General features: G+C 70.8%; 50 protein-coding genes (2 of these 50 cut by a window edge). 17 read left to right on the top strand and 33 right to left on the bottom strand.

What is annotated here, in order from left to right; all coding sequences use genetic code 11:
* Positions 1-753 carry the 5' portion of a mannose-6-phosphate isomerase, class I gene (gene manA / locus ACFFGH_RS29865; RefSeq protein WP_386675728.1) on the bottom strand. The gene continues 369 nt to the left of window position 1, outside the view, so the window shows 753 of its 1,122 coding nt (coding positions 1-753); it begins with the start codon at positions 751-753; its stop codon lies beyond the left edge, outside the window.
* 156 nt (positions 754-909) lie between these two features.
* On the opposite strand from manA, the gene ACFFGH_RS29860 reads away from it, so the two are divergent.
* The 3 genes from ACFFGH_RS29860 (at position 910) to ACFFGH_RS29850 (ending at position 4,779) form a co-directional block, all read left to right on the top strand.
* Positions 910-2,088, top strand: coding sequence for an acyl-CoA dehydrogenase family protein (locus tag ACFFGH_RS29860; protein WP_386675727.1), 1,179 nt, complete (start codon positions 910-912; stop codon positions 2,086-2,088).
* Between the two features lie 67 nt (positions 2,089-2,155).
* Complete coding sequence (locus ACFFGH_RS29855) at positions 2,156-3,481, top strand: O-antigen ligase family protein (protein WP_386675725.1); 1,326 nt, start codon at positions 2,156-2,158, stop codon at positions 3,479-3,481.
* Positions 3,478-4,779 (top strand): hypothetical protein, encoded by a 1,302-nt coding sequence (locus ACFFGH_RS29850; protein WP_386675723.1) that lies wholly within the window; start codon positions 3,478-3,480, stop codon positions 4,777-4,779. The genes ACFFGH_RS29855 and ACFFGH_RS29850 overlap by 4 nt, the downstream gene beginning before the upstream one ends.
* 30 nt (positions 4,780-4,809) lie before the next feature.
* Here ACFFGH_RS29850 and ACFFGH_RS29845 read toward each other — a convergent pair whose 3' ends face one another.
* Positions 4,810-7,191 (bottom strand): LasA N-terminal domain-containing protein, encoded by a 2,382-nt coding sequence (locus tag ACFFGH_RS29845; RefSeq protein ID WP_386675721.1) that lies wholly within the window; start codon positions 7,189-7,191, stop codon positions 4,810-4,812.
* Positions 7,192-7,339: 148 nt separating this feature from the next.
* Here ACFFGH_RS29845 and ACFFGH_RS29840 point away from each other — a divergent pair, with 148 nt between their 5' ends.
* Positions 7,340-9,661 (top strand): glycosyltransferase family 4 protein, encoded by a 2,322-nt coding sequence (locus tag ACFFGH_RS29840; RefSeq protein ID WP_386675719.1) that lies wholly within the window; start codon positions 7,340-7,342, stop codon positions 9,659-9,661.
* A gap of 17 nt (positions 9,662-9,678) precedes the next feature.
* Positions 9,679-10,839, top strand: a complete 1,161-nt coding sequence (locus ACFFGH_RS29835) for a hypothetical protein (protein ID WP_386675717.1) — start codon at positions 9,679-9,681, stop codon at positions 10,837-10,839.
* Here the strand turns inward: ACFFGH_RS29835 and ACFFGH_RS29830 are convergent.
* The 5 genes from ACFFGH_RS29830 to ACFFGH_RS29810 form a co-directional block, all read right to left on the bottom strand.
* Positions 10,818-13,547 (bottom strand): glycosyltransferase, encoded by a 2,730-nt coding sequence (locus tag ACFFGH_RS29830; protein WP_386675715.1) that lies wholly within the window; start codon positions 13,545-13,547, stop codon positions 10,818-10,820. The two genes, ACFFGH_RS29835 and ACFFGH_RS29830, sit on opposite strands and share 22 nt — an antisense overlap.
* A 147-nt stretch (positions 13,548-13,694) precedes the next feature.
* Positions 13,695-14,570: an N-acetylneuraminate synthase family protein gene (locus ACFFGH_RS29825; RefSeq protein ID WP_386675713.1), complete on the bottom strand. Its 876-nt coding sequence runs from the start codon at positions 14,568-14,570 to the stop codon at positions 13,695-13,697.
* Entirely contained in the window at positions 14,567-15,772 is a 1,206-nt protein-coding gene (locus ACFFGH_RS29820) for a cytidylyltransferase domain-containing protein (RefSeq protein WP_386675711.1), read from the bottom strand. The genes ACFFGH_RS29825 and ACFFGH_RS29820 overlap by 4 nt, the downstream gene beginning before the upstream one ends.
* A complete protein-coding gene (locus ACFFGH_RS29815; RefSeq protein ID WP_386675709.1) occupies positions 15,744-16,514 on the bottom strand; it encodes an ABC transporter ATP-binding protein in 771 nt (256 codons plus the stop codon). The genes ACFFGH_RS29820 and ACFFGH_RS29815 overlap by 29 nt, the downstream gene beginning before the upstream one ends.
* Positions 16,507-17,364, bottom strand: a complete 858-nt coding sequence (locus ACFFGH_RS29810; protein ID WP_386675707.1) for an ABC transporter permease — start codon at positions 17,362-17,364, stop codon at positions 16,507-16,509. Before ACFFGH_RS29810 ends, ACFFGH_RS29815 begins: the two co-directional genes overlap by 8 nt.
* A gap of 191 nt (positions 17,365-17,555) precedes the next feature.
* On the opposite strand from ACFFGH_RS29810, the gene ACFFGH_RS29805 reads away from it, so the two are divergent.
* Positions 17,556-19,472, top strand: coding sequence for a glycosyltransferase (locus ACFFGH_RS29805; RefSeq protein WP_386675705.1), 1,917 nt, complete (start codon positions 17,556-17,558; stop codon positions 19,470-19,472).
* Here the strand turns inward: ACFFGH_RS29805 and ACFFGH_RS29800 are convergent.
* Together ACFFGH_RS29800 and ACFFGH_RS29795 are read right to left on the bottom strand one after the other, a co-directional pair.
* Entirely contained in the window at positions 19,391-19,774 is a 384-nt protein-coding gene (locus ACFFGH_RS29800; RefSeq protein ID WP_386675703.1) for a hypothetical protein, read from the bottom strand. The two genes, ACFFGH_RS29805 and ACFFGH_RS29800, sit on opposite strands and share 82 nt — an antisense overlap.
* Before the next feature lie 22 nt (positions 19,775-19,796).
* Positions 19,797-20,468, bottom strand: coding sequence for a glycosyltransferase family 29 protein (locus ACFFGH_RS29795; RefSeq protein ID WP_386675701.1), 672 nt, complete (start codon positions 20,466-20,468; stop codon positions 19,797-19,799).
* A gap of 115 nt (positions 20,469-20,583) precedes the next feature.
* On the opposite strand from ACFFGH_RS29795, the gene ACFFGH_RS29790 reads away from it, so the two are divergent.
* Positions 20,584-21,810 carry a DUF6716 putative glycosyltransferase gene (locus ACFFGH_RS29790; protein WP_386675699.1) on the top strand — a complete coding sequence of 409 codons (1,227 nt, stop codon included), beginning with the start codon at positions 20,584-20,586 and terminating at the stop codon, positions 21,808-21,810.
* Positions 21,811-21,836: 26 nt separating this feature from the next.
* On the opposite strand, the gene glf is transcribed toward ACFFGH_RS29790, so the two are convergent.
* Genes glf through ACFFGH_RS29775 form a run of 3 tightly spaced genes read right to left on the bottom strand, consistent with a single transcriptional unit; the run spans position 21,837 to position 24,883 of the window.
* Positions 21,837-23,009, bottom strand: a complete 1,173-nt coding sequence (glf, locus tag ACFFGH_RS29785; RefSeq protein ID WP_386675697.1) for a UDP-galactopyranose mutase — start codon at positions 23,007-23,009, stop codon at positions 21,837-21,839.
* A 42-nt stretch (positions 23,010-23,051) separates the two neighbouring features.
* The gene (locus ACFFGH_RS29780) at positions 23,052-23,906 is read right to left on the bottom strand and encodes a glycosyltransferase (protein ID WP_386675695.1); all 855 of its coding nucleotides are present in this window, start codon (positions 23,904-23,906) and stop codon (positions 23,052-23,054) included.
* Complete coding sequence (locus tag ACFFGH_RS29775; protein WP_386675693.1) at positions 23,903-24,883, bottom strand: glycosyltransferase; 981 nt, start codon at positions 24,881-24,883, stop codon at positions 23,903-23,905. The genes ACFFGH_RS29780 and ACFFGH_RS29775 overlap by 4 nt, the downstream gene beginning before the upstream one ends.
* Before the next feature lie 166 nt (positions 24,884-25,049).
* Between ACFFGH_RS29775 and ACFFGH_RS29770 the strand changes: the two genes are divergently transcribed.
* Positions 25,050-27,086: a DUF6541 family protein gene (locus tag ACFFGH_RS29770; RefSeq protein WP_386675691.1), complete on the top strand. Its 2,037-nt coding sequence runs from the start codon at positions 25,050-25,052 to the stop codon at positions 27,084-27,086.
* A gap of 40 nt (positions 27,087-27,126) precedes the next feature.
* Here the strand turns inward: ACFFGH_RS29770 and ACFFGH_RS29765 are convergent, their stop codons facing one another.
* The 3 genes from ACFFGH_RS29765 to ACFFGH_RS29755 are packed head-to-tail and all read right to left on the bottom strand — an operon-like array spanning position 27,127 to position 30,150.
* Positions 27,127-28,473 (bottom strand): LCP family protein, encoded by a 1,347-nt coding sequence (locus ACFFGH_RS29765; RefSeq protein ID WP_386675689.1) that lies wholly within the window; start codon positions 28,471-28,473, stop codon positions 27,127-27,129.
* Positions 28,470-28,973, bottom strand: a complete 504-nt coding sequence (gene purE / locus ACFFGH_RS29760; protein WP_386675687.1) for a 5-(carboxyamino)imidazole ribonucleotide mutase — start codon at positions 28,971-28,973, stop codon at positions 28,470-28,472. The genes ACFFGH_RS29765 and purE overlap by 4 nt, the downstream gene beginning before the upstream one ends.
* 49 nt (positions 28,974-29,022) lie before the next feature.
* The gene (locus ACFFGH_RS29755; protein ID WP_386675685.1) at positions 29,023-30,150 is read right to left on the bottom strand and encodes a 5-(carboxyamino)imidazole ribonucleotide synthase; all 1,128 of its coding nucleotides are present in this window, start codon (positions 30,148-30,150) and stop codon (positions 29,023-29,025) included.
* A gap of 112 nt (positions 30,151-30,262) precedes the next feature.
* Between ACFFGH_RS29755 and ACFFGH_RS29750 the strand changes: the two genes are divergently transcribed.
* On the top strand, positions 30,263-30,745 hold the full coding sequence (locus tag ACFFGH_RS29750) for a GtrA family protein (RefSeq protein ID WP_386675683.1): 483 nt from the start codon (positions 30,263-30,265) through the stop codon (positions 30,743-30,745).
* Here ACFFGH_RS29750 and ACFFGH_RS29745 read toward each other — a convergent pair.
* Positions 30,704-31,240 (bottom strand): PH domain-containing protein, encoded by a 537-nt coding sequence (locus tag ACFFGH_RS29745; protein ID WP_386675681.1) that lies wholly within the window; start codon positions 31,238-31,240, stop codon positions 30,704-30,706. The genes ACFFGH_RS29750 and ACFFGH_RS29745 overlap by 42 nt on opposite strands.
* A 41-nt stretch (positions 31,241-31,281) precedes the next feature.
* A complete protein-coding gene (locus ACFFGH_RS29740; RefSeq protein WP_386675679.1) occupies positions 31,282-32,088 on the bottom strand; it encodes a biotin--[acetyl-CoA-carboxylase] ligase in 807 nt (268 codons plus the stop codon).
* Between the two features lie 17 nt (positions 32,089-32,105).
* Here ACFFGH_RS29740 and ACFFGH_RS29735 point away from each other — a divergent pair, with 17 nt between their 5' ends.
* The 3 genes from ACFFGH_RS29735 to ACFFGH_RS29725 all read left to right on the top strand — a co-directional run bounded on the left by ACFFGH_RS29735 (position 32,106) and on the right by ACFFGH_RS29725 (position 34,501).
* Positions 32,106-32,555 carry a hypothetical protein gene (locus tag ACFFGH_RS29735; protein WP_386675677.1) on the top strand — a complete coding sequence of 150 codons (450 nt, stop codon included), beginning with the start codon at positions 32,106-32,108 and terminating at the stop codon, positions 32,553-32,555.
* A gap of 111 nt (positions 32,556-32,666) precedes the next feature.
* Entirely contained in the window at positions 32,667-34,256 is a 1,590-nt protein-coding gene (locus ACFFGH_RS29730; RefSeq protein WP_386675675.1) for an acyl-CoA carboxylase subunit beta, read from the top strand.
* Between the two features lie 20 nt (positions 34,257-34,276).
* Positions 34,277-34,501 carry an acyl-CoA carboxylase subunit epsilon gene (locus ACFFGH_RS29725; RefSeq protein WP_386675673.1) on the top strand — a complete coding sequence of 75 codons (225 nt, stop codon included), beginning with the start codon at positions 34,277-34,279 and terminating at the stop codon, positions 34,499-34,501.
* A gap of 282 nt (positions 34,502-34,783) precedes the next feature.
* On the opposite strand, the gene ACFFGH_RS29720 is transcribed toward ACFFGH_RS29725, so the two are convergent.
* The 4 genes from ACFFGH_RS29720 to ACFFGH_RS29705 form a co-directional block, all read right to left on the bottom strand.
* Positions 34,784-35,818 carry a DUF8320 family protein gene (locus ACFFGH_RS29720; protein WP_386675671.1) on the bottom strand — a complete coding sequence of 345 codons (1,035 nt, stop codon included), beginning with the start codon at positions 35,816-35,818 and terminating at the stop codon, positions 34,784-34,786.
* Positions 35,815-37,098 (bottom strand): sensor histidine kinase, encoded by a 1,284-nt coding sequence (locus ACFFGH_RS29715; protein ID WP_386675668.1) that lies wholly within the window; start codon positions 37,096-37,098, stop codon positions 35,815-35,817. Before ACFFGH_RS29715 ends, ACFFGH_RS29720 begins: the two co-directional genes overlap by 4 nt.
* Positions 37,088-37,792: a response regulator transcription factor gene (locus tag ACFFGH_RS29710; protein ID WP_386675666.1), complete on the bottom strand. Its 705-nt coding sequence runs from the start codon at positions 37,790-37,792 to the stop codon at positions 37,088-37,090. The genes ACFFGH_RS29715 and ACFFGH_RS29710 overlap by 11 nt, the downstream gene beginning before the upstream one ends.
* An 82-nt stretch (positions 37,793-37,874) precedes the next feature.
* Complete coding sequence (locus ACFFGH_RS29705) at positions 37,875-39,152, bottom strand: class I SAM-dependent RNA methyltransferase (RefSeq protein WP_386675665.1); 1,278 nt, start codon at positions 39,150-39,152, stop codon at positions 37,875-37,877.
* Between the two features lie 22 nt (positions 39,153-39,174).
* Here ACFFGH_RS29705 and ACFFGH_RS29700 point away from each other — a divergent pair, with 22 nt between their 5' ends.
* Positions 39,175-39,819 carry a Maf family protein gene (locus tag ACFFGH_RS29700; protein WP_386675663.1) on the top strand — a complete coding sequence of 215 codons (645 nt, stop codon included), beginning with the start codon at positions 39,175-39,177 and terminating at the stop codon, positions 39,817-39,819.
* A 113-nt stretch (positions 39,820-39,932) separates the two neighbouring features.
* A complete protein-coding gene (locus tag ACFFGH_RS29695) occupies positions 39,933-41,684 on the top strand; it encodes an acetyl/propionyl/methylcrotonyl-CoA carboxylase subunit alpha (RefSeq protein WP_386675661.1) in 1,752 nt (583 codons plus the stop codon).
* Positions 41,685-42,003: 319 nt separating this feature from the next.
* Here the strand turns inward: ACFFGH_RS29695 and ACFFGH_RS29690 are convergent, their stop codons facing one another.
* Positions 42,004-43,440 carry an NAD(P)H-quinone dehydrogenase gene (locus tag ACFFGH_RS29690; protein WP_386675660.1) on the bottom strand — a complete coding sequence of 479 codons (1,437 nt, stop codon included), beginning with the start codon at positions 43,438-43,440 and terminating at the stop codon, positions 42,004-42,006.
* A 62-nt stretch (positions 43,441-43,502) separates the two neighbouring features.
* On the opposite strand from ACFFGH_RS29690, the gene ACFFGH_RS29685 reads away from it, so the two are divergent.
* Positions 43,503-44,327, top strand: a complete 825-nt coding sequence (locus ACFFGH_RS29685) for a purine-nucleoside phosphorylase (protein ID WP_386675658.1) — start codon at positions 43,503-43,505, stop codon at positions 44,325-44,327.
* The gene (locus ACFFGH_RS29680) at positions 44,324-46,093 is read left to right on the top strand and encodes a phospho-sugar mutase (protein WP_386675656.1); all 1,770 of its coding nucleotides are present in this window, start codon (positions 44,324-44,326) and stop codon (positions 46,091-46,093) included. Before ACFFGH_RS29685 ends, ACFFGH_RS29680 begins: the two co-directional genes overlap by 4 nt.
* Positions 46,094-46,108: 15 nt before the next feature.
* Here ACFFGH_RS29680 and ACFFGH_RS29675 read toward each other — a convergent pair whose 3' ends face one another.
* The 5 genes from ACFFGH_RS29675 to ACFFGH_RS29655 form a co-directional block, all read right to left on the bottom strand.
* On the bottom strand, positions 46,109-46,381 hold the full coding sequence (locus tag ACFFGH_RS29675; RefSeq protein ID WP_386675654.1) for a PTS sugar transporter subunit IIB: 273 nt from the start codon (positions 46,379-46,381) through the stop codon (positions 46,109-46,111).
* Positions 46,378-46,824, bottom strand: a complete 447-nt coding sequence (locus ACFFGH_RS29670) for a PTS sugar transporter subunit IIA (protein WP_386675653.1) — start codon at positions 46,822-46,824, stop codon at positions 46,378-46,380. Before ACFFGH_RS29670 ends, ACFFGH_RS29675 begins: the two co-directional genes overlap by 4 nt.
* Entirely contained in the window at positions 46,824-47,945 is a 1,122-nt protein-coding gene (locus ACFFGH_RS29665) for an adenosine deaminase (protein ID WP_386675651.1), read from the bottom strand. The genes ACFFGH_RS29670 and ACFFGH_RS29665 overlap by 1 nt, the downstream gene beginning before the upstream one ends.
* A 71-nt stretch (positions 47,946-48,016) precedes the next feature.
* On the bottom strand, positions 48,017-48,763 hold the full coding sequence (locus ACFFGH_RS29660) for an IclR family transcriptional regulator (protein ID WP_386675649.1): 747 nt from the start codon (positions 48,761-48,763) through the stop codon (positions 48,017-48,019).
* Between the two features lie 7 nt (positions 48,764-48,770).
* Complete coding sequence (locus ACFFGH_RS29655) at positions 48,771-49,955, bottom strand: adenosylhomocysteinase (RefSeq protein ID WP_386675647.1); 1,185 nt, start codon at positions 49,953-49,955, stop codon at positions 48,771-48,773.
* 47 nt (positions 49,956-50,002) lie between these two features.
* On the opposite strand from ACFFGH_RS29655, the gene uriH reads away from it, so the two are divergent.
* The gene (uriH, locus tag ACFFGH_RS29650) at positions 50,003-50,947 is read left to right on the top strand and encodes a uridine-preferring nucleoside hydrolase UriH (protein ID WP_386675645.1); all 945 of its coding nucleotides are present in this window, start codon (positions 50,003-50,005) and stop codon (positions 50,945-50,947) included.
* A gap of 76 nt (positions 50,948-51,023) precedes the next feature.
* Here uriH and ACFFGH_RS29645 read toward each other — a convergent pair whose 3' ends face one another.
* From ACFFGH_RS29645 to ACFFGH_RS29620, 6 genes are all read right to left on the bottom strand, one after another.
* On the bottom strand, positions 51,024-52,322 hold the full coding sequence (locus ACFFGH_RS29645) for a thymidine phosphorylase (RefSeq protein WP_386675643.1): 1,299 nt from the start codon (positions 52,320-52,322) through the stop codon (positions 51,024-51,026).
* Positions 52,323-52,428: 106 nt separating this feature from the next.
* Positions 52,429-52,863 (bottom strand): cytidine deaminase, encoded by a 435-nt coding sequence (locus tag ACFFGH_RS29640; protein ID WP_386675641.1) that lies wholly within the window; start codon positions 52,861-52,863, stop codon positions 52,429-52,431.
* On the bottom strand, positions 52,860-54,134 hold the full coding sequence (locus tag ACFFGH_RS29635) for an ABC transporter permease (RefSeq protein ID WP_386675639.1): 1,275 nt from the start codon (positions 54,132-54,134) through the stop codon (positions 52,860-52,862). The genes ACFFGH_RS29640 and ACFFGH_RS29635 overlap by 4 nt, the downstream gene beginning before the upstream one ends.
* Complete coding sequence (locus ACFFGH_RS29630; RefSeq protein WP_386675638.1) at positions 54,131-55,477, bottom strand: ABC transporter permease; 1,347 nt, start codon at positions 55,475-55,477, stop codon at positions 54,131-54,133. The genes ACFFGH_RS29635 and ACFFGH_RS29630 overlap by 4 nt, the downstream gene beginning before the upstream one ends.
* Positions 55,474-56,997, bottom strand: a complete 1,524-nt coding sequence (locus tag ACFFGH_RS29625) for an ABC transporter ATP-binding protein (RefSeq protein WP_386675636.1) — start codon at positions 56,995-56,997, stop codon at positions 55,474-55,476. Before ACFFGH_RS29625 ends, ACFFGH_RS29630 begins: the two co-directional genes overlap by 4 nt.
* A gap of 156 nt (positions 56,998-57,153) precedes the next feature.
* On the bottom strand, positions 57,154-57,480 hold the final stretch of the coding sequence (locus tag ACFFGH_RS29620; RefSeq protein ID WP_386675634.1) for a BMP family lipoprotein. 795 nt of this gene lie beyond the right edge of the window; only the last 327 of its 1,122 coding nucleotides appear in the window; its start codon lies off the right edge, out of view; the stop codon is at positions 57,154-57,156.

The raw sequence follows: 57,480 nt of genomic DNA, 5'->3' as shown, positions 1-57,480 counted from the left end.
GGAGGCGGCCATCAGCTCGATCCCGAGGCCCTCGAGGTAGGCGTGGATGTTGCCGGCGGGGAGGTACAGCGCCTCTCCCCGGGAGAGCCGCACCGTGTTGAGCAGCAGCGAGATCACGATCCCCGGGTCACCGGGAAACCCCGCGGCCAGGCGCCGGACCGTCTCGAACTCCAGACCCTCGACCCCCGCCGCGCGGCGCGGCAGCTCGGCGACCAGCTCCTCGACACCCTCACCGCGTGTGATCAGCCACTTGAACACCGCCGGAAGCGAGCCGTCGCCGGTGAGCCGGCCGCGGAGATCCTCGAGTCCGGCGGACGCGGGCAGCCGGGCCAGCGACGCGAGGATCTCCGCAACCGGCCGGAAGCCGCACAGCGCGTCGAACGTATCGCTCACCGCGACAAGAAGCTCCGGCTTGTGGAACGGGTCCTTGTAGCTGCGGTTCGGCGCGTCGATCGGCACACCCGACGCCTCCTCCCGGGCGAAGCCCTCTTCAGCCTGCGCGGGAGTCGGATGCGCCTGCAGCGACAGCGGCGATGCGGCCGCGAGCACCTTGAGCAGGAACGGCAGCCGGTCGTCGAGCACAGTGCGAAGGTCGCCCGATCCGTCGGCAAGCCGGGCCGGGGAACCCGGGTGCGCTCCGAGCCAGAGCTCAGCCTCCGGCCCCCCCGACGGCGGTGTGCCGAGGAACTCGGGAATCGCTGTGCGAGATCCCCAGGCGTAGTCCCGCGGGGCATTGGTGATGCCTACAAACATGGGTCGTCGTTCCTCCCGGCCGGTTGGACCAAAGTACCAACCGGCTAGGAGACGGCCCGGGACGGATCGTACGCTCTTGGAGGTTTCGATACCCAGACGGTCCGTCGGACCGCCATCTCCCACAAGCACCGGTCCGACGAGGCAATGGAGCATCACGTGTCCTTCTCCCCCATCCCCAGCGACTTCTACGGGTTCGAGAACCTGCTCTCGGAGCGGGAGAAGAGCGTGCTGACCGAGCTGCGCGCCTACCTCGAGGCGGAGGTTCGGCCGATTGTGAACGAGCACTGGCTGAACGCCGAGTTCCCACGCCAGATCATCCAGCCGCTCGCCGACCTGAAGCTGTTCGGGATGCCGTGGGAGGAGACCCGCCCGTTCGAGAACTCCGCCGTCTTCCGCGGCTGGGTCGCGCTCGAGCTCGCCCGCATCGACGCCAGCGTGGCGACGTTCGTCGGTGTGCAGAACGGGCTCGCGATGGGGGCGATCGGCGTGGGCGGGGACGCGGCGCAGCGCGCCGAGTGGCTGCCGCGCATGGCGAGCGGCGAGGTGATCGGCGCCTTCGGCCTGACGGAACCGCTGAGCGGCTCGGACTCGGCGCAGGGGCTGCGCACGGTCGCGACCCGCGACGGTGACGGGTGGGTGCTGAACGGCGAGAAGCGGTGGATCGGGAACGCCACCTTCAGCGACATCACGGTCATCTGGGCGAAGAGCGCCGAGGACGGCCAGGTCAAAGGCTTTCTCGTGCCCACCGACACGCCCGGCTACCGGGCCGCGAAGATCGAGAACAAGCAGAGTCTCCGGATCGTGCAGAACGCCGACATCACGCTCGACAACGTCGTGGTGCCGGAATCGCTGCGGCTGCAGAACGTCAACTCCTTCCGCGAGACCGCTGCGGTGCTGCGCCTCACCCGCGCGGAGGTGGCGTGGGCGTCCGTCGGCAACTCCATCGGCGCGTATGAGGCCGCACTGAAGTACGCCGGCGACCGCATCCAGTTCGGCAAGCCGATCGCGTCCCACCAGCTCGTGCAGGACCTGCTGGTGAAGTGCATCGGCAACATCACGGCGTCCATCGGCATGGTGGTGCGGGTGAGCCAGATGCTCGACGAGGGGATCCAGCGCGACGAGCACGCGTCGCTCGCGAAGGCGTTCACGACGAGCCGGATGCGCGAGACCGTCGCGTGGGCCCGCGAGGTGTTCGGCGGCAACGGCATCGTGCTCGACCACGACGTGGCCCGATTCTTCGCCGATGCCGAGGCGATGTACTCCTACGAGGGCACACGTGAGATGAACACGCTGATCGTCGGCCGGGCGATCACCGGCAAGGCGGCGTTCGTCTGACCGGCGCGCCGCGGCGTCCGCGGCGGCGGACCCGGCCTGCCACCGGCGCACCGGTAGCCTTGTCGGCATGACCAGGGGCCGCGGTTACCGCACGGGCCTCGCCGCTCTGGTGCTCTTCACCGTCGCCGCGGGCGACTTCTGGCGGAACCTGCTCAGCTGGTACGGCTGGGCAGGGGTCACCGCGCTGCTCCTGACTGCGGTGCTCGTGGAGCTCGCGCGTGAGCGGCCGTCGCTGCGCCGGCTGCCTGCGCCGCTGCTGATCTTCTTGGGGCTTGCGACCATCTCCGTGGCATGGTCGGCCTACCCGGGGGCGACCCTCGCCGGCCTCGCGGCGACCTGGTTCACCGCAGCCGGCGGGGTGTTCCTCGCCCTCTGCCTCGCGGGCGACGAGCTCATCGGCGCCCTCAGCACGGCGCTGCGCTGGGTGCTCGGTCTCTCGCTCGTGTTCGAGGCGATCGTGGGCGTTTTCGTGCGCCGCCCGGTGCTGCCGGTGTTCCCGCCGTTCGACCCTGACGCCGGCGACATCCCCGACGCGTTCGCCTGGTCGCGCGCCGAGATGTTCACCGGCGGGGCCATCCAGGGCATCGTCGGCAACGCCAACCTGCTCGCCATGGTCGCCCTTGTGGCGCTGATCACGGTGGGGGTCCAGACTGCCGACGGCACGATCCGCCGGTCCCGCGGGTGGCTCTGGATGGCCATCGCCGTGCTCACCCTCGCGCTCACCCGGTCGGCTGCGGTGTTCGCGGCGGCCGCCGTGGTCGTCGGCGTGCTGGGACTCGCCGTGCTGGCGAGACGCCTTCCGCCCGCCGGCAGGTCCGCGGTCTTCTGGAGCGCCGCCGGCGCCCTCGCGGTCGTCGTGACCGCCGGGTTCGTCTTCGCCGAGCAGCTGCTCGACTTCCTCCGGCGGAACATCGACCTGACGCATCGCCTGGACATCTGGGCGACCGTGGCCGCCCTCGGCGCTGAGCGTCCGATCGCGGGCTGGGGGTGGGTGAGCCACTGGGCGCCGTGGGTGGAGCCCTTCGATGATCTGGTCGTCATCTCCGGCGTCACATATCTGCAGGCGCACAACGCGTGGGTGGACGTGGCCTTCCAGCTCGGCTGGATCGGGCTCCTCGTGTTCGGCGCGCTGCTCGCGACCGTGCTGGTGCGGTCCTGGTGGCTCGCCACCGACCCGCCGCAGATCACGGCGACCCGCACGGGACCGTACTCCGCGACGACGCTGCTGCCGCTGCTCGTCATCACGGCCCTGCTGGTGCAGAGCCTCGCGGAGAGCCGCATCCTCGTCGAGTTCGGCTGGACGCTGCTCGTGGTGCTCGCCATCCGCACGAAACGGGAGCAGCTTCCCGTCGCCCGTCCCCTTCCCGGGCAGTCGGCCGAGGTGGGCAGGTGACGCCCAGACGGTCGGCGGGGGAACGACTGGAGCTCTTCGCCGAGTTCGTGGCGACGCCGAGGTTCAACCGGGCGCTCACCGTCACGATCCTGACCTTCGCGTTCGCTGCCCACGCCGTGCGGGCACTCGTCGGATGGCCGGGTGCCATCGCCATCCTGGTGGCGCTCGACGTGCTCGCCGCGGTCTCCCTGTACGGACAGCGGGCGCGGATCGAGTGGCGGGGGCTGCTGCCGATCTCGCTGCTCGCGTTCTTCACCTGGATCGGGCTCAGCGTGCTGTGGAGCGAGTACACGTGGAGCACGATCGGCGGCGTCGCCTACGCCGCCGCCTTCGGGCTGCTCGGGATCTACCTGGCGCTCGGCCGTGATCTGATCCAGGTGGTCCGCGGCACCGGTGATGCGCTGCGCGCGCTGCTGCTCGTGTCGCTCGCTCTGGAGGTCGTCAGCGGGCTGCTGCTCGACACCCGCATCCCGTTCCTCGGCATCGCCGGCAACCTCGCGGCCGGCGGTCCCATCCAGGGCGTCGCCGGCACCCGCAACTACCTCGGGTTCCTCGCACTGCTCGCAGCTGTCACCTTCTTCGTCGAGTACCTGACCCGCTCCGTGTCGCGGAACCTCGCGGTGCTGTCGCTCACCGCGGCGCTGACCACGATCGCGCTGACCCGGTCGCCGGTCACCATCGCGTCGGCGGTCGTGCTGGCGCTCGCGATCCTCGCCCTCGCCGCGCTGCGGCGGTCACGCGGCGAGGTGCGCCGCTGGACGCAGGTCGGGCTCGGTGCCGCGGTGCTGCTGCTGGCCGGGATCGCCTGGGCGTCCCGGCGGCCGCTCGCCCAGATGCTGAACGCGGCGTCGGAGATCGAGTACCGGGTGGACCTCTGGTCGCGGATGAACGAGCGGCTGGGCGAGAACGCGATCCAGGGACTCGGCTGGGTCGGTCCCTGGCCCGTGCTGGTGGAGCCGTTCCGCACGCTCGGGCTGGAGGTGGGCCGGGTGCAGGCCACCGGGCTGTCCGCGATCTCCGACACGGTGCTGCAGGTCGGCGTGTTCGGCCTGCTGATCCTGGTGACCGCCGGCGGGCTGGCATTCTGGCGATCATGGGTCCTGGCATCCACGCAGCGGACGAAGGCGTACATCTGGCCGGCGCTGGTGCTGCTGCTGCTCGGCTCGACCAGCTTCGTCGAGAGCTACCTGCTTGCGGAGGGCGGCCTGCTCCTGCTCGTCACGATCGCCACGTCGGCGGCGCACCGGCTCTCCTGGCGGCACCGGCTGCCGCCGGCCGACGGGCCGGCCGGCGGCTGAGGCGCACCGGCCGGCCGCCGGCGCGGCGGCTCACTTGATCGGCGACCCGGTGCGGAAGTGCGACAGGAAGCTCGGGCCCACCACGATGTAGTTCGGCGGGGTGCCCGCCCGCAGCCGCCAATAGGCCGCCGGGGTGATCGGCTTCTTCGTGCCTCCCCATACGTAGTAGAGCTGCTTGGTCGAACCGTCGCGCAGGAACCGGCCCGCCGTGTCCTTGTTGGTGCTGAGCGCCTTGCAGGTCTCCGGCGCGAGCGCCGGGAAGCCGAACGGGTAGGCCGCAGCCACCTTCGGGTCGACCCGGTGGAAGCGCCCGTCGTTGCCGACCCACGGCACGCCGACGCAGGTGACGCCGATGGCGAGATTCTCCGTGGAGAGCGTGTACTGCGCGAACGTCGCCGCGTTCAGCTTCAGCGGGGATCGCACGGCCAGCTCATCGGCCGCCTTCGCGGTGATCGGCCGCAGCGTCCAGTTCCCGTCGACCAGCCAGATCCTGCCGTCAGCACTCCGCGCCGTGGTGCCCGGCGCCAGCGTGTAGGTGCCGTGCGGGACGGCAAGGATCGCCGCGATGGGGAACTCCACCGGTGCCGCGAGCCCGTAGGCGCGCGTCAGCATGGCGACGTCGGCCTCGTCCCAGATCCGGTATGCGGTGCCGGCGTCGACCAGGTACCAGCGGCCGTTCGGCAGGTGCGTGATGTACTTCCCGGTCCAGTCGCCGGCTGCGACGGGGATGTGCTGGATCAGTGCGTCGGGGACCACGGCCGCCCGCGCCGGATCCGCGAGGGGGAACGGCACCCGGCCATCCGGGGTCAGCACGAACAGCTCCCCGGTCGTGTCGCTCCGCACGAAATCGGTGAGCACGCCGCCCACCGGCACGGCGTCGACCGCCTTCGCCTCCATGACCTTCGGCGCCGCGAAGGAGTTCTCGAGCCGCAGCGAGGCGTACAGCGACGCCGGGATCGTCCAGCCCTTGCCGCCCGCGAGAACGGTGATCTCCGTGCCGGTGGCGTCGGTGACCGACTTCAACTCCGGGATGAACGGGGCTGCGAACGGGAGGTGGGCGATCGTCCGGTTGGAGAGGTAGAGCAGCTTCTCGATCGGGACTCCGGCCGCCACGTACGCGGAGGTGTCGTAGTACTCGTGACGGTGCCCGTCCGCGATGTAGTAGTTGTGCCCGAGGGTGTCCTTCACCCGTCGGGTCAACGCGGTCGCGGTGACCATCCGGTCGAGCTGGGCCGTCGTCAGCTTGGACGCGCCGCCACAGGTGAAGGCGTACGCGTGGGCCGTCGCGCAGCTGGAGACCGGGTACTTCTTGCCCTGATCGAGCAGGTAGTAGGTGCCCTCGGCGACGTCGGTGACCATCGGTCTCAGGGTTCCAGCCCCGCGGAACCTGTCCAGGTACGCCTGCGACACCGTCGTCACCTTGCCGAGCGCCGTCAGATCGTCGAGCCGGGGGGCATCCCCGACCCGGTACTTCAATTCACCCGCCACGAGGTAGACCGTGTCGGCAGCGGCCGTCTTGAAGAGGCTGTCTCCGCCGATCGGGGATCCGAACCAGTCCGAGTACATCCGCCAGAAGTTGCGATTGCCGTACGCGGAGCAGCTGTCGCCCACCCCGTAGAGGTTCCCCATCGCGGCGGCGTTCGGCTGGTACGGCGTGTAGTAGTAGAGCGCCGCGGTGGCGCGGTTCTTGATGACGACGTTCGTCCCGCCGCACGCGGCGTTCGGGTGGTACCGGACGTAGTTCGGCTGACCGACCTTGATCCAGGTGAACGAGCCGCGGCCGTACCACTTCAGCTGCCAGGCGGCCTTGTAGAGCTGGTTGAACAGGCCGGTGTGCAGACGCTGACAGTCCGCGGTGTCTGGGCAGCCCCATCCGGTCGCGAACGTGTAGTTGCGGGCGCTCGGCGCGGTGGACGTGACGAGGCTCTGCTCCTTCTCGAGCAGCACGATGAGCGCCCGCGGGCTGATGCCGCAGGCGTTCGCGATGTCGGTGATGATCTGCGCGGCGGTCCGGCCGGTCCTCGCGCTGAGTGCTTTGCAGGTGTCCGGCTCAGGCGCGGCGGCGACCGCGCGGGTGTTCTCCGTGTAGCTCTTGAGACACGTCGGTCCCGTCGTCGCCCGGCAGGCCGGCACCTTGGCGTTGAGGAAGCTCTGCACCTGCGCCGCCGTCATCGCACCGGAGTCGAAGAATGTGGCGTCGCTCATGATGAACCCGGGGTCGAACAGCGACGCGCTCGCCGCGTCGGCCGGCGGCGGCGGCGGAACGGTCACGCTGATCGGCACGATCACGCCGACCGCGAGGACCAGCGCCAGGGCGGCGCGAAGGGGTCGAAAGCGGCGTCCCTCGCTCGACGGCCGTGCGGAATCGGGCGCGCTGAACGCTCGTATCCGAATGCGTGCAGACTCGAACATGAGCGATTTCCCCCCGGCAATGCCAGCCCCGAGTGTAACCAGGGGCCTTCCTCCCGCGAGGGCCGCCGCGCGGTTTTCCGCGGTTCCGGCCCCGTTTTGCCCCATAATTGGGGGCAAGTCGATCCGTTCTCAGGGGGCCGAAGCGAACATGGCCGACGTTGAGCTGATCGTGCAGCCGGGCCTGCCGGAGTGGGGCGTCGACATTCCGGCGCTTCGCGAGGCGCTCGCTCGAGCCGGCGTGCGGATGTCGGGCCAGGCGTCGGACCGTGACCCCGCTCGCGCGGCGAAGGTGGTGGTCGGCGACCTGGAGGGGGTGGACGACCTCCTCGTCCGGCACGGCGGCTCCCGGCCGCTCGTGCTGCTTCAGGGCGACCACTTCCCGCACCTCCGCCCTCGGCTGAACCCGGCCGCCGGGTGGCAGGAGCGCGCGGCCGGCGTCGTCTTCTGCGTGTGGGGCGCGGCGGCGCGCGATGAGCTGGCCGCCCGGTTCCCGGATGCCCGCATCATCGTGACCGGGCTGCCCCGCGCCGACCCGGACCTGATCAAGCGCATGCCGCACGCGTCCCCGCCGCCGGTCGAGCGAAGCGGCGGCGTGCTGCTCCTCACCGCACCGGGGGCGCCGCTCGATCCGTCGCTGCGCGCGCTCGCCGAGCGGCTCGGGCCGCTGTTCGGAGACTCCGCCCGCGTCGGCGTACCGGCGGACTTGCTCGGCGCCGGCGGTGCGCCCCCAGCGGTCGCCGTCGCATCCTCCGCCGCCGGGTATGTTCCCGCGCTCCGTGCCGGCGTGCCGCTGATCGTGCTCGACCGACCGGGTGCCCCGAGGCGGCTCCCGGTGCTGAAGCACCACCTGGTGGCCCACGCGGACGATGTGGACCGCGCCGAGGAGCTGGTGGCGGCCACCCTGGCGACCGGCCGCTTCCAGGGCAACTCCGCCGGAGACCTGGTCGAGCGGTTCGTCGCCAGGGCCGACGGGGTGGACGATGCGGTCCGGGCGATCTCCGCCGCCGCGAGCGGCGTGGGCTCCACAATCTGGGCTGCCGGCGAAGCGGCCCAGACGCCGGCAGTGACCGGCCGGTGGGGCGCCCGCATCGCGGTGATCGGCGCGAACTTCGGCCGTGACGTCGGCCTCGCCATTCCGGTGATGACACTCGCCGAGAGCCTCACCGCGTCAGGCCGGACTACGGTGCGCTACCTCGACGCCCGCGCCTTCACCACCGAACGCCAATACCGCGAGTGGATCCAGCCGGACGACACCCTCCTCGTGAACGGGCTGGAGACCCTGACGACCGCGCCGGCGCTGCGCCGGTTCGTGCAGGGCAGGCTCGACGCCGGCGCGCGGGCGTTCGTGTACATCCACCTGACCGAGGCCGGACTCGAGCGTGAGCGCTCGCGCCGCCCGGGCGAGCTGGATGCCGCGCTCCGGCTGCTGCGCCGCTGCACGGTGCTGTGCGTCTCGGCATATCAGGAGCGGCTGTTCCGCGGGCTCGGGGTGCACCGCACCCGCGTCGTCTACAACACCAGCCCGACGCTCGCCGGCACGGCCGAGGCGTCGCCCCCCGCAGCCCGGCCGGTCCCGGACGCCCCGACGATCGTGATGGTGGGCACGGTGCAGGAGCGGAAGGGCGTGGACCTGTTCTCACGGGTCGCCGATCTGGCGGCGGAGCAGCATCCGGAGTGGCGCTTCGCGTGGGCGGGCGCGCCAACGGGACCGCTTCCTCCGGGGGTGCTGCAGTCGGATCGGGTCGCGTGGCTCGGCAGACTCGACCGCGACCGGATCGACGACCTGCTGCGCACGGCCGACGCCTTCTTCCTCTCCAGCCGGGACGACCCGATGCCGCTCGCCGTGGTGGAGGCGATCGGAGCGGGCCTGCGGGTGGTGAGCTTCGACCGCGTGGGCGCCTCCGAGATCCTCGCCGACGCCGACGGCTACGCCGCATTCGCGGAATACACCCCCGCTGCGGCGCTCCGCGCCATCGAGTCGGCGCTCGCCGCCGTCCCCGACCGCGAGCGCTGGCGCGAGGCGCGCTCCCGGTTCACCGTCGACGCGTTCGAGGAGCGGATGCGGAAGGCGCTCGAGGTGGAGCCGGCCGGCAGCGCGGGGCCGTCGCCGCTCGCCGAGGCGGTCCCGCCGGCGTTTCCCGTGCCCGTGGAGACGCTCGCCGACCCGGCACTCCCGCCGGCGCTGGGTTCGGTGCTCCGCCGGGCGGCTGGGCGCCACACTGTGGACCGAACCGCTCGGCTCGCACTCGCCGAGCGGCTCCTCGCCGCAGGAGACCTCACCGGCGCGCACGACGCGATGGCGGCGGCGCGGATCAGGAGACTGCCGAGGCAGCCTCAAGTGCACACCCTCGCGGCCCGTCTCCGGCAGGCGCAGCGGAAGCCGACGGTGCTCCGGGTCGCGTCTGCCGCGTACCGGCGATCGGTATCGTGGGGCAGGAGGTTCAGGAGCCTCGCGCACCAACGACGGTGAAGAGATGAGGAGCGGACGTGGTCCTGACGCACGATGAAGCCGGGACCGGCGACCGGATCACCCGGCAAGCAGGTGTCCGCGAAGGCCATCGGCGAATGCGGGTGGGCGAGGTGCGCGTCGAGTTCGATGGTGAGCACTCCCTCATCACCGCCCCGATCGAGTTCGGAGGTGGGAGCGAGGAGCTGTGGTTCCGGGTGCGCGGCGACCGGACCCACGATGCACGTCTGGCGGACGCGTTCCTCATCGTGGCTCTGCTGCCGGCGATGCGGTCGGCGGATGTGCTGTCCATCAGCGGGCCGGTGTCCCGTCAGCTGCTGCGATCCGTGCCGCGGATCCAGGCGCTGCTCACGGAGTGGTATCCGGAGCTCGTCACACCGGTCGATGTCGTCGCCAGCACGCGGCTCGTTCCCGGCCGACGCCCGGAGCGCACCGCCACGTGCTTCACCGGCGGGGTCGATTCGTTCGCGACGCTCTTGTCGCGCATGGATGAGATCGGGAGCATCGCGTTCATCGACGGCTTCGACGTTCCGCTGACACGCCCGAAGAAGCGAGGTGACGTCCATGAACATCTCACCGATGTCGCCGACTCCACGGGCAAGACCGTGGACTTCGTGGCGACGAACACGAGGCAGTTCCTGCTTCGGTACGCGCCGTGGGGCCCGGTGATGCACGGTGCCGCCATCGCGAGCGCCTGCCTGGTGGCGGGGCTCGACCGTTTCGGCCGCCTGGTCATCCCGTCCGGTGCGACCGGGCAGCACCTGCGGCCGTGGGGCACGCACCCCGAGCTGGATCACCTGTGGAGCACCGAGTACCTCGAGGTGGAGCACGATGACGCACGGCTGACCCGGATGGAGAAGGTCGCGCTGCTCCGCGACGACCCCGTCGCGCAGCGCCATCTGCGGGTGTGCCACCGGGCGAGCCAGCACTACAACTGCGGCGAGTGCTACAAGTGCATCCGCACCATGGTGACGCTCGACGTCTACGGGGTGCTCCCGCAGTTCCGGATGTTCCCCCCTCAGCTCGACCTTGCAATGGTGAGCTCCATGCCGCCGCGGGACGCGACCGAGCGCCGCTACACGCAGTGGAATCTGGAGCTCGCGCGCGCGAAACCGGGGAAGGCGGCGCTCGCCGAAGCCCTCGCCGCCTCACTCCGGGGCTACGACGGCGACGGCGTCTGACCCTCCAGGGCATCACGCCGCGCCAGCACGCGGTCCGCGACGTCGCGGTAGAGCTCCCGGCCGGCGACGTATGCCTGCCCCCATGGCTTGTACGCGCCTGCCCAGTGGATGACCTTCGCCTCCTCGATGGACTCGAACCGGGGGATGGCGTTCCAGCCCTTGTCGAGCTTCGCGATGCGGCCGCCCGCGTACTGGTTGAGGATCTCCTGATCGTGCAGGCCGAACCGCTCGGCGTAGGGGATGAACCGGCGGCAGAAGTCGTCGGCGCGCATCCGCTCGAGGTCGAGCACCATGATGCCGGCGTTGAACGAATCGAAGTCGAACGCGTGCATGTTGTGGCTGCGGAGGATGAGCTCCCGGGCCTCCCGCTCCTGCTGCTTCAGCCGCTGGGCAGCGGAGATGATCGTGGCGAAGCCGCTTCGCGCGTCGGGCTGCGGCGACAGCCGCGCCGCGATGGCGTTCTCGCCCATCGGAGTGTCCGCGAGCGCGGAGATGTCCGAGCGGCAGAGGGCGTCGATGTCGAAGTGCACGATCCGCTTCAGCTCCGGGAGCAGGTCCGGCAGCAGCAGCCGGTCCATCGTCGCCACGGTGATGTGCTTGATCATGCCGTGGATCACGCCGTACGAGACCCCGTCGCACGGCAGCCAGGTGAAGGAGACCTGCGGGAACAGCTGCGCCACCCGGCGGAAGTCCTCGTCAGTGTGGTCACGGGAGAGGATCCACAGGTGGAGCGGGCGTGAGCTGGAGTCGACCAGCGACTGGATGGCGACGAGCAGCTGGTCCTTGAGGTTGCCGTCGAGCGAGAGCTCGATGTCGACCTCCGCGCCGTCCTGCTCGTCCCTGGTGCGCGGGATGTCGACCTGGGCAGCGCGGATGACGCGGCAGGTCTCCGCGAGATCGAACGTGGGCGCGGGGATGGGCGGCACGGCCTCGTGGCGACGGCGAGCCGCCGCGACGTCGTCGGCGCACAGCTCGCGCCACGTCGCGTACACCTCGTCCTCGGACGCGCCCGAGGCGATGGTGCGCATGATCTGCTCGATCTTCGAGGAGATCCCGTTCCGGATGCCGTCGAACTGCTCGTCCGTGATTCCGGCGAGGCCGTCGAAGCGCGGGTCCGCAGGGTTCCTCGGCCGGAAGTCGACCGTCGCACCGAGCGAGCGGGCCGGCAGGTAGCTGTGCAGCCGCGACGTGATGACCCGGGCGTACTTGCCGCGGTACCACTCCAGCACCTCCAGCGCGTTGCGCATGTTGGCGAGGAAGGGCCGCAGGCGCACGTCGAGGAACTGCTGCTCGAAGCGGTCGCCGCGGTCGGGCACTCTGGTGTCGACGACGAGGGTGCCGGAGCGCGCCGACTGCGGGGCGGGTGGCGGGAACACCGTGTCGACGGTGGTGGTGATGCAGCCGCTGAAGAACGCCGGGACGCCGGCGGCGAGCAGCAGGTGCACGGTGTTCCAGTCGCGGCAGCCGACCGGTCCGTATTTCTTGAGGTACGCGATCGACTCCGGCGTGAGCATGCCGGGCACGTTGATGTGCACGGAGACGAGGATGGGGCGGATGTGCTCCGCGAATTGCAGCGGCCGCACCACACCGAACGTGGGGTGCTTGTACCAGCCGAACGCGAGCATCCAGGTCTTCTCGGGGGTGGCGTGGAACTCGGAGCCGTCGCGCTGCACCAGTGAGAGCGTGAACTTCGCCTTCGCGCCGGTGAGCCGCCGCTCCTCCTTCACCCGCGACTGCAGCTCCTCGGCGAGCTCGACGAGGCCCTCGTCGCCGGCGAACTCGAACTCCTGGTGGCGCACGAGGTGTCCCATGGCCGCGACGGTCTGGATGTAGTCGCCCAGGTTCTTCGACGACTTGCCGAAGTCCGGCTGCTTGTAGTCGACGATGCCGAACGAGATCGTCGACTCCTCGACGTGGTCGAGGGTCCGCTCCATCCGGCCGAGCCACGATTTCGCCCACTCGATCTCAGCTGGGATGGTCTCCCGGTCGCCTGGGGCCCCGGCGACCTCCTCGGCCCGGCCGATCGCGCGCAGGGCGAGCTCCTCGTCACGGCTGATCACCGCGAGTCCGGCGAGCTCCAGCCAGCCACTGGCGTCCGTCACGTCGCGTCGGCCGCCGTCGAGCAGCACCCGCAGATCGGCCGCCGCGGCGGCCGGCTCGAAGAGGAAACCCGCCGCGAGGTACTCCACCGGCGCCAGGTCCATCACGTACGCGGACCCGTACCGGCGGAACACGCGCCACGCCTCATCGGCGACGCCGTCCGCCATCAGCACCATGGCCCGCGTGATGTCGCCGACCTGGTCGAAGCCCTGGGTGGCGTGCAGCGACTGCGCGACCGAGCGCGCCAGGTTCCGGTCACCGCTCTTGAGGATGGCTCGCACGCTCTGAACGAACGCCGCCGCCACGTTCTCCCCGCGCGCGATGGCGTCGACGGCGATCGCCCGCGACCCGAGCGCCTTCTCCAGCGTGTCGATCTGGCGCAGCCGGGCGTGCAGGGCGTCGGCGTGACGCCGTGCCTCCTCCCGGCTGGGCCGGATGAGTCCGGTGGAACGGTACCGGCCGAGCGGCCCGCGCTCGACTCCCATCGCGTCCAGCAGCGCCGCGTACGCATACGCGAAGGGACGCTGCGGCACGAAGGTGTCGAGGCCGAACCGGGCGGCCGACTTGGCCAGCTCCCGTGGGCTCTTGCGTCGGTTTTCGGTGCTCATCTCTTGAATCCCCTCAGATTCCTCGGCGGCGTGGACCGCCGTCCGGCGCAACGGCGCCTGTGGTCGCGGAGGCCGGCGCCGCCAAGCCTCCGCTGTGTGTTCGCCGGCTCCCTGCGGCTCGCGGCATTTCCAGCAATTGCGGAGTGATTACCCGTCGACCCTGCGCAGCTTCGACAGCGGGGCGAGCTCACCCGGGAAGACGCGCTTCACGCCGTCGCCCATCGCGGTCTCGATGATGCGGATGTCTCGGATGAGCGCGCCGAAGCCGCGCGGCTCGAGCGATGCGGAGTGGTCGCTGCCCCACATGGTGCGATCGAGCGTGATGTGGCGCTCCACCGCCTGCGCCCCGATGGCCACCGCGGCGAGGGAGATCTGCAGCCCGGGCTCGTGCCCGGAGTAGCCGACCGGCACGCCGTAGCGGTCCTTGAGCGTGTGGATGGTCCGCAGGTTCGCCTCCTCTGGCGGCAGCGGATACGTCGACGTGGCATGCAGCAGGACGAGCTTGTCGGTGCCGAGGATCTCCACCGCCGTGTCGATCTGCTCGATCGTCGACATCCCGGTCGAGAGGATGATCGGCTTGCCGGTCTCCTTCAGCTTCCGCAGCATGCCCAGGTCGGTGACCGAGGCGGAGGCCACCTTGTGGGTCGGGACGTTCATCTCCTCGAGGAACTCGACGGCCTCCTCGTCCCAGGGGGACGCGAACCAGTCCAGCCCCTTCGACTTCGCGTACTGCGCGATCTCCGTGTACTCGTCCTTGCCGAACTCGACGCGGTAGCGGTACTCGAGGTACGTCATCGTGCCCCACGGCGTCTCGCGCGGCATGCTCTTCATGTGTTCGGGCGTCGAGATGTCCGGCGTCCGCTTCTGGAACTTCACCGCTTGCGCGCCGGCGTCCGCCGAGACATCGATGAGCTTCTTGGCGATGTCCACGTCGCCGTTGTGGTTCAGTCCGATCTCGCCGATGACGTAGACGGGTGCGTCTCCGCCGATCGTCTGCTCGCCGATCTGCACTGCGCTGGTCATGGGAGTTCCCTTCGCGCCGCCAGGATCAGGTCGGCGAGTTCTCGGAGGGCACCATGCCCGCCGCGTTGTGTCAGTACGATGCGCGCCGAAGCCCGGACCCCCTGGGGGGCCTCCGGCACGACGATCGGCCAGCCGACCGCCCCGAGGCACGCGAGGTCGTTTATATCATTCCCGATGAACACGACCCTTGACAGCGGGATGCCGTGCTCGGCGGCCCACTTCTCGAGGGCCGGAAGCTTGTCGTCCACCCCCTGACGCACCTCGATGCGCAGCTTTCGGCCGCGCGCGGAGACCACCGGGTTGCGCTCCTTGGAGAGGATCAGCATCGGCAGCCCGGCCTCGCGGAGCATTCCGAGCCCCAGCCCGTCGCTGCGGCTGACCCGCACCGCCTCATCGCCGTCCGTCGAGACGAACACGAGGTCGTCGGTGTGCACCCCGTCGAAATCCATCACCAGCGCGTCGGCATCCACGGCGCCCACCGCCGGCCGGGCACCGTCGGCGAGTGCGAGTGCGCGCGCGCGCTCCAGCTCGACGGGGTCGTCGATCTCGATCGCCAGCGCCTCCGGAACCTGTTCGATGCCGACCCGGCCGAAGAAGCGGTGCTGCGCCGAGCGGAAGCCGTCGGCCCGCATCACGTAGAACGCACCGGTCTCCTGGAAGTGCGGCTCCCGGTCCTGGCGGCGCGGCCGGTGCCCGGCGTCGTGATTCACGCCCTCAGCGCCGGCACCGGTCTCGCGCCAGAGGAACGCGTAGGTCTGGAACGCCGAGAAGACGACATCCTCGTCGCCGGAGAGCACCCGGTCGACCGCTGAGCGCAGTGACGCGGCCTCGATGAACGGAGAGGTCGCCTGGAGGAAGGCGACGACTCGTGGTGAGCCGTCCTCTGCCTCCAGCTGGTCGAGCACGTGCAGCAGCGCGGACTCGCTCGAGGCGGTGTCCCCGGCGAGTTCAGCTGGCCGCATCACCACCCGGGCGCCGGCCTCCTCCGCGGCGGCGGTGATGCTGTCGTCGTCGGTGGAGACGACGACCTGCCGGATGCCGGCATCCAGCGCCGCGGCCACGGCGCGCGCCACGAGGGGGACACCGCCGACGCGGGCGACGTTCTTGCCGGGAACACCTTTGGACCCGCCGCGGGCGGGGATGATCGCGACGACCGTCCCCTCCGGAAGGAGCTCAGCCTGCGGACTGCTCCAGGTACGCATCGCAGACCTCCTGTGGGTCGCCGTTCATCTTCAGGTTCCCGTGATCGATCCAGATCACCCGGTTGCAGCTGTCGAGGATGGAGTTGATCGAGTGGCTGACCAGCATGACCGTGCCGGCGTTCTCCCGCATCTCGCGGATGCGCGCCTCGCTCTTCGAGCGGAAGGCGCGGTCACCCACGGCGAGCGCCTCGTCGACGAGCAGGATCGAGTGGTTCTTGCTCGACGCGATGGCGAAGCGCAACCGCGCCGACATCCCGGAGGAGTATGTGCGCATCGGCAGGTCGATGAACTCCTGGAGTCCGGCGAACTCTACGATGCCCTGGTACCGCTGGCGCACCTCGGCCGGCGTGAAGCCGAGCGCCAGCCCGCCGAGCCGGACATTCTTGTCACCGGACAGCTCGCCCAGCAGCGCCGCGTTGACGCCGAGCAGCGCCGGCCGGTCCTCCGCGTACACCGCGCCGCCGGCGGCGGGGATGAGCCCGGCGATCGCCCGCATCAGCGTCGACTTCCCCGACCCGTTGTGCCCGATCACGCCGATGCTCTCACCCTCGAACGCGGCGAAGGTGACGCCCTTCAGCGCGTGCACCTCGCGGACGCCTCGGGTGCGGCGCGCGGTGAGGCTCCGCCCCTCCCCGGCGGCGGGCTTCCCGGACGAGTAGGTGCGGTACTTCACGTGGAGCTCATCGACGAGGAACGTCGGGCGGGCGCCGGAGGCGATCATCTGCCGCTCGAAGTCATTCACGGCCGTACCTCTCCTCCGCCTGCCAGAAGTAGAGGACACCGAAGAGGAAGACGACCACCGACCAGATCGACGCCCAGAGCCACAGCACCGGCTCCGCCGGGGAGCCCGTGATCAGCGCGTCGCGTGAGAGGGCGATGAACTCGTACACCGGATTCAGATGGGCGATCGCGAGCAGGTCCGGGCGGTGCGCCAGGATGAGGTCGATCGAGAAGAAGATGCTGCTGGTGTAGAAGATGATCCGGGTGACGAACGGGATCACCTGCTGGATGTCCCGGATGTGCACCGAGAGCCGGGCGGCGATCATGGCGACGCCGGCGTTGAACAGGGTCATCAGCAGCAGCACCGGGATCACCATGAGCCACTCCGGTGTGAGCGGCTCGTTGAACACCAGCAGCAGGATGGCCAGCACAGCGAGGATCGGCAGCAGCCGGAATGCCTGTTCGAGCAGCACCGCGAGGGGCAGCAGGATCCGCGGGAAACTCAGGCTCTGCACCAGCCGCTGGTTGCTGGTCACCGACTTCGCGCCCGAGCCGAAGCTCGATGCGAAGTACTCGAAGATGAACACGCCGACGAGCAGGAACGGCACGAAGTTGTCCGGCCGCGAGCCCGGCGGGAGGATGAACCCGAACACGAGCCCGTAGACGAGCGCGTTCAGCATCGGCTTGATGACCACCCACGCGATGCCCAGCCGGTTGCGCTCGTTCTCGGACTGGATGCGGTACTTCGCCAGGGTCGCGGCGAACGCCCGCCTCGACCACGTCTCAGCGAGGTACCGGCCGAGCGGCGGGCGCACTCCGACCCTGGTGAGACCGAAGCGGCGCGCGATCGCGGCAACACTTTCGTCGGTCACGCAGCTCCTCTTCCGCACGGGCGAACCAGTCTTGACGGGCTTGGCGCTCACGGCGGTCCGGCCACGTGTCAGCCCTGCCGCTGCTCCCTGGAGCCGCCCCTCTGAGCAAGGCTGTTCAAGTGCGTCGCTAGTATACATAGCGGCCACGAGCCAGGTCCTGCACCCCAGACCGTCCGGGAGGCTGTCGAAGCATGTCCGATCGGACCGTTCTGCGCACCGTGTTCCCCGGCCCCGGCCGCATGGAGCTGCTGCCGCTCTACGTCGCCCAGGATGCCGGCTCGGCGACCGGCGCACTCGTCGATGGTCGGTCCCGGCTCCGGGTGCCTGCGCTCGGCACGGCGAGCCTGCAGTCGTATTTCAACGCCTTCCCCGCGGGCTACTGGCAGCACGCGACGCCGCTCTCCCGGGTGCTGCTCGAGGTGCGCTCCTCCGGGACGGGGACGGTCACCGTGTCGCGCTCGGACGGTGACGGCGCCGCCACGGTGGTCGAGCGGCGGACCGTCGACGGGGAGGCGGCCCGCACCGTGTTCGACCTGCCGCTCGAGGGCTTCGACACCGGGGGCTGGTACTGGATCGACCTCGAGGCCGGGGCCGACGGCCTCACGCTGGAATCGGCGGACTGGAGCGCCGCGGAGGACAGCGACGCTCCGCGGTCGATGTCGGTCGTGATCACCACGTACAACCGTCCCGACTCGTGTGTCGAGCTGCTGGACGCGCTGGCATCCGAGGCTCGGGTCGTCTCCTCGATCGACCGGATCTTCCTGGTCGATCAGGGCACCTCGAAGGTGGCGGACGCCGCCGGGTACGGCGAGGTGGCCGCCGCGCATGGCGGCCGCCTGGTGCCCATCGACCAGCCGAACCTCGGGGGCTCCGGAGGCTTCTCGCGCGGCATGGTGGAGCTGCTCCGCCGGCAGGAGTCCGGCTACCTGATGCTGCTCGACGACGACATCGCGCTGGAGCCCGAGGGTGCGCTCCGGGCGCTGCAGTTCGCCCGATACGCGACCGAGCCGACCATCGTCGGCGGGCACATGTTCGACTTCAACCACCCGCTCACCCTGCACGCGTTCGGCGAGGTGGTGGACCGGCGGACCTTCAACTGGGGCCCACCGGACCCGGACCACACGCGACACGATTTCACCGCCGCCGGTCTCGGGGAGACGCCGTGGCTGCACCGTCGGCACGAGGTGGACTTCAACGGCTGGTGGATGTGCCTCATCCCGCGGCCGATCCTCGAGGAGCTCGGGCTCTCGATGCCGTACTTCATCAAGTGGGACGACGCGGAGTACGGCCTGCGCGCGCTGTCGCGGGGGCACCGGACGGTGAGCCTCCCCGGCGCCGCCGTCTGGCACGTCTCGTGGCTGGACAAGGACGACAGCCGCGACTGGCAGTCCTTCTTCCACAGCCGCAACCGCCTGGTCTCCGCGCTGATCCATTCGCCGACCCGGCGGGGCGGCACCCTGGTGGTGGAGAGCCTCGGACTCGACCTGAAGCACCTGCTGTTCATGCAGTACTACGCGGTGCGGCTGCGTCAGGAGGCGATCCGTGACGTGCTGGCCGGCCCGTCGACCCTGGAGGGCGCGCTTCGCACGCGGCTGCCGTGGACGCGCAGCGTCGCCGCCGAGTACGGGGAGATGCGGGTGATCCGCTCGGACGCCGACCTCGAGGGCGGACGTTCGCGGGAGCTGAGCGCCACGGAGCCGCGCCCCTCGAAGCTCGGGCTGATCGCATGGCTGGTGAAGACGGTGACCCGGCACTTCCTGCCCGTGGCACGACGCGCCGACCGCACACCGGTCCGCCTCACCCGCTCGGCTGCCCGCTGGTGGCGGGTTCCCCGCTACGACGACGTGCTGGTCCCGCTGGCCGACGGCACGGGCAGCGCGCTGTACCGGCGCGACCCGAAGCGCTTCCGCTCCGAGCTTCGCTCCAGCGTGCTGCTGCACCTGCGGCTGATCCTCAGGTGGCGCAGGCTTCGCCGCGACTATCGTGCGGCGGCGGGCTCCCTGTTCTCCGTGGCGGCGTGGGAACGCTATCTCGGGCTCGACGCCTCGTCCGCGGACGGTGTGGCGATTCCAGCGGCCGCCTCGAGCCGCGATATCCGCTCCTCGTAGAAGGCGATCGCGCTCAGCCGTGCCGTGATCAGCCGCTCCTCGTTCCCGGCCGGGCCGGGCCGATCGGCGCTCGGCTGTTCCAGCCGCATGGTCACCACCGCGAGCTGCTTCGAGACGAGCTCCAGGTCGCGCTCCAGCGCGCCGATCCGCTCCTCGAACCGGACCACCCCGGACACCGCGGCGGCGGAACGGATCCGCACCCGCCTGCGGTCGTCGATCCGCTCGGCCAGCGCGGGTGCGATGCGGTGCACCACCCGCCAGCCGCGGCGGAGCAGGTCCCTCGCCACGCGCTTCACCCGCACCACCGCCTTCCTGTCCGACCTGTCATGAGCGTACCCGGAGCCATCCAGCCCGCAGCCACGAGCGCAGCGCCCGGCGCTCAGCGGCCAGCCGGTGCTCCCAGGTCAGCTGAACGCTCGAGCCCCACGCGTGCTCGAGGGTCGTCACCCGGTGTGCGCGGGCGCCGAGCAGGGAGGTGCCGGTCAGCGTGACCTCCGCGTCCGGGAAGAGCCGGTGCATCACCCACACGGCGAGCGTGCCGGTGGTCGCCCAGGTGACGGAGTGCGGCGAGAACCGGAGCACCCGGTTGAGCGGCCGGGTGAACTCCGCGTTGGAGATCGGCACGAACCCGAGGTCCGCCGGCCACCATGGCGGCACCTGCTCGCGCTCCCAGTGCAGCCGTCCGGGCTCCGCGAGGAGGTACACCCGCTCGCCGTAGCGCTCGAACGTCGCGGGGCCGGGGGAGGTCGCGCGGTGGATGATGGCGACGTCCGTGCGGGTGCCGGTGCGGGGCACCCCGCGGTCGACGTCGAAGGTCGTCATCCGCACCACCGCGTCTGCCTCGTCGATGCGGGCGGCCCGGTCGGCCGACGGCTCGAGCGGGGCGTTGCCCACCACTGCCAGCGTCCGCGGCGGGCCGGAGCCCAGCCGGGCCGAGATCAGTCCGCGGAGCACCTCGGTCTGCGAACGCGGCGTCCCGGTTCCTGTCCCCCGCATGTCGTCATGCTAGCGCGGCCCCCTCCGGCACCGGGCGTCGCGCGACCGGGCGGTCCTGCCCGCGGCCCTAGTCTGGAACGGCCACGAACCGGAACGATCAAGGTGGAGGGAACTCGTGCCATCAGCGCCGCGCAGCCTGTTCGTCGCGGGCTTCGACTCAGGGCTCAAGCTCGCCGACCGCTTCGCGGAGGCCTTCGAGCAGGCCGGCGCCGAGGTGACCCTCGCCGCTCCGACGACCGGCACCCGGCACCAGCTGTCGCCCGGGCAGGTACGGGCGATCACGTCGCGGCCCGTGCGATACCTGCCGCAGGAGGAGATCCTCCGGCTCGCCAGGGACTCCGACACCGTGGTGCCGATCTACGACGGCTCTCGCGTGGAGCAGTTCATCGCCGCGGTGCACGAGACGCCCGGGCAGGGCAGGCTGCCGGTGATCGGCACCGCCTACGTCGGGATGGTGCTCTACAACAACCTGCACGGCTACATCTGGCGCGCCCTCGGCGACGTGATCGCCGTCAACTCCGCAGAGGACTTACGCGACTTCCTCGAGACCGCCAGGGCGCTCGGGCTGCCGGAAGACAATCTCCTCCTCACCGGCCTGCCGCTGCTCCCGGCGCATCCAGCCCCGGCTCGAGGCGGTGCGGTGCGCCGCGTGCTCTTCGCGGACCAGCCGACCGTGCCGGCGCTCGCGGAGGAGCGCGCCTACCTCTACGACCGGCTCGCCGACTACGCGCGCCGTCATCCCGACCGGGAGATGATCGTGCGTCCCCGCCACCGCCCCGACGAGGCGACCTTCCACGAGATGACCTACTCCCCCGCCGTGCATTTCGCGCGGGTCGCGCCCCCGCCGAATCTGCGGATCGACTACACCCCGATCGCCGAGCGCCTGCCGAGCACCGACCTGGTGCTCAGCGTCTCGTCCACCGCGATCCTCGAGGCGCTCGCCGCGGGATGCCGCGTGGCGTTTCTCGCCGACTTCTTCGGCGAGCCGTTCCTCAACTCGCGGTTCGTGCGATCCGGGCTGCTGCGCACCTTCGACGCCCTCGACACGGACGACATCGGGACTCCAGATCCGGAGTGGCTGCGCGACGTGTTCCCGTCGGCCGCCACGAGCCCGGCGGCGACGTTCGCCGCGAGGATGCTGGAGCTCGTCGAAGCCGACGACCGGCCGCACGACCGGGCATGGGCGCATCCGTTCCATCAGAACCGCAGGAGGATCGCCGGCGCCGTCCGCGAACGCGCCGACGCGCTCGCGGGGTCACCGCTGCGCCGCGCGGTGCGCGCGGCCCTTCCCGAGCCGGTTCGGCGCCGGCTGCTCACGGCGGCACGGCGGATCCGCCGCTGACGGAGCCCCCGAATGCGGCTGCTCGGCTAGGACGCGGCCTCCGCCCGGCCGCTGAGCATCGGCACCAGCTTGTTGTCGAACGCCGACAGCGCCGACCCGATCGCCATGTGCATGTCGAGGTACTGGTAGGTGCCGAGCCGGCCACCGAAGAGCACGTCCTGCTCGCCCTTCATCAGCTCCCGGTAGCGCAGCAGCCGGGCACGGTCCTCCGGCGTGTTCACCGGGTAGTACGGCTCGTCGCCCCTGGTGGCGAAGCGGGAGAACTCGCGCATCACGACCGTCCGGTCGTTCGGGTACTCGCGCTCCGGGTGGAAGTGCCGGAACTCATGGATGCGGGTGTACGGGACGTCCGCATCGGCGTAGTTCATGACCGACGTGCCCTGGAAGTCCCCAGTCGGCAGCACCTCCTGCTCGAAGTCGAGGGTGCGCCAGCCGAGCTCGCCCTCCGCGTAGCCGAAATACCGGTCGACCGGCCCGGTGTAGACGATCGGAACGCGCCCGAGGGCCGCCCCGCGGCTCGCATCGTGCGACTCGTCGAAGAAGTCCGTCTCGAGCCGCACCTCGATGTTCGGGTGGTCGGCCATGCGGGTCAGCCACGCGGTGTAGCCGTCGACCGGCAGCCCCTCGAACGTGTCGTTGAAGTAGCGGTTGCCGTAGGTGTACCGCACCGGCAGCCGGCTGATCACCTCGGCCGGCAGCTCCCGCGGGTCGGTCTGCCACTGCTTCGCGGTGTAGTCGCGGATGAATGCCTCGTACAGCGGCCGCCCGATGAGCGAGATCGCCTTCTCCTCGAGGTTCGACGCCTCCCCGGTCGGGATCTCCGCGGCCTGCTCGGCGATCAGCCGGCGCGCCGCGTCCGGTCCGTGCGCGGAGCGGAAGAACTGATTGATGGTGCCGAGGTTGATGGGCAGCGGGTACACCTCGCCGCGGTGGTTGGTGTACACGCGGTGCTGGTACGAGGTGAACGCGGTGAACTGCTGCACGTAGTCCCAAACCGTCGTGTTCGACGTGTGGAACAGGTGCGCGCCGTAGCGGTGCACCTCGATGCCCGTCTCCGGCTCGTTCTCGCTGTACGCGTTGCCGCCGATGTGGTGCCTGCGGTCGAGCACGAGCACCTTGAGGCCGAGCTGTGTCGCGGCGCGCTCCGCGATGGTCAGCCCGAAGAACCCCGATCCGACGATGAGCAGGTCACACTTCACGAGTTCTCCTTGGTTGGGTCACGGGCGGGATACGGCCGTGGTTCAGCGGCCCTGGTCGGTCCGGGGCGGTCTGGCGATGAGCGAGCGGTAGGCCACCCGCCGAAGCGTCTCGGGCACCAGCCGGTAGCCGCCGCGGACTGCGATGTTGCGGGCGAACTGTGAACGGGTGGTGAATCGGGACCGGCGGAACGCGCGCTGCAGCATCAGCTCCGCCTTCAGCTGGTTGAGCCCGCCGCGCCTGGCATACGCGCCGGAGCTCACCCGGTACATCACGAGCGGCTCCGCGACGTTGCCGACCTTCGCACCGGAGTGGATCATGCGCGCGAACAGGTAGTAGTCCTCCATCAGCCCGAGGTCGCGGTAGCCGCCGGCGGCGGCGACCGCCTGCTTCCGGTACACCACGGTGGGGTGGTTGAACGGATCGTGGAACCGCGCGTACTTGGCGATGCTCTCCTGACCCACCGGCGGAACCCGGCGCCCGACGACCTTGCCCACCTCGTCCTCGAACTCCAGCATCCCTGCGCCGACCAGGTCGAGCCCCGACGCCAGCATCGGAAGCTGCCGCTCGAACCGGTGCGGCAGCGAGATGTCGTCGGCGTCCATCCGGGCGACGACCTCGAACCGGCACGCCCTGAGCCCCTCCTCGAGTGCCGTGGCGAGACCCCGGTTGGTGGGGAGCCGGACGATGTCGACCGGCACCGGGCTGCCTGCAGCCGACTCATCGACCACCGTCGCCAGCGCATCCGGGACCTCACCGTCCTGAACGAGCACCACCTGCGCCGGCTTCAGCGTCTGATCGGTCACGGTGCTGCGGAAGGCACGCAGGAAGAACGCGGGGTCGTCACGCCGGTAGTAGGGCAGCAGGAGCGAGAACGACGGCGGATCAGCCTCGCTCATTCGCGGCCCCGCTTCGCGGGCATCGCGTCGACCCGGGCGAGCAGGGCCGCCGGCACACCGGCGTCGGCGAGCACGGTCGCGTTCGGCCGCGGGCTCGACCGGAAGCCGTCGCGGAGGCCACGGCGGAGGCAGTCGCGCAGCAGTTTCCGGTCGGATGAGCGGCGGAAGGTGCGTCCCCAGCGCAGCAGCGACGCGCCGACGTAGATCGGCTTCTCCCATCCGGCGAGGGCGCGGGACCGCCGGAACAGCCACACCTTGTTGCGCACCTCGAGGTAGAACCGTTCGCCCGGATCGTTGTCGGTGGAGCCGAGGAGTCGTGTCTTGTGCAGCACCACGCTGCCCGGGGCGAACACGCCGCGGCGACGCCGCAGCAGCTTGGCGCTGAATTCGAAGTCGTCGTTCCAGAGGAAGTACTCGGCGATCGGCATCCCGGATCGGCGCACGGCATCCGCGCGGACCAGCGACGACACGAACGACGCCGAGCGCACCGGCAGCACGCCGAGGGCGGCGGCGGCCGCCCGTTCCCGCTTGCCGAGAAAGGGCTTGCGACGCGGGGTGTTCATCGGATGGTCCTGCCCGGTGGTCCACACGACGCGGGAAGCCACGAGCGCGAGCTCCGGCCGGCCCGAGTCGGCACGCACCACCGCGTCGAGCTCCGCGAGGGCGGTCTCGGTCGGGATGGTGTCGTCGTCCAAGATCCAGATCCAGTCGGGACGGTGCGCCTCGAACGCGCGGGCCATCCCGACCGCGAAGCCCCCGGCGCCCCCCGCGTTGCGGGTGAGCCGCAGCACGTCGGCCCCAACCGGATGGGAGGACGCGACGTCGAAGCTCGCGTCGGCCGATGCATTGTCGACGACCACGAGGCCCGCGAGCGGAACCGTCTGCGCGGCGAGCGCGTCGAGGCACTCCCGCAGCAGCTCTTCGCGGTTGTACGCGACGACGACTGCCACGAACCGGATCGGCGCCGTGATGGGCATTTCGGCAACTCCGGGGATCTCGACGACTCCGTCAGCCTAGCCGACGGTGCGTGGCGCACCCGGCACCCGGCGTCGCCACCGCCCGACCGGTGGCCTGTCGATCCGGCCGGCGCGGGGAACGGGGCCGGTAGGCTGGGAGCATGTGCCGGCCTGATCTTCGCGCCGCGTGACCGATCTGCTCTCCTGGGCCGCCATCCTGCCGGCCATCCTGCTGCTGCTGGCCCCCGGTGGGCTGATCGCCTACTCCCTGGGCCTTCGCGGGCTGATCCTCGTCGCCACCGCCGGCCCGATCACGCTGGCCGGCGCGGGCGTCCTCGGTGTGATCCTCGGCGAGCTCGGCGTCCCGTTCTCGGTCTGGGGAGTGCTCGCTGCCGCGCTGCTGGCGGCGGCGCTGGTCCTGCTGACCCGGCGGCTGCTGCGGCAGCGCCGTCCGGTCCGGCTGCTCGCCGACGCCGGAGGACGCACGCCATGGCAGGTCTGGCTCGCCGTCGCCGTATCCGGGCTCGCGATCGCCGTCGGAGCCATCGTCGCCGTCGGCACGGCGGACAGCGTCAGCCAGAGCTACGACGCCGTCTTCCACCTCAATGCGGCGGCGTTCGTGCTGCAGGAGGGCGATGCGTCCTCGTTCCACCTCTACCGGCTGAGCAACCCGGGAGACGATCTGGAGTTCTACCCGGCCGCCTGGCACATCCTCACCGCGATGATCGCCCAGGTGACCGGCGCCGGCATCCCGGCCGCCATGAACGCGGCGTGGGTGGCGGTGAGCGTCGGCGTCTGGGTGCCCGGCGCCGTGGTGCTGACCGACACCCTGGCCGGCCGTGCACCCAACCGCCGGCTGCTGCTCGCGGGCGCCGCGATCCTCTCATCCGCGTTCTCCGCCTTCCCGCTGCTGCTGCTCGAGTGGGGGACCCTGTATCCGACCGGGCTGGCGTACGCGCAGCTGCCGGTCGGCCTCGCGCTGCTGGTGCTCGCGGTGCTGAGCCCCCGCGGCCGGGAGCCGCTGCGGGACCCGGACCCGGTGCGACTGCGCCCGTGGGTGCTGCTGACACTCTGGGTCGCGGCGGCGGCATTCGCGCATCCGCGGTCGCTGCCGACCTTCGCGGTCTTCGTGGCCCCGCTCGTGGTGTATCTGCTGATCCGCTGGGCCCGCCGCGGATGGCTGGAAGGCAGGCGTCGACGCGTGGCGCTCGTGCTCGGCGGCGTAACGGCGGGCACGCTTCTCGCAGCGGTCGCCGCCCTCGTCGTGGTGTTCCGGTTCTACCGGGTCGGCGCCCGGCCGATCGCCGACCGGCTGAACGGCGGGCCTGCCACCGCCCGCCAGGGGTTTTTCGAGTCGCTGCTGCAGGGGCTCACGCACTCGGTGGTCATCGGCCCGCCGGAGGGCCCGCTCGCGCCGCTGCTGCTGCTCGCGGCGCTCACCCTCGGCGGCCTGTGGCTCGCGGTGCGCCGCCCGCAGTACCGCTGGATCGTCGTGGCCTACGTCGGGCTGGTCCTCCTCTATGCGTTCGCGGCAGGGTCGAACTCCGACCTCGCGAAGGTGCTGACCGGCCTCTGGTACAAGGACAAATACCGGCTGATGTCGGCGCTGCCGATCCTGGCGGTGCCGCTCGCCGCCGCGGGACTCACCGCCGGCGTCGCGGTGCTCCGCTCATGGCTGGGGCGCCGACGAGTGCCGTGGGCGCGCACCTCCGCACTGGGGGCCGCGGCGCTCGTCGTGGTTGCCGGCACCTCGTGGTTCAGCGCGTCACAGTCAGGCGTCCGCGCGTCCATCACGACGATGTTCAGCGTGCCGGAGGTGACCGACCGGGAGATCCTCTCCGCCGACGACCGCGAGCTCCTGCGTCAGCTGCCGGAGCACGTTCCGGACGGTGAACGCGTCGCGGGGAACCCGTGGGACGGCACGAGCCTCGCCTGGGCGATCGGCGACCGGGAGCCGCTGTTCCCCCACCTCACGGGCAACTGGGATCCCGACCGCAGGATCGTCGCGGAGCGCCTCGACCGGGCGGCGGAGGACCCGGCCGTCTGTGCGGCACTCGACCGGCTCGACACCCACTACCTCGTCCACTCGGAGGACCTGCTGTCGGGCGGCGACCCGCAGGCGGAGTACTTCGCGCCGATGACCGCAGCGGCGGACGCCCCCGGATTCGAGGCGGTCGCCCGCTCAGGCACCAGCGTCCTCTACCGCATCACCGCCTGCGACTGACCCTCCCCGCGGTCCCTTCGACGACCTCAGCGACCGGGAACTACTCCGCGGCCTCCTCCGCGGGCGCGACCGCCTCCGCCACCGCGGCGCGGATCTTCTCGAAGTCGGGGGCGTCCGGCGCGAACTCCGGCGGCACCAGCTGCAGGCGCTCCATCGGCTGCTCCTTCGACTTGAGCGCCAGATCGGTGAACCGGCCGAGCATGGCCTGCGGGATGTCGGTCGTCGCGAGATCCGCGCTCGCCCTTGCGATGTCCTGGAACTTCAGCAGCACCGTCTGCGGATCGGCCTGGCGCAGGATCGCCTCCTGCACCTCACGCTGCCGTTCCATCCGTGCGTAGTCGGTGGTCTGGTAGCGGCTCCGCGCGTACCAGAGCGCGGTCTCGCCGTCCATGTGGCGCTTCCCGGGCTCGATCCAGCCGCCGGCCTCGGCGGGACTGCCGTCCGGGTTGGTGTTCGAGCCGATGCCGACGCGTTCCTTCACATCGATGTCGATGCCGCCGAGCGCGTCGATGAGGTTCTTGAACCCCTGCATCTCGATGAGCACGTAGTACTGCATCGTCAGCCCCGTGGTGCCCTCCACGGCATCGCGCATCGCCTCGACGCCCGGGGTGCTGCCCGCCGCCTCCGCGTCCGGATAGAGCTCCGGATGCTCCTCGCCATACGTGTACAGGTAGCTGATGAGGCAGTCCACGCCGCAGTTGTAGCCGTCGGGGAACGGCCCCAGCATGGGCGATCCCTCCGGGAACGGCGCGTACTGCAGGTTCCGCGGGATGCCGATCATCGTCACGGCTCCGGTCGACGCGTCGATGCTGGCCACGGAGATGCTGTCGGGGCGGATGCCGATGCGGTCGGGGCCCGCGTCACCGCCGAGCAGCAGGATGTTGTATCGCCCATCGATCGGCTCGGCGATCTGCCCCCCGCCGAACACATTCGACAGCAGTGACCGGGCAGAGTCCACCACGACCGCGCCGTATGCAGCGGTGCCTGCGCCGACCGCGAGGGCGATCACCGCGAGACCGGCGAGGAAGCCGCGCGCCCGCGGGGCCGTGCGCACCAGCCGCACCAGCCGCAGCGTGTCGATGGTGAGGATCACCCAGAGGACCGCGTAGAAGCCGAGCGCCACCTCGAGCACCCACAGCGCGACCGGGTTGGTGGAGAGGGTGAGGAAGAGCTCGCGGGCGAGGAAGAAGAGAAGCAGCGCGAGCGCGATGCCCGCCCAGAGCACGAAGGTCGACACGAGCCCGAAGCGGCCGAGCTTGCGGTCGCCGGCGAGCACCTGCGCGGATCCGGGCAGCACGATGTTGAGCAGCACCAGCCACCAGCCCCGACGGGTCATCAGGGAGGGGTTGCGCAGATCCGGCGAGCGGACGGGTGTCGACGTGCTCACAGGGAGGACTTGAGCTCCGCGTTCTTGCGCTCGACCGTCTCCTCCAGGGCGGCGGCGAAGGCGGCCAGCCGGTCGGCGAGGTCCGCGTCGGCGACGGACAGGATCCGCGCGGCGAGGATGCCCGCGTTCCGTGCCCCGCCGATCGACACGGTCGCGACCGGGACGCCCGCGGGCATCTGCACGATGGAGAGCAGCGAGTCGAGCCCGTCGAGTCGCGCCAGCGGCACCGGCACGCCGATCACCGGAAGGGTCGTCAGCGACGCGAGCATGCCGGGCAGGTGGGCTGCTCCCCCGGCACCGGCGATGATCACCCGGATGCCGCGCTCTCGCGCGCTGGTGCCGAACTCCATCAGCTTCCGCGGCGTGCGGTGGGCGGAGACGACCTCCACCTCGCGGGCGATGCCGAACTCGTCGAGCGCCGCGGCGGCATCCGCCATGACGTTCCAGTCGGAGTCGGATCCCATGACGAGAGAGACGAGGGCGTTCGGCACGAAGGACATGCTAGGCGGTGTCACTCGGTGCGGCACTGAGGGACACCCCCTGCCGGGGTCACTCGAAGTGAGCCGACATGGCGCGTCCGCGGTAGACGGTGTCGTCGAGGTCGTCGCCCCAGGCGGTGACGTGCCCCACCTTCCGTCCGGGCCGCGGGTCCTTGCCGTACGCGTGCACCTTCACGTCGGGCGCGGCGGCGAGCGCCACCGGATAGCGGTCCTGCAGAGAGCCCTCCGCGGGGCCGCCGAGCACGTTGATCATCACGGTCCACGGATGCCGCGCGTCGGCCACGCCGAGCGGCAGATCGAGCACCGCGCGGAGGTGCTGCTCGAACTGGCTGGTGGTGGAGCCCTCGATGGTCCAGTGGCCGCTGTTGTGCGGGCGCATCGCCAGCTCGTTCACGAGCAGCCTGCCTCGTGGCGTCTCGAACAGCTCCACGGCGAGCACACCGGTGACGTCGAGGCCCGTCGCGATCGAGACGGCGAGGTCTGCCGCCGCCGTCGAACCGGCGGACCGCGGCGCGGGGGCGAACACCTCGGCGCACACACCGCCCTGCTGCACCGTCTCGACGACCGGCCACGCCACCACATCCCCGGACGGCCGCCTCGCGACGAGCTGCGCCAGCTCCCGGTCGAACTCCACCAGCTCCTCGGCCAGCAGGGCGCCACCGCGTCCGTCCTCCGCGAGCGCACCGAACCAGTCCGCCACCTCCGAGGCGGACCGGACGAACCTGACGCCCTTGCCGTCATAGCCGCCCCGAGCAGTCTTCACGACCGCCCGGCCACCGGATCCTCGCAGGAACGCGGTGAGCTCGCGCTCGGACTCGACCGGAGCCCACGCAGGCACCGGTGCGCCGATCGCCTCCAGCCGCTCACGCATCAGCAGCTTGTCCTGCGCGATCGCGAGGGCATCCGGCCCCGGCCGCACCGCGACGCCCGCGTCGACGAGGGCGTGCAGCACCGGCTGCGGCACGTGCTCGTGGTCGAACGTGATCACGTCGACCCCGCGGGCGAATTCGAGCACCGTGTCGAGGTCACGGTAATCCCCCACCGCGGTGGCGGCGAGGCGCGCGCTGGAGTCCTCCGACTCGGCGAGCACGCGAAGCTGGATGCCGAGCTCGACGGCGGGCGGGATCATCATCCGGGCGAGCTGGCCGCCCCCGATCACGCCGACGGTGAGTGTCATGCGGAGCCTTTCGGGAAGGGTTCGGGCAGCGGTTAGACTGCCAACCGCCGTACCTATCCTCCCCCATGAGCGCACGGCCGTTCGGGCGGAGATCACACGTCCGAAGGACCTCATGCGCCCGCTCCTGACCCAGCTGACCCGCTTCGGCATGGTCGGCGCGGTCGGGCTGGTGCTGGACGTGGCGATCTTTAACGCGCTGCGACTGACCGTGCTCTCGCCGGAGGAGCTGCACGAGGGCCCGGTGGTCGCGAAGGTGATCTCCACCGCGGTGGCGATCGCCGCGAACTGGGTCGGGAACCGGTACTGGACGTTCGGGTCGTCGCGTCGGACGGCAGCGGTCCGGGAGGGTCTCGAATTCCTGGCGGTGAGCCTCGGCGGGATGCTGATCGGGCTGAGCTGCCTCTGGCTGTCGCACTATGTCCTCGGCTTCACCAGCCTGCTGGCCGACAACATCGCCACGAACGTCGTGGGGCTGGCGCTCGGCACAGCGTTCCGCTTCACCCTCTACAAGTGGTGGGTGTTCGCTCCGCATCGCAGCGCGCCGCGGGACCGCTCAGCGGTCCTCCCAGGCCGAGGCGCCGTCGCCGAATCGTGACTGCTCCTGCTGGCGTCGACTCGCGATCCCGCTGGAGTTCTGCTCCATCAGGTCGGTGAGCGCGGCCTGCACCAGGTCGACGCCCGGCACGTCGCGCAGCACGACCGGGTGCTCGAGTCCCGTGTTGATGTGCACATCGCCGCTGCGGAACAGGCTCTGGATCGCGTTCTGCCGCACCACGAGGTCGTAGCTGCGGCTGTGCAGGATCTCCTGCCGGTGCCGCACGAGCAGGCCCGAGCGGATCATCAGCCGGCGGCTGGTGATCGTGTAGCGGTTCCCGAGCCAGGACAGCAGCGGCAGCAGCCAGAGCAGCACGGCGAGCGCCGCACCGCCTGCCAGGACCGCGGTCTCCTGCCATGGCTCACGGACGACGGAGGCGAGGTAGGCCGTGCCGCCCGAGAGGGCGATGAGGAAGACACTCGGCCAGAACAGGGCGCGTGCGTGGGGGCGGAGTCTCGCGACCACCGTCTCCGGGACCTGCCCCTCAGTCGCCATCGTCCCTTTCTACCCCACGCGTTGTGGCCACACCGGGACGCTCAGCCGCGTTCCGCCAGCCACGGGCGGAGGTGGACCACATCCCCGGCGGCCACCGCGACGAGCGCCCCGCCGTTCTCGGGCCGCACCTGCAGCCGGCCGGTCGGATCGATCCCCACCGCGGTGCCGAGCAGCGCGTCGCCACCCGGCAGCTCCACCCGGACGCTGCGGCCGAGCGTGTCGCACAGGGCGGTGACGGCAGCGTGCCCGCCGGACGCCATCGCGTTCCCGCCGGCATCGCGAAGGTCGCGCACCAGGTCGCGGAGACCCGCCAGATAGCGGGAGAGCACCAGGTCGATCAGCTCGTCCCCGTCGGCCGTCGCGCCGGCGAGGACGAGCGACGTCGCCGTCGGAGTGGGCAGCTCGTCCGCGGTGAGGAACAGGTTCACACCGGAGCCCACGAGCACGGCCCCACCGGGAGCCAGTTCGGTGAGCAGTCCGCTCACCTTCCGGCCGTCGATCAGCACGTCGTTCGGCCACTTCAGCCGGGCTTCCGGAGCGGGCAGGACGCTGCTCACGGCGGCGGTCATGGCCGCGCCCGCGAGCAGTGGCAGCCACCCCATCGCGTCGGGTGGCAGCGGGGCTTGCCCGGGTGCGAGCGGGCGCAGTAACACCGACGCGGCGAGCGTGCGCCCAGGCGGTGCGATCCAGGAGCGGCCGAGCCGCCCCCGGCCGGCGCGCTGATCGAGGGTGAGGACCACCGTGAACTCCGGCGCCTCCGCCGCGATCAGCGACAGCTCGTCATTCGTCGAGCCGGCGGACGCCAGCACGATCAGCCCGCCCGATCCGGTGCTCCGCGGCAGCTCCACGCGTTTAGGCTACTGGCGTGCGGCTGCCACCGATGGACCTCGTGGCCAGCGTGCAGGCGGCGCTCCGGGATGCCGGGATCGGCAGCGTCGTGGGCGGATCCGGGCTGCTGGCGTCGATGGGCCTCGTCGACACCGTGAACGACTGGGACCTCGTCACCGATGCCGAGGAGCGTGCGGTACAGGTGGTGCTCCGGGCGCTTGGGCTGCCGGATGCACCGGACCCGGGGGACGCGACCGGCTTCGCGACGCGGGCGCTGCACCGGCTGGAACGCGCCGGCGAGCAGGTGGACCTCCTCGTCGGCTTCGCGATCCGCACGTCGGACACGGTGGTGCACATTCCCGCGGCGCCGGGAGAAAGCTGGCGGGGCCTCACCATGGCACGCCCGGCGGACTGGGTGCTCGCCTACCGCGCGATGGGGCGCACCGAGAAGGCCGCCCTGCTGGAGCAGGCACTCGCGGGGCGTTGACCGTCGGGCAGCGGGGTGGCGTCATCCGGAGGCCGGATGCAACGCCGTTGCGGGTTTGCTGGAGGAAAGCTCCAACCGTTCGGCGGAACCGGTGTCGGTAGAGTGAGCCAGATGACTGCCGACGACCGCCTCTCCACGACCGCAGGCAAGCTCGCCGACCTCCGGGAGCGCTACCACGAGGCGGTGACCGCGAGTGGTGAGGCCGCCATCGCGAAGCAGCACGCCAAGGGGAAGAAGACCGCCCGGGAGCGGATCGACGCGTTGCTCGACCACGGCTCCTTCGTCGAGCTCGACGAGTTCGTGCGGCACCGCACCCACGCCTTCGGCATGGACCGGAAGCGCCCCTACGGCGACTCCGTCGTCACCGGCACCGGCACCATCCACGGACGGCAGGTCGCCGTCTACGCGCAGGACTTCACGATCTTCGGCGGATCGCTCGGAGAGGTGGCGGGCGAGAAGATCCTCAAGGTCATGGATCTGGCCCTGAAGACCGGGGTGCCGATCATCGGCATCCTCGATTCCGGCGGCGCCCGCATTCAGGAGGGCGTGGTCGCGCTCGGCAAGTACGGCGAGATCTTCCGCAAGAACACCGCTGCGTCCGGCGTCATCCCGCAGATCTCGATCGTCTGCGGTCCGGCGGCGGGCGGCGCGGTCTACTCCCCCGCGCTCACCGACTTCGTGATCATGGTCGACAAGACCAGCCAGATGTTCGTGACCGGCCCCGACGTCATCAAGACGGTCACCGGCGAGGACGTCGGGATGGAGGAGCTGGGCGGCGCCCTGACGCACAACAAGACCTCCGGCGTCTCGCACTACCTCGCGAGCGACGAGGACGATGCGCTCGACTTCGCCCGGACGCTCCTGAGCTACCTGCCCGAGAACAACCTCGCGGAGCCCCCGGTCTACGCGAACGACGTCGAACTCGAGATCACCGACGCCGACCGCAAACTGAACACGGTCATCCCCGACTCGCCGAACCAGCCGTACGACGTGAAGGACGTCATCGAGCACGTCGTCGACGACGGCTCGTTCCTCGAGACGCAGCCGCTGTTCGCGCCGAACATCGTGGTGGGCTTCGCGCGGGTCGAGGGTCGCCCGATCGGCATCATCGCCAACCAGCCGAACGCGATGGCCGGCACCCTCAACATCGATGCAGGAGAGAAGGCGGCACGCTTCGTGCGCTTCTGCGACGCATTCTCCCTGCCGATCCTCACCCTCGTCGACGTGCCCGGCTACCTGCCGGGCACGGACCAGGAATGGACGGGCGTGATCCGGCGCGGTGCGAAGCTGCTGTACGCGTACGCCGAGGCGACGGTGCCGCTCGTGACGGTGATCACCCGCAAGGCGTACGGCGGGGCCTACATCGTGATGGGGTCGAAGCAGCTCGGCGCGGATCTCAACTTCGCGTGGCCCACCGCCGAGATCGCGGTCATGGGCGGCCAGGGCGCGGTGAACATCCTCTACCGCACGGAGCTCAAGGATGCGGAGGCCGCGGGCGAGGACATCGCCGCCGTGCGCACCCGGCTCGCGAACGAGTACACCTACAACGTCGCAAGCCCGTTCCTGGCCGCGGAGCGCGGCGAGCTCGACGGGATCATCGAGCCGGCCGCCACCCGGGTCGCCGTGATCAAGTCGCTCCGGGCGCTGCGCACCAAGCGGGCGAACCTGCCCCCGAAGAAGCACGGAAACATCCCGCTGTGACGCTCGGAGGAGCCGGAGCCGTGCCCGCTGCGGACGCGGAGCCCCCGATCGACCTGCGCGTGGTCGCGGGGCAGCCGACCGACGAGGAGCTCGCAGCGGTCACCGCCGTGCTGCACCTGGCCGTGCGTGAGCACGCCGCTGCGCCGGAGGAGCGGGCGGTTCCGGACGGACGGCACTGGCAGCGCGCGTTCGGGATGCTGCGCTCACCGGTCGTGCCCGGACGCGGTGCCTGGCGCTCGTTCTGAACAGGCCGCGCTGGGGTACAGGAATACTGTCCTCTGAAATGACGACTGTCGGCTCGCTCGCCCCCGAACCAGAATTGATCCTGCTAGGTGCCTCGTATATCCGAGAGCATCGCCAGTCGCTGGCCGAACAGGGTAAGCAGGCCAGTCGACCGGGGGCGAGTCAGGGCGGTATTCGGGTTACGGCCCTGACTCGGGTCTTGTGAAGGGGCCGGAGGATCTCTCCGGCCCCTTCCTCTTTTCATCGCGCCGGGCGTGCGGCGACCCGGTCGCGGCAACCGGGATTCAGCTGGTGCGGACCTGTGTCGCGCGCGGGATCTCCAGCCAGAGGTCGACCTCTTCCTCCGCGTCCGGCCCCAGGGCACTCGCCCGGCCATCGCCGCTCTTCAGCCCCACCACGGTGACCGCGACGTCGGAGTCCTGCGCAACGGTTCGTGCCACGATGCGGTCGGCGGTCGTGCCGGCCACCGCCTCCGCGAGCCGGTTCAGCACCCGCTCCCGGTCCGCCTCGGGGAGATCGTCGAGGCCACCCTCGTCGAGGAGGTTGACCGTCGCCCCACGGCGCCTGGCGTTCATGACCTCGGTGCGCACGGCATCGTTGAGCAGCCGCCGCCCGCGGATCTCATCCCGGATCGCCTGCTCGAGGTTCCGGCACTCGCGGCGCTGCGCGTCGGTGAGCTCGCCGCCGGTCGCCCGGATGGTGCGGAGCATCGGCAGCGCCATCGTGCTTGTCTGGCCCAGCCGGAACCTCCGCTCGTAGAGGTGCGCCTCCTGCGCGGCCTGCCACTCCGTCGCCTCGCGCTCGGCCAGCGCGAAGCGCTGCGCGTCGCGCCCGGCCTTCGCCATGGCGCGGCTGAGGATGTGCGCGACCGCGACCCACGAGACGCTGCCGATCACCCCCATCGAGAGCACGGCTCCGGGCCCCGCCCAGAGAAAGGTCTGCACGGCCAGGAACAGCACACCGGCCCACGCGAAGCTGTGCCGGCGGCGGGTGGACGTGATGGCCATCAGCGTTCCCACAGCGGCGACGTACCAGGTGGCGTAGCCGTTGCCGCCCTCGCGCAGCGGATCCAGCTCGGAGCTCACCAGGATGGCGATCCCGATGGACACCGCCACGTTGAACCCGGCCATCCAGAGCGGCATCTTCAGAGCGCCGGGCCCCAGGCTGATCACGGTCGCGACCGCGTACAGCGCCATCGCGGCGATGACCGGTGCCGGCTGCGAAGGGATCTCCAGCGAGTAGGTCGCGAGCACCAGGTGGTAGGTGGAGAAGAGCGCAGCGACCGTGACGATGAGGCTGCGGGGCACACCGATGTTCACGCGACGCCACCGATCGCCGCTTGCGCCTGCTGCAGCTCGTCGTCGGGCATCACGGCGACCGGCTCCGGCGCGGGCCAGAGGATGGACACCACCGTGCCGTCCCCGGGCGCGGAGTCGATGTGTGCCACACCGCCGGCGTTCGCGACCCGCTCGAGGATCGACACCCGTACGCCGAGGCGCTCGCTCGGGACGCCGGAGACGTCGAATCCGGGTCCCGTGTCGCCGACCTCGACGAGGACGCCACCCTCGGGCGCGTCGCTGATCCTCAGCCAACGCGACACGGACGGCGAATCGCCGCCGTGCTGAACGCTGTTCACCATCGCCTGCGTGGCCGCCGCGGTGATCGTCTCACCGACGGTCGCCGAGACCGGCGACCCGCCGACGGACAGCTCGCGCACCTCGAACGGCACCGGGAAGCCGGTCGACGCCTCCACGATGCGAGCGGCGACGTCGGCCATCGTGATGGTGCCGGGACCATCGGACGGAGCGCGGGCGGCGTCGCGAAGGTGCCCCATCGCGTTGCCGGCCATCGTGGCGGCGATCCGCTTCGCCTCCGGGGTGCGCGCGTTGGCGGCGGAGAGCAGCGTGGTCAGCACGCTGTCGTGCACGATCGCATCCACCTCCACGCGCTCCACCTCGGTGGCGTGATGCCGCACCGCGACCGCGTAGCGGTCGAGCGCCGTCGCCTGCGCCACATCCACCGACGTGGACGCCTCGCGCAGCATGGTGACGATGATGAGCACGGCGCCGCCGAGGATGATCGCGTAGACCGAGTCGAGCAGGCTCCGCTCCCAGCTCGCGCCCCCGCCGGCCGGCACGGCGTGGATGACCCCGTAGATCGCCGGAACGACGAACAGGTAGACCACCGCGACCCGGGTGCGGAAGGCGATCGCGGCGGTCGCCGTCGCCACCGTCAGCATGTAGTACAGCCAGTGGTTCTCTTCGCGACCGATCGGATCCACGACGGCGAACGGCCAGCTGACCAGCGTGGCGATGTAGACGAACGCGAACGTGGCGTGCGCCACCCGCACCCACCTGCGGGCGATCGAGAACGACATCGCGAGAACCAGTGAGCCGACGAGGGCGGCGATCGCGATGGTGAGCCAGACGTCGCCGGTCTCACCCACCTGCCCCAGCAGGATCGGCGCGGTCTGCGCGGCGAAGACGATGCCGAACCCTGCGATGGCACGGGAGATGACGGCGTCGACCCGACGCCGGCTGATCGGGTTCCGGGGCTGCTTGACCGCCGGGAAGTCGCGGGGGAGCCCGCTAGCGGCCATCGCCGCCGTCCGGGTCGAGCCCCGGAAGGATGCCGTCCTCGACCGCGCGGCGCAGCAGGTCGACCTTGGTCGGCGCCGGCCGACCGACCTCGACGTACTTCGCCCGGATGCGGTCGAGGTATTCGCGCGCCGTGGAGTATCCGATGCCGAGCTGCTCGGCAGCGAGCTTCAGCGGCAGGCCAGACGCGTAGAGGTGCAGGATCTCGCGCTCCCGCCGGCCGAGCTGCGCCTTCGCGAAATCGCGGTCGGCGTCGATCGCGGTCGCCCACTCCAGATTGTTGAGCACCTCGCCGCGGGCCACCGTGGCGGCGGCGGCGATGACGGTGCTCGTCGCGGACGACTTCGGGATGACACCGGCGGCGCCGGCGGCGAGCGCCTCACGGACGCTCGCGACCCGATCGGCGATGCTGTGCACCAGCACCGCGGAGCCGGTCGCCTGCACGCGCTTCACATTGTCGGTCACCGACGAGCCGTCGCCGAGGGACAGGTCGAGGACGACGACATCCACCTCGCGCCCATCCAGTCCGTCGACGAGCTCGTCGACGTTCGCGGCGGCGAGCACGAAGTCGTACCCCTCCTCCTGAAAGGCGGCCTTCAGCCCCAGCCGCACGGATTCGTGGTCGTCCACCACGGCGACGCGCACTGAACTGGTCGGCTTCGCTGTCGCCGGTTCGTTCTCGATCGTTTGAGCCATATGTTCCCGCCCCGTTTCCCCTCGAACTCGCGACAACGCGAGCGCGCACTCATCGTATCCCCAGGGGCGGGGTTCATACTGCTCAGCCGCGCCTGACGAACGATGCGACCGCCTCGAGATGATGCGTGTTCGGGAAGAGGTCGAAGGCGCGGAGGGTGCGCAGCTCGTACCCCTTCTCGGCGAGCAGGCCGGTGTCGCGGGCGAGCGCGACCGGGTCGCAGGCGACGTAGATCAGCTGCGCTGGGCCGAATTCGGCGAGGGAGTCGATGACCTCGCGACCGGCGCCCGCGCGTGGCGGGTCGAGGACGACGGTCGCTTCGCGCATCCGCTGCCGTTCCGCGGGCCCCGCGGCGGCGAGCCGGGAACGCAGCCATCGCTCGACGCGGCCCGTCTCAGCGGTGGCGCCCGGCCACTCGCGCAGGTTGTGGCGAGCATGCTCGGTGGCGCGGGGGCTCGACTCGACGCTCGTGATCAGCATGTCATCCGCGCCGGCCCGGTCTGCGACTGCGGCGGCGAGCAGCCCGACCCCGCCGTACAGGTCGAGATTGTCGGCATCCAGGTCGAGCAGCCGCAGGTCGAGTGCGTGCCGCACCGCGTCCGTCAGCGTCCGGGCGGCGCTCACGTGCACCTGCCAGAAGCCGGAGTCGTCGAGCCGGAACTCCCGCTCCCCCACCCGCTCGGTGATCTCCGTCGGCGACTGCGTGCCGACGATCAGTCTCGGCTCGCCGGTGCTCGGTGCGACGAGGTCCACGTGCTCCTCGCCGGGGAAGTGCTCGTCGAGCGGCGCCGCGGCGGCGAGCTCGGGCGTCGCGAGCGGCAGCTCGCGGACGCGGATCACCCGGTGGGAGCGAGCGGCGTACGGGCCGAGGCGTCCGGTGTCGTCCACATGCAGGCGCACCCTCGTGCGCCATCCGGTGCCGTTCTCGTCCTGCACCGGCTCGCCGGAAGCACGCCCGTCCGTCGCGGCGTCCCGGAGCGGCAGCGCCTCGACCTCGACGCGCGCCTCGATGCCGGCCATGCGCTCCATCGACTCCGCGAGCACGTCGGCCTTCAGCTTCCGCTGGTGCGCGAGCCGGATGTGACCGAACTCCGCGCCGCCGGGCCGGAACTCTGGGTCGACGTCGAGGCCGGCGGCGGCCCACACATGCTCCCGCCGGTGCGGGCTCGGATCGAGCACCCGCACGGTGTCGGCGCGCCAGAAGGCGTTCTTGCGGTCGTCGGTGACCCGCGCGATCACCCGCTCCCCCGGGATCGCGTCGCCGACGAAGACCACCCTGCCCTCGTGCCGGGCGACCGTCACACCGCCGTGGGCTACCTTGTCTATCGCGAGCTCGATCTCGCGGCCCACGTTCTCACCCATCCTCCGAGCATAGGCAGGTCGGTTGCGCCTCTACCTCGCGTCCACCTCGCCCGCGCGGCTCGCCACGCTGCGCGCCGCCGGGGTCGAGCCGGTGCTGCTCAGCCCGGGTGTCGACGAGGACGCCGTCGTCGAGGCGGAGCGGCCGCGGAACGCCGTGGACATGGTCCAGCTGCTGGCCCGCGTGAAGGCAGAGGCGGTGATCGGACGCACGGTGGACGGCGCCCCGATCGACGGGTTCATCCTCGGCGGCGACTCGGCGTTCGAGCTGGACGGCGCGGTGTACGGGAAGCCGCACACCGCCGACGTGGCATGGGAGCGCTGGCGCCTGCAGCGCGGCCGTGAGGGCCTCCTGCACAGCGGGCACTGGCTCATCGATCACCGCGGCGGGAGCCCGGCCGCGAGCGGCGTGATCGCCACCGGCGGCGTCTCGACCGCCACGGTGCGATTCGCCGATGACATCACCGACGACGAGCTCCACGCGTACATCGCCACCGGTGAGCCGCTGCGCGTCGCGGGGGCGTTCACCATCGACAGCCTCGGCGCGCCGTTCATCGAGTCGGTCGACGGCGATCCGCACGCGGTGGTGGGCCTCTCCCTCGCCCTGCTGCGCAAGCTCGTCGGACGTTTCGGCGTGGCCTGGCCGGCGCTCTGGAACCGGGTGCCCTGAGCCGGAGGTCGACCCATCCCGGCTGTCGTTGTAGTGTTCCGTCACGGATCGCCGGTCCATTTTGTGCCCGCTGGCCAAATCGGAGCGCCGCCTCGTCACTAGGCTGAGACCCTATGGCTGGCATCGAGAAGGTCCTCATCGCCAACCGCGGCGAAATCGCGGTGCGCGTCATCCGGGCGGCGAAGGATTCGGGCATCGCCTCCGTCGCCGTCTACGCCGATCAGGATCGCGACGCCCGCCACGTGCGGCTCGCCGACGAGGCGTACGCGCTGGAAGGCGCCACCAGCGCCGAGACGTATCTCGTGATCGAGAAGCTCCTCTCGGTCGCCCGGCGGTCGGGAGCCGACGCCGTGCATCCCGGCTACGGCTTCCTCGCCGAGAACGCCGACTTCGCGCGCGCTGTGATCGCCGCCGGCCTCACCTGGATCGGTCCCTCCCCGGAGGCGATCGAGCGGCTCGGCGACAAGGTGTCCGCACGCCACGTTGCCGAGAAGGTCGGCGCACCGCTTGCGCCAGGCACCCTGAACCCGGTGGCCGGCGCGGAGGAGGTGCTCGAGTTCGTCGAGGAGCACGGCCTGCCCGTCGCGATCAAGGCGGCATTCGGCGGCGGAGGGCGCGGCCTCAAGGTCGCGCGCACCCGGGACGAGGTCGCGGAGCTGTTCGACTCCGCCACCCGCGAGGCGATCGCCGCGTTCGGTCGGGGCGAATGCTTCGTCGAGAAGTACCTGGACACGCCGCGCCACGTCGAGACCCAGTGCCTCGCCGACGCGCACGGCAACGTCGTCGTCGTCTCCACCCGCGACTGCTCGCTGCAGCGCCGGCATCAGAAGCTCGTCGAGGAGGCGCCGGCGCCGTTCCTCAGCGAGGCACAGCGGACCGCGATGTACGAGTCGTCGAAGGCGATCCTCCGCGAGGTGGGGTACGTCGGCGCCGGCACCTGCGAGTTCCTCGTCGGCCGCGACGGCACCGTGTCGTTCCTCGAGGTCAACACCCGCCTTCAGGTGGAGCATCCGGTGTCGGAAGAGGTCACCGGCATCGACCTGGTGCGGGAGCAGTTCCGCATCGCCGAGGGCGGCGTGCTGGACTACGCCGACCCGGAGCCGCAGGGGCACTCGATCGAGTTCCGCATCAACGGCGAGGACCCTGGGCTGAACTTCATGCCGATGCCCGGTCCGGTGCACGTCTTCCGCGTGCCGGGTGGCCCCGGTGTCCGCGTCGACTCCGGCGTCACCACCGGCGACGTCATCAGCGGCGCCTTCGACTCGCTGCTGGCGAAGCTGATCGTCACGGGGTCGAGCCGGCAGGATGCGCTCGAGCGCTCACGACGAGCGCTCGACGAGTTCGAGATCGCCGGGCTCCCCACCGTGCTCCCGTTCCACCGCGCGGTGGTTCGGGATCCCGCGTTCACGTCCGAGCCGTTCTCGGTGCACACACGCTGGATCGAGACCGAGTTCACCGGCGCGCTCGAGCCGTGGAGCGGCTCCCTCGAGCCCGCCGCCCCGCTCCACACCCGGCACAACGTGGTGGTCGAGGTGGCCGGCAAGCGCATCGAGGTGTCGCTGCCCGACCGACTGCTCCCCGGCGCGGCTGCGGAGCAAAGCCTGCCGACCGCGCCGCGCCGCCGGGGCCATGCGTCGGTGGCCACCGCCACCGGCGACAGCGTGACCGCCCCGATGCAGGCCACGGTCGTGAAGGTCGCCGTCGGCGAGGGCGACGCCGTCGTGAAGGGCGATCTCGTGCTGGTGCTCGAGGCGATGAAGATGGAGCAGCCGATCGTCGCCCACAAGGACGGCACCATCACCTCCCTCAACGCCCCCGTCGGCGCCACCGTCTCCTCCGGCCACGTCCTCGTGAACATCGCCTGATAACCCGGGCCCCAGGCGTCCGAGCTGCCCGATGAGCCCGGCGGCGACCGTGTCGCTCCGCACGAATTCATCGACCCACGGGTCGCCGATGGTCGACTGCATGGGGCATGGTGTGCCGCCGCAGCTCAGAACCCGGCCCGCGGACCAGGATCCGCGGGAATGCGTCGCAGGTCGTCGGCCGTGCAGGACTGGTCGCCTGGCCCGCCGTGATCACACGATGATCGCGGTTGTGTCCGATGCGCGGGGAATTGCGCGAGCATTCGACGGAAGCGCGATCATGGGCGCATGCACGACCACGGTCGGGGCGCAGCGAACAGGGTCAGCGGACGATGTGCATCGCCCGCGCCGCGTCGGTGACGCTGCCGGAGAGGGAGGGGTAGACGCTGAACGCACCGGCGAGCTCGTCGACGGTGAGGCGGTGCTCCACGGCAAGGGCGATGGGGAGGATGAGCTCCGACGCCTTCGGTGCGACCACCACGCCGCCGATCACGGTGCCCGATCCGGTGCGGGCGAAGAGCTTCACGAAGCCGTCGCGGATGCCCATCATCTTGGCGCGCGGGTTCGACGACAGCGGCAGCTTGTAGATCTCGCCCTGGGCGATGCCCTCCTCGATCTGCTTCTGCGACCAGCCCACCGTGGCGATCTCCGGCTGCGTGAAGATGTTCGAGGTGACGTTCCGCAGCTCGATCGGGTTCACCGCGTCGCCCATCGCGTGGAACACCGCCGTGCGTCCCTGCATAGAGGCGACGGATGCCAGCGGCAGCACGCCGGAGCAGTCGCCGACCGCGTAGACCGACGGCATCGAGGTGCGGGAGACCCGGTTGACGCGGATGTAGCCGCCGTCCGAGAGCTGGATGCCGGCCTCCTCGAGCCCGAGATCCGCCGTGTTCGGGATGGCGCCGACCGCGAGCAGACAGTGGGTGCCCTCGACGGTCCGACCGTCGGCCAGCGTCGCGATCACGCCGTCCTCGGTCCGCTCGACGGACTGCGCGCGGCTCTTCGCGAGCACGTGCATGCCGCGCCGGCGGAACACGTCCTCGATGACGGCCGCCGCGTCGGCGTCCTCGCCGGGCAGCACCTGGTCGCGGCTCGAGATGAGCGTGACCTCGGAGCCGAGCGCGTGGTACGCCGAAGCGAACTCCGCTCCGGTGACACCGGATCCGACCACGATGAGGCGCTCGGGCGTCGTGTCGAGCTGGTAGAGCTGCTTCCAGGTGAGGATCCGCTCGCCGTCCGGCTGCGCGGTCGGCAGGACGCGGGGGCTGGAGCCGACCGCCACGACGATGGTGTCGGCCTCGACCTCGTCGAAGTCCTTCGCGGCCTTGCCCTTGCCCGCGGACACGACGATCTTCTGCGGCCCGTCGAGTCGGCCGTCGCCCGTGATCAGCCGCACGCCGGCCTTGATCAGGTTGGCCTTCATGTCCTCGGACTGCTGGCGTGCGAGCCCGAGCAGCCTGGCGTTGACGGCGGCGAGGTTCACCGTGACGTCGGGACGGACCGCCCGTCCGCTCTCACCGCGGATGGAGAACTGCACGCCCAAATCCGCCGCCTCGCCGATGGCGTTCGCCGCCTCCGCGGTCGAGATGAGGGTCTTCGACGGCACGACGTCGGTGAGCACCGCCGAGCCACCGACGCCCGCCCGCTCGACGATCGTGACCTCTGCCCCGAGCTGGGCGCCCGCGAGGGCGGCCTCGTATCCTCCGGGTCCGCCTCCGAGCACTGCGATCCGCTGTTTGCGCTCGAAGATGTCAGCCATTGTGCAATTGTCTCGGGTTCTTCCACTCGTCGGCAAAACGGCGCGGGAAATAGAGTGGTCGGATGCAGCAGAACCCTCTCGACGATCCAGCGGCCGATCCCTTCGAGCTCGCGGCCCAGGCGGCCGCGCAGCTGGCGGACCGGACCGGGGTGGAGCGGCACGATCTCGCCCTGACGCTCGGCAGCGGCTGGGCGAAGGCGGCGGACCTCGTCGGCGAGACCACCGCCACCATCCCTGCCAGCGAGATCGTCGGCTTCTCGAAGCCGGCGCTCGCCGGCCACGTCGGCACGCTGCGCAGCGTGCTCCTGCCGAGCGGGAAGCGGGCGCTCGTCATCGGCGCACGCACCCACTTCTACGAGGGGCACGGCGTTCGCCGCGTCGTCCACTCGGTTCGCACGGCCGCCGCGACCGGCGCGACCACGATGATCCTCACGAACGGCGCGGGCGGCGTCCGTCCCGAGTGGGCGCCGGGCACCCCGGTGCTCATCTCCGACCACATCAACCTCACCGCCTCCTCTCCGCTGGAGGGCGCGACGTTCATCGACCTCACGGATCTCTACTCGCTGCGGCTGCGCACCGTCGCGCGCCAGGTGGACCCATCCCTCGACGAGGGCGTGTACGTGCAGTTCCGCGGCCCGCACTACGAGACGCCGGCGGAGGTGCAGATGGCCAAGCGCATCGGCGGCGACATCGTCGGCATGTCGACGGCGCTCGAGGCGATCGCGGCCAGGCAGGCGGGCATGGAGGTGTTCGGGATGTCGCTCATCACGAACGCCGCCGCGGGGATCAGCGGTGATGCGCTCAGCCACGAGGAGGTGCTGCAGGCCGGACGCGACGCCGAGCAGCGCATCTCCGAGCTGCTCGCCAGGATCGTGGCCGAGCTGTGAGCCTTCGTGACGGCCGCGACGATGCGGGGGCGGGAACCGGCGACGGCCCCCGCTCCGAGGCAGCCGCCGAGCGTGTCGCGGCGGCCGACACCGTCTCCCCCGCCGACAGCCTGCTGGCCGACGCGAGGGCCTGGCTGGAGCAGGATCCGGACGACGCCACCCGCGCCGAGCTGAGCGTGCTGCTCGCGGAGGTCGCTGCCGGCGACCCCGACGCGGTCAGCGAGCTCGCCGCCCGGTTCGGATCCCGGCTGACCTTCGGCACCGCCGGGCTCCGCGGAGAGCTCGGCGCCGGACCGAACCGGATGAACCGGGTGCTCGTCGCGCAGGCCGCCGCGGGCCTCGCGGCGTTCCTGACCTCCCGCGAGGCGGAGCCGAGCATCCTGATCGGCTACGACGCCCGCACCAACTCCGACGTCTTCGCCCGCGACACGGCGGAGCTGATGGCCGGGGCGGGCGTCCGCGCCGTGCTGCTCCCCCGGGCGCTGCCCACCCCGGTGCTGGCCTTCGGCGTGCGTCACCTCGGTGCGAGCGCCGGCGTGATGGTCACCGCCAGCCACAACCCGCCCCGCGACAACGGATACAAGGTCTACCTGGGCGGCGTCGACGATGGCGCGCAGATCGTCTCGCCGACGGATGCGGAGATCCAGTCCGAGATCCTCCGCGTCGCCGGCGGCGACACCCGCGACCTTCCCCGCTCCGATGGGTACGAGGTGGCAGGGGATGAGGTCGTGGACGAGTACATCCGCCGGACCGCGGCACTCTCCCCCGCCCCGACGGTGCCGCTGACCGTCGTCTACACCGCTCTGCACGGCGTCGGATGGCAGACCGCGCGTCGCGTGTTCACGGCAGCCGGGTTCGGAGAGCCGATCGTCGTGGCGCAGCAGATCGAGCCGGACGCCGCGTTCCCGACCGTCTCGTTCCCGAATCCGGAGGAGCCGGGCGCGCTCGACCTCTCGTTCGCAACCGCCGCCGAGGCGGGCGCCGAGCTGATCCTCGCCAACGACCCCGACGCCGACCGGCTCGCGGTGGCCGTGCCGGATGTGGCCGGCCGCTGGCGCCGGCTGAGCGGCAACGAGGTGGGGCTGCTGCTCGGCTGGCGCGCGGCCGAGCGAGCCACCGCCGCCGGTCCGGACGGTGCCGGCACGCTCGCCTGCTCGCTGGTCAGCTCTCCGGTGCTCGGCCGCATCGCGGAGGCCCACGGGCTGGGATTCGCCGAGACGCTCACCGGGTTCAAGTGGATCTCGCGAGCTCCGTCGCTGCGCTTCGGATTCGAGGAGGCCCTCGGCTACCTGGTCGACCCGGAGAAGGTGCGCGACAAGGACGGCATCTCGGCCGCCGTCGATCTCCTCGCGCTGGCGGCTGAGCTCAAGGCAGCGGGCCGATCCGTCGACGACCGCCTCCGCGAGGCTGCGGAGCGGTTCGGCGCGTACGCGTCGAGCCAGGTGTCGCTGCGCGTGTCGGATCTCGCCGAGATCCCCCGGCTGATGACGAAGCTGCGGTCCGCCGTTCCGGATGCCATCGGTGGTGTGCCGGTGGTGCGGGTCGACGACTTCACCGACGGCTTCGACCACTTCCCCGCCAGCGACCTCCTGCGGTTCTGGCTCGACGGCGGCTCCCGGGTCATCCTCCGACCGAGCGGCACCGAGCCGAAGCTCAAGGCGTACATCGACGCGGCGAGCACCGACGGCACGGCCGAGGAGCGGATGAGCGCCGCGGCCGCCACGGTCGACGCACTGGAGCGCGGGGTGCGCGAGCTGCTCGCGTGAGCGCCGAGCGCAGGCTCAGCCGAGGGAGCGCTGCAGCTTCTCGGTGAGCTCCGTCGTGTCGAAGTAGTTCTCGACCACCACCACGTCGGCGAAGGTCTTGCCGATCGCCTCCACGAACTCGGGGCTCGTCAGGATCACCTGGGCGTCGGCGGCGACGGTGGCGAGGCTCGCGAGGTCTGCCGCGACGACGTTCGCCTCGATGCCGAGGCGGGCGAGCACGCGCTCCGCGTTCACCTTGAGGATCGCGCTCGAGCCGATCCCGGCTCCGCAGATGGTGACGATCTTCACGAGCCGCCCCCCAGGATCCGGTGCACGTCCTCCGTCGTCTCCGCGGCCGCGAGGTCCTGAATGGCGGTCGAGTCGTTGAACACATTTGCGAGTTCGGCAACGGAACCGAGGTGTGAGCGGGCATCCGTCACGGCGAGCCCGAGGATGACGCTCACCGGGTCGTTGTGCGGGTGCCCGAAGTCGACGGGCGTCTCGAGCGTGACGACGCTGAGCCCGTCCGCGACCACCTCCGGTCCCGGCCGGGCGTGCGCGAGCGCGAGGCCCGGCGCGATGACCACGTACGGCCCGTGGTCCTCGATCATCCGGATCATCTCGTCGGCGTACCCCGGACGGGCCGCGCCGGAGTCGGACAGGCGCGCGCCGGCGAGGCGCACGGCGGAGCGCCAGTCGGACGCGGAGGCGCCCAGCTGGATCGCGGAGTCGGGAAGCGGTGGCAGTGGCATCAGACGCGCTCGAAGCCCTCCGTGATGAGGTCGGCGAGCTCCTCCCGGTCCTCGAGCGGCAGGAAGGCAGCGGATGCCGCGTTCAGCTGGAACACCTCGAGATCCGACAGGTCGTAGTCGAAGGTCTCGGCCAGCAGCGCCAGCTCGCGACTGAGGCTGGTGTTGCTCATCAGCCGGTTGTCGGTGTTCACCGTGACCCGGAACCCGAGCTGGTACAGCAGGTCGAACGGGTGGTCGATGAGGTCCTCGCCCCAGGCGGCGATCGCGCCGGTCTGCAGGTTCGAGGAGGGGCTGAGCTCCAGCGCGATCTCGCGGTCCTTCACCCACTGCGCGATGGGGCCCACCGTCACGTAGGTGCCATCGTCGTCCTCGCTCTCGACCTTCACGTCCTCCGCGATCCGGACCCCGTGCCCGAGGCGCAGGGCGCGACCGTCGAGGAGCGCGCTGCGGATGCTCTCGAGGCCGTCCGCCTCCCCCGCGTGCACCGTGACGGGGAAGAACTCGCTCGCCAGGTAGTCGAACGCGGTCCGGGCGCGGCTCGGCGGGAACCCGGCCTCGGCACCGGCGAAGTCGAACCCGACCACACCGGCGTAGCGGTGCCGCGTCGCGAGCTCCGCGATCTCGAGCCCCCGGTCGGCGTGGCGCATCGCCGTGACCAGCTGTCCGGCGCGGATGCGGTGCCCGTTCGCGCGGGCGTCCGAGACACCCGTCTCGATGCCCTCCTGCACGGCCTCGACGGCCTCGTCGAGGGTCAGCCCGCCCCTCAGGTGCTGCTCCGGCGCCCAGCGGATCTCGCCGTAGACGACCCCGTCGGCGGCGAGGTCCTGCACGAACTCCCGGGCGACCCGCACGAGCGCGTCGCTCGACTGCATCACCGCCGTCGTGATGTCGAACGTCTTCAGGTATTCGACCAGCGAGCCGGAATCGGACTGCACGGCGAACCACTCGCGCAACGACTCGGCGTCGTCCGCCGGGAGGTCCAGGTCGATATCGTCCGCGAGCTCGAGGATCGTCTGCGGCCGCAGTCCCCCGTCGAGGTGGTCGTGGAGGGAGATCTTCGGTATGCCTTGCAGGTTCACCCCGGTCGGAGCGTGGACGTATTCCTGCGACGGCACGGTCATGCGCTCAATCTACCGGAGCGATCCTGCGGGGAGGCTTCCGATCGGCACGGCGCCGGAACGGAGCACATCGATCACGGGAGGATGCGCTCAGCCGCCCGCCGCGCCGCCGCGAGCACGTCGTCTTCCCTGCTGCCGCTGAACGTCGTGGCGATGTACGGCACGGTCAGCGCGGCCACCGTCGTTCCGGCGGCTCCGGTCACCGGCACGACGAGGTCGGTGATGCCGGGCTGCAGCGCATCGTGCCGGCGGACGTGGCCGTGCCGCGTCGCGTGCGCGAGCTCCTCCTGGTCGCACTCGCCCGCGAGGGTCCGGCGCACATCCTCGGCCGCACCGGCGACCAGGACGCTGCCGGTCGCGGTGCCGCCGACCGGGAACAGGGCACCGACCCGCACCCGGAACCCGAAGTCGGCGGGGCTCTCCACCTGCGCGAGGACGCGGACCCGCCCGGCATCCAGCACGCTGAGGTTGCAGGACTGGCGGATCTCGTCGGCGAGCTCCCGCATCGGCACGGTCGCCGCGGTGATCAGCCCACGCAGCGGCGGATGCCGGTGCGCGAGGTCGAACAGCATCGTCGAGAGCCCGTACAGCCCGGACTGCCGATCCCGCATCAGGTAGCCGCGCCGATCGAGGCTCGTCAGCACGCGGAAGATCTGACCGACCCTGCGGCCGGTCGCCTCCGCGATCGCGGTCTGCGACAGCCCGCCGGCGTCGTCCGCCAGCAGCTCCAGGATGTCGAGCGCCTTCTCGAGGGCCGGCACCGAGTACTCCGGCTGCGTTGCCGCATCGGCTGCCGTCTGCGTCCCCGGATCGGCGGTCACGGCCGGCTCAGCGCTCCGCCGCCATGGCCCGCACCATGCGGCGGGCGATCTCGCGGTCGAGATCCTCCGGCACCGGCTGGGCGCCGGGTGCAAGCGTGTCGGCCGCGAGGGCGATCCGCTCGAGCGAGAGCGACTGGAGCAGGAAGCCGAGGTCCATGGACTCCAGCGAGTTGCCCTTCGGCTCCCGACCGGCGAGGTTCACCATCCGACCGTCGGCCAGGAGGATGACGTGCCGGCCGCCCGGCAGGTCGATCCGCTCGATGCCATCATCGAGCACGGCGGAGCCGGTCGCCGCGTCGCGCAGTGCCGGAACGTCGATCTCCCACGGGAAATGGCCGCTGTTGGCGAGCACGGCGCCATCTGCCACCGCATCGAAGAACTCGTCCGTGAGAATGCCAGGGCGGCCGGTCGCGGTGAGAAAGACCTCGCCCCATTCGGCGAGCTCGAGAAGCCCGGCGACCCGGTAGCCGTCCATCGCGGCTTCGAACGCCTTCAGCTCGTCGACCTCGACGACGGCCACCTTGCCGCCGAGGGCGCGGAGGTACTGCGCGATGCCGCGGCCGCACCACCCGTACCCGACGACCACGAATCGGCGACCCGGGATGCGGAGGTTGGTGATGCGCTGGAAGCTCTCGACCACCGACTGGCCGACGGCGTGCTTGTTCTCGCCGATGGCCTTCAACGGGCTGTCGTTGATCACGATCACCGGGAACGGCACACGCCCCGCGAGCTCGGCGCGCAGGCGGTCGCCGCCCGATGTTGTCTCCTCGGTGCCCCCGATCACGCTGTCCGCCCTGCCCGCGGCGATCAGTCCGGCCGCCAGGTCCCCGCCGTTGTCGAGCAGGATGTCCGGCGCGGCGTCGAGCACCGATTGCACGTTCCGCTCGTGCTGGTCGAGAGAGTCGTCGCGGCTGCCGAACACCGTCATCCCCTGCGCCCGGAGGAAGGCGACGACATCGTCCTGGGTCGAACCGTGATTGCCGGTCGCGACGATCTCCGCCCCGCCCGCCGCGAGAACCTCGAGCAGCACCGCCGTCTTCGGCTCGAGGTGGAGGGACATGCCGATCCGGCGCCCGGCGAACGGGCGGTGGACGGCGAAGTCGGTGCCGGCGCGGGCCAGCAGCGGCATCCGGGAGCGGATCCATTCCACCCGGCCGGCGCCGCGGGCGGCCAGGTCGTTCGTCGTGTGCATGCCGAAATCTTACACATATGAACATGGCTTTCATATATGCTCACATCATGCCGAGAAAGATCCTGCTGGACTGCGACCCCGGACACGACGACGCCGTCGCGATGCTGCTGGCGCACGGCAGCCCGGACATCGAGCTGGTGGCCGTCACGACCGTGGCCGGAAACCAGACGATCGAGAAGGTGACGCGGAACGCCCTCGCGGTGGCGCGCATCCTCGGCATCACTGGCGTTCCGTTCGCGCAGGGGGCAGGCCGGCCGCTGGTACGGCAGGTCGAGGTGGCTCCAGACATCCACGGCGAGTCGGGACTCGACGGACCGGTGCTGCCCGAGCCGGAGCTCGAACTCGATCCGCGCGGCGCGGTGCGGCTCATCATCGACACGGTCATGTCGCACGAGCCCGGGGAGATCACCCTGGTGCCGACCGGCGCGCTGACGAACATCGCGCTGGCGGCGCGGCTGGAGCCGCGGATCGTGGAGCGGGTGCGCCAGGTGGTGCTGATGGGCGGCGGCGTGCACGAGGGCAACTGGAGCGCCACAGCCGAGTTCAACATCCTCATCGATCCCGAGGCGGCCCACATCGTGTTCTCGGAACACTGGCCGCTCACCATGGTGGGCCTGGATGCCACGCACCAGGCGCTTGCCACCGCGGAGGTCGCAGCGCGGATCGCGGCGGTCGGCACCGCGCCGGCACGGTTCGTCGGCGAACTGCTCGATTTCTTCGGTCACGCCTACAAGGACGCGCAGGGTTTCGACTTCCCGCCGGTGCACGATCCGTGCGCCGTCGCCTATGTGATCGACCCGACGGTGCTCGAGGTGCGGAAGGCGCCGCTCACCGTGGAGCTCACCGGCACGCACACCCTCGGGATGACGGTGGCGGACCTCCGCGCGCCGGCGCCGGCGGAGTGCACCACGAGCGTCGCTCTCGGCCTCGACGCAGTCAAATTCTGGGACCTCGTCGTGGACGCCCTGGAGCGCATCGGCGATCCCGCGTAGCGCGCGAACAGGGGCCGCTTCGGCGCATGCGGGTCGCCGCGGCGGCCCGTACTGGCCGATGTGGCCCGTCTTGGCGTCAGCCGGTGATGCGGTCGGCGATGAGCGGGCCGCCGGTCTCCACGTCGTCGCCGGCCGCACCGATCGTATAGGCGCCTTCGAGCGATTCCAGTGCCCGTGCGAACCGCGCATCGTCGTCCGCGCTCAGCGTGAACAGCGGGTCGCCCGCACGCACCTCGTCGCCGGGCTTCACGGCGAGGTCGATCCCCGCCGCGTGCAGCACCGGGTCCTCCTTGCGCGCACGCCCGGCGCCGAGCCGCCACGCGGCGATCCCGAACGGCAGCGCCTCCATCCGGGTGACGACGCCGTCCCGGTCCGCCGTCACGACGTGCTGCTCGCGCGGCGCAGGCAGCGGCGCATCCGGATCCCCGTCCTGCGCCGCGATCATCGCCCGCCAGGTGTCCATCGCCTTCCCGTCGGCGAGGTGTCGCTCGACGTCCGCGTCGGGCTGCCCGGCGAGCGCGAGCATCTCCCGCGCGAGCGCCACGGTGAGCTCCACGACATCCGCCGGACCACCGCCCGCCAGCACCTCGACCGACTCCCGCACCTCGTTCGCGTTGCCGATGGCGAGGCCGAGCGGCACGTTCATGTTGGTGAGCAGCGCCACGGTGGCGACGCCGGCGTCCGTGCCGAGCCGCACCATCGTCTCCGCCAGCTCGCGGCTCCGCGCCGGATCCTGCATGAAGGCGCCGGAGCCGAACTTCACGTCGAGCACCAGCGCCGCGGTGCCCTCGGCGATCTTCTTGCTCATGATCGACGACGCGATGAGCGGGATGCATTCGACGGTGCCGGTGATGTCACGGAGGGCGTAGAGCTTCTTGTCCGCAGGCGCGAGGCCCGCGCCTGCGGCGCAGATGACCGCGCCGACGTCATCAAGCTGGGCCAGCAGCTCGTCGTTCGAGAGGCCGGCGCGCCAGCCCGGGATGCTCTCCAGCTTGTCGAGGGTGCCGCCGGTGTGGCCGAGGCCGCGGCCGGACAGCTGCGGCACCGCCACGCCGAACGACGCGACGAGCGGCGCGAGCGGCAGGGTGATCTTGTCGCCGACCCCGCCGGTGGAGTGCTTGTCGACCGTGGGCTTCGAAAGCGCGTCGAAGCTCATCCGCTCCCCCGACGCGATCATCGCGAGCGTGAGGTCGCGGATCTCGTCCCGCCCCATGCCGTTCAGGAAGATCGCCATCGCCATCGCCGACATCTGCTCATCGGCGACGTAGCCCCGCGTGTACGCGTCGACCAGCCAGTCGATCTGGGGCGTGGTGAGCGCGCCGCGGTCGCGCTTCACGCGGATCAGGTCGACGACGTCGAAGGGTTCGATGCTCACGGGAGATTTCCTTCCGTCGCCCGCTTGTGGCGGGGGTTACGGCCAGCTGGCGGGAGTCGTTTCTCCCGCCTCCCCGTCGTGGCGCCGGCTACGACGGGGGAAAGGGTCATTCCCCTGCCCGGTACTCGTCGAGGGTGCGCGGGCCGAAGGCGTCGGGGATGACCTCGTCGATGGTCCGGACACCCGAGACCGTCTGCAGCAGCATGCCGTCGGCGGAGTGCTCGAAGAGCAGCTGGCGGCACCGGCCGCACGGCATGAGGGCATTTCCGTGACCGTCGACGCAGGTGAAGGCGACGAGCTTGCCCCCGCCGGTCATGTGCAGCGTGGAGACGAGCGTGCATTCGGCGCAGAGGGTGAGACCGTATGAGGCGTTCTCCACGTTGCAGCCGGCGATGACACGGCCGTCGTCGACGAGCGCCGCGACACCGACCGGAAAGCGCGAGTACGGCACGTACGCCTTCTCCATGGCGGCGAGCGCCTCGCTCCGCAGCCGATCCCAGTCGATCCCGGATCCGTCCGGAGCGGGTGCCGAGGTGCTCATGACTTCACGTACGGCTTGCCGGCGGCCGCGGGCCCGCGCACGTGCCCCACGAATCCGGCGACCGCGAGGATCGTGACCACGTACGGCAGCATCAGCATGAACTCGCTCGGCACCGGCGAGCCGATCACGCCGAGCGTTCCCTGAAGATTCGTCGCGAAGCCGAACAGCAGTGCCGCAAGCGTGGCGCGGATGGGGTCCCACCGTCCGAAGATCACCGCCGCGAGCGCGATGAAGCCGGCGCCCGCGGTCATCTCCTTGTTGAACGACCCCAGCGAGGCGACCGTGTAGAACGCTCCGCCGAGGCCCGCGATGGCGCCCGCGAGGGACACGTTCCAGAACCGCGTCGAGTTGACGTTGATGCCCACGGTGTCCGCGGCGGTCGGGTGCTCACCCACCGAGCGGAGGCGAAGCCCCCACTTGGTGTGGAACAGCCCCCACCAGACGGCGAACACGGCGATGTACATGAGGTAGACGATCGGAGTCTGCCGGAACAGCACCGGTCCCAGGATCGGGATCTCGCTGAGGAGCGGAATGTTGATGCGCTCGAAGCGTGTGGACGAGTTGAGCTCGGCCGCGTTCGGACTGAGGAGCACCGAGTACAGGAAGCTGGTGAGGCCGGCGACGAGCACGTTCAGCACGACGCCGACGATGACCTGGTCCACCAGGTACTTGATCGAGAACGCGGCGAGCACGAATGACACGAGCACGCCGGCGAGCATCGCGGCGAGCAGTCCCAGGATCGGGGAGTCGGTGAGCGAGGACACCAGGGCGGCCATGAATGCGCCCGCGAGCAGCTGACCCTCGATGGCGACGTTCACCACCCCGACCCGCTCGGAGATGACACCGCCGAGGGCCCCGAAGATGATCGGCGACGACAGCGCCACGGTGCCGAGCAGCAGACCGGGCACCGGGATCGTCTCGCCCGCCGCGGCCCAGGTCAGGAAGCCGATGAGGAACGCGACCGAGAACACCACGGTCATCCAGAGCGGGATGCGCTGGGACCGCATCGCGCGCAGCGTGGCGATCACGGTGAGCACGACCAGCAGGATCGTGACCGCGACACCCGTCGCGTACGTCGGCAGCAGCAGCGGCGGAAGCTGGATGACATCGCCGGCGTTCGAGAGCCGGAAGGTGGTGGTGCCCTGTCGGCCGAGCCCGACGAAGAGGACCAGTGCGAGCAGAGCGAAGACGCCGAAGCCGATCGGCACCTTCCAGCTGCGGACCGCGACGGTCTTCCGCTGGACTTCGGGCGTCTCGACGAGGGTGCTCACTTGGCCACCGCCTTCCGGTTGGCGCGGACGCCTCGGATGCCGAGGCCGGTGGGGGTGGGCAGGCGGAAGATCGCGCGCACGAGCGGCGGCGCCGCGATGAAGAGCACGATCAGGGACTGCACGACGAGCACGATGTCGATCGGCACACCCTGCGCCGCCTGCATCGAGAAGCCACCCGCCTTCAGGGCCCCGAACAGGATGCCCGCGGCGAACACGCCCCACGGCCGTGACCGGCCGAGCAGGGCAACCGTGATGGCCTCGAAGCCGATGCCGGCGTCGATGCCCGCCGAGAAGCCGGTGGTGGTGGTGCCGAGCACCTGGCTGACGCCGGCGAGCCCGACGAGGCCGCCCGAGATCAGCATCCCGTAGATGTACATCCGCGGCACGCTGATGCCGGCGACGCGAGCGGCGTTCGGGTTCTCACCGACGGCGCGGAACTGGAAGCCGAGGCTGGACCGGTTCAGAAGCCACCACACGACGAGCGTCGCGAGGATGGCGAGCACGAATCCGAAGTGCAGGTTGTACCCGGGGCCGAGCAGGTCGGGGAACACCGCGTTCGGGTCGATCGGCGGTGTCTTGGGGTTGTTCTGCCCAGGCGCCTGCAGCGCCCCGGGGGTGCGCAGCAGGAACGAGATCAGGTAGAACGCCACGTAGTTGAGCATGATCGTCACGATCACCTCGTGGGCGCCGGTCCGCGCCTTCAGCAGCCCGACCAAGCCGCCCCAGAGCGCTCCTGCGACGACGCCCGCCAGGAGCGCGAACAGCATGTGCACCACCGGCGGCAGTTCGAGCGTGAATCCGATCCAGCCGGCTGCGGCGGAGGCGACCAGCATCTGGCCTCGTCCGCCGATGTTGAACAGGCCGATCCGGAAGGCGAGGGCGACACCGAGGCCGGCTGCGATGAGCGGGGTGGCGAAGGTGAGCGTCTCGGTGAGCGGACGGATGCCCGCGGCGAAGCCCGGGCGGCGGAAGTTGTAGATCGACCCCTGGAAGAGGGCGGAGTACGCGCCGCCGACCGACTCCCCGATCGCGCGGAGGGTGTCGATCGGGCGGGAGAAGAAGTAGCCGGCCGCCTGCTGGACGTCCTCGTCGGTGAGCACGATGAGGATCGCGCCGGCGATCAGCGCCAGCACCACAGCGAGCACCGAGATGATCGCGTTCCCCCCGGTGATCTCCCGGAGCACCGAGTGCCCGCGCGGCGGCGTGGGCTGCCCGCCGTCGGTCGGCGCGGCGTCGCCGGCCTGCACGGTCGGCGGAACCGCCGCGGGGTCACCGGTCGCGACCCTCGGCAGCTGTTCGGCGTCCGGCTTCGTGCCGAGCCTCGGATCCTGTTCGCTCGTCACGCGGCGCTCCCGACTCCCGCGGGGTGCTCGCCCGCCATCATGAGGCCGAGCACGTCGCGGGGCGTGTCGCCCGGAACGATTCCCACGATTCCTCCTCGATACATGACCGCGATGCGGTCGGCGAGCGCGACGACCTCGTCGAGCTCGGTGGAGACGACGATGACCGGGATGCCGGCGTCTCGCGTCTCGACGATTCTGGTGTGCACGAATTCGATGGAGCCGACGTCGAGACCGCGGGTCGGCTGTGCCGCGACGAACAGCCGGAGCTTGCGGCTGAGCTCACGCGCCAGCACGACCTTCTGCTGATTGCCGCCGGAGAGCCGTCCCGCGTGGGTCTCGATGCTCTGCGTGCGGATGTCGAACTCCCGCACCTTCTCCTTGGCGAACTCGGTCAGGTGCCGGAGCTGCAGGTTGCCGCTCTTCACGAACGGCGTCTCGCCGGCGGTGCGGTCGAGCATCAGGTTCTCGGCGATGGTGAACTCGGCGACGAGGCCGTCCTCTTTTCGGTCCTCCGGCACGAAGCCGACGCCCGCGCCGAGCACCTTGCGCACGGCGAGTCCGCGCAGATCCCTGCCGTCGAGCCGGATCTGCCCGGTGACGTGCGGCTGCAGGCCGAGAATGGCCTCGGTGAGCTCCGTCTGTCCGTTGCCCTGGACACCGGCGATGGCGAGGATCTCCCCCGCCTTCACGTCGAAGCTGACGTCGTCGACGAGCTTCTGCCCGCGGGCGTCGAGCACGGTGAGGTTCTGCACGACGAACGCGGGCGCCCCCGGCGTCGCCGGCTCCTTCTGCACGGTCAGCTCCACCGATCGGCCCACCATCAGCGAGGCGAGCTCGGCGTTGGTGGCGGTCGGCTGCGCCTCGCCCACCACTTTGCCGAGCCGGATCACCGTGATCCGGTCCGCCACCTCGCGGACCTCGCGCAGCTTGTGGGTGATGAAGACGATCGCCGTGCCCGACTCCTTCAGCTGACGCATGATGCCCATCAGCTCGTCGGTCTCCTGCGGCGTCAGCACCGCGGTGGGCTCGTCGAAGACGAGCACCTTCGCGTCACGGGAGAGCGCCTTGATGATCTCCACCCGCTGCTGCACGCCGACCGGAAGATCGCCGACCAGGGCGTCGGGGTCGACATGGAACCCGAACCGGTCACTGATCTCGCGCACCTTCGCGCGGGCTCCCGCGACGTCGAGCTTGCCCGCGAATCCGGTCGACTCGTGGCCGAGCATGACGTTCTCGGCGACGGTGAAGACGGGAATGAGCATGAAGTGCTGGTGCACCATGCCGATGCCCGCTTCCATCGCGTCGCCCGGCCCGGCGAAGCGCTGGACCTGCCCGTCCAGGAGGATCTCCCCCTCGTCGGCCTGGTACAGGCCGTAGAGCACATTCATCAGCGTGGACTTGCCTGCGCCGTTCTCACCGAGCAGACAGTGGATCTCGCCGGGCTCGACGGTCAGGTCGATGTGGTCGTTGGCGACGAGGGAGCCGAAGCGCTTCGTGATGCCGCGGAGTTCGAGCTGCATACTGGCCAATCTATCGGGCGGAGCGGTCCCTGAGCTTGTCCGAAGGACGGTCCCTGAGCTTGTCGCTTGTGCTGAGCCTGCCGAAGTGAAGGGTCGGCATCACGCACTCGGGGAGACCGGCAAGCCGGCCTCCCCGAGTTTCGTGGTGATGTGGTGTTACTGCTGCGGCGACGAGGGCGACTCGACGGTGATCTCACCGTCGATGATCATCTGACGCAGCTCGTCCAGCTTGCCCTGCAGCTCCGGGTCGACCTTGTCCTCGAAGTCGTGGAACGGGGCCAGGCCCACGCCCTCGTTCTCGAGGGTGCCGACGAAGAGGCTGTTGTCGAACTCGCCACCGGCGGCTCCCAGCACGACCTCCTCGACACCGGCGTCCACCTGCTTGCGGATGGAGGTCAGCAGCAGATCGGCGACCGACGGGTCGGTCTCGTACACGTCGGCGTCGACACCGATGAGGGCGATGTTCGCGCCGCCCTCGTTCGC

The organism is Lysobacter korlensis, assembly GCF_042434515.1.
The sequence above is the reverse complement of the archived record's forward strand: the minus strand, read 5'-3'. Positions and strand labels throughout refer to the sequence as shown.

Bases quoted from the DNA above. Each gene is read 5' to 3' on its own strand.
- ACFFGH_RS29855 (WP_386675725.1), top strand. From the start codon at position 2,156: ATGACCAGGGGCCGCGGTTACCGCACGGGCCTCGCCGCTCTGGTGCTC.
- ACFFGH_RS29845 (WP_386675721.1), bottom strand. From the start codon at position 7,191: ATGTTCGAGTCTGCACGCATTCGGATACGAGCGTTCAGCGCGCCCGAT.
- ACFFGH_RS29840 (WP_386675719.1), top strand. From the start codon at position 7,340: ATGGCCGACGTTGAGCTGATCGTGCAGCCGGGCCTGCCGGAGTGGGGC.
- ACFFGH_RS29830 (WP_386675715.1), bottom strand. From the start codon at position 13,547: ATGAGCACCGAAAACCGACGCAAGAGCCCACGGGAGCTGGCCAAGTCG.
- ACFFGH_RS29825 (WP_386675713.1), bottom strand. From the start codon at position 14,570: ATGACCAGCGCAGTGCAGATCGGCGAGCAGACGATCGGCGGAGACGCA.
- ACFFGH_RS29820 (WP_386675711.1), bottom strand. From the start codon at position 15,772: ATGCGTACCTGGAGCAGTCCGCAGGCTGAGCTCCTTCCGGAGGGGACG.
- ACFFGH_RS29805 (WP_386675705.1), top strand. From the start codon at position 17,556: ATGTCCGATCGGACCGTTCTGCGCACCGTGTTCCCCGGCCCCGGCCGC.
- ACFFGH_RS29795 (WP_386675701.1), bottom strand. From the start codon at position 20,468: ATGCGGGGGACAGGAACCGGGACGCCGCGTTCGCAGACCGAGGTGCTC.
- ACFFGH_RS29780 (WP_386675695.1), bottom strand. From the start codon at position 23,906: ATGAGCGAGGCTGATCCGCCGTCGTTCTCGCTCCTGCTGCCCTACTAC.
- ACFFGH_RS29775 (WP_386675693.1), bottom strand. From the start codon at position 24,883: ATGCCCATCACGGCGCCGATCCGGTTCGTGGCAGTCGTCGTCGCGTAC.
- purE (WP_386675687.1), bottom strand. From the start codon at position 28,973: ATGTCCTTCGTGCCGAACGCCCTCGTCTCTCTCGTCATGGGATCCGAC.
- ACFFGH_RS29755 (WP_386675685.1), bottom strand. From the start codon at position 30,150: ATGACACTCACCGTCGGCGTGATCGGGGGCGGCCAGCTCGCCCGGATG.
- ACFFGH_RS29750 (WP_386675683.1), top strand. From the start codon at position 30,263: ATGCGCCCGCTCCTGACCCAGCTGACCCGCTTCGGCATGGTCGGCGCG.
- ACFFGH_RS29745 (WP_386675681.1), bottom strand. From the start codon at position 31,240: ATGGCGACTGAGGGGCAGGTCCCGGAGACGGTGGTCGCGAGACTCCGC.
- ACFFGH_RS29730 (WP_386675675.1), top strand. From the start codon at position 32,667: ATGACTGCCGACGACCGCCTCTCCACGACCGCAGGCAAGCTCGCCGAC.
- ACFFGH_RS29715 (WP_386675668.1), bottom strand. From the start codon at position 37,098: ATGGCCGCTAGCGGGCTCCCCCGCGACTTCCCGGCGGTCAAGCAGCCC.
- ACFFGH_RS29710 (WP_386675666.1), bottom strand. From the start codon at position 37,792: ATGGCTCAAACGATCGAGAACGAACCGGCGACAGCGAAGCCGACCAGT.
- ACFFGH_RS29705 (WP_386675665.1), bottom strand. From the start codon at position 39,152: ATGGGTGAGAACGTGGGCCGCGAGATCGAGCTCGCGATAGACAAGGTA.
- ACFFGH_RS29695 (WP_386675661.1), top strand. From the start codon at position 39,933: ATGGCTGGCATCGAGAAGGTCCTCATCGCCAACCGCGGCGAAATCGCG.
- ACFFGH_RS29690 (WP_386675660.1), bottom strand. From the start codon at position 43,440: ATGGCTGACATCTTCGAGCGCAAACAGCGGATCGCAGTGCTCGGAGGC.
- ACFFGH_RS29685 (WP_386675658.1), top strand. From the start codon at position 43,503: ATGCAGCAGAACCCTCTCGACGATCCAGCGGCCGATCCCTTCGAGCTC.
- ACFFGH_RS29670 (WP_386675653.1), bottom strand. From the start codon at position 46,824: ATGCCACTGCCACCGCTTCCCGACTCCGCGATCCAGCTGGGCGCCTCC.
- ACFFGH_RS29665 (WP_386675651.1), bottom strand. From the start codon at position 47,945: ATGACCGTGCCGTCGCAGGAATACGTCCACGCTCCGACCGGGGTGAAC.
- ACFFGH_RS29655 (WP_386675647.1), bottom strand. From the start codon at position 49,955: ATGCACACGACGAACGACCTGGCCGCCCGCGGCGCCGGCCGGGTGGAA.
- uriH (WP_386675645.1), top strand. From the start codon at position 50,003: ATGCCGAGAAAGATCCTGCTGGACTGCGACCCCGGACACGACGACGCC.
- ACFFGH_RS29640 (WP_386675641.1), bottom strand. From the start codon at position 52,863: ATGAGCACCTCGGCACCCGCTCCGGACGGATCCGGGATCGACTGGGAT.
- ACFFGH_RS29625 (WP_386675636.1), bottom strand. From the start codon at position 56,997: ATGCAGCTCGAACTCCGCGGCATCACGAAGCGCTTCGGCTCCCTCGTC.